This is a genomic window from Cellulosimicrobium sp. CpK407 (genome assembly GCF_051844275.1).
Taxonomy (GTDB): Bacteria; Actinomycetota; Actinomycetes; order Actinomycetales; family Cellulomonadaceae; genus Cellulosimicrobium; species Cellulosimicrobium cellulans_G.
In genome coordinates this window covers 1-52771 of the sequence record NZ_JBGNYC010000034.1, presented here as the reverse complement: position 1 = coordinate 52771, position 52771 = coordinate 1, and the positions used below count along the sequence as shown (strand labels likewise).

The following is a 52771-nucleotide window of genomic DNA, read 5'->3' as shown; positions in this document are numbered from 1 at the left end:
CCAGGCCCGCCACGACGCGGCACCACCACCCACCCCGCCCTGCTCCGTCTTGCCCTGGTCGTCGCACACCCGGGCGACCGCCCGCGGTGTCGGTCTCGCCCCGGGACCACGCTCGCCGCGGACCCGGTCTGCGGGCTGCGAGCGAGCGCACGCCGCGGCCCGATCACGCCGGCACCGGACCTGGCAACGCGCCGGGTACGCTCGCGGGAACTGCCCGGAACCTCCTCGTGTCGTCCCAGGTCGCGATGCGCCGACGGCGGTAGGTTGCCGACGAGAGTGGGTCGGGCGCGGGGGGAAGAGATGGGTCGTCGGTACGTGCGCGCGTGGACCGTTGCAGTCGCGGTCGTCGTGGGGGCGGTGCTGTCGGCGTGCGACGGCGGTGGGGACCTGGAGGTCGCCAACGACAGCCGGGGTGACGTGGTCGTCCGTACGGGGGACGAGGAGGCCGAGGTGACCGCCGACGGCGGCGTCGTGCTCCTCGACTACGGCTGCACGCCGGGTGACGTGACCGTCGTGCGGGCGTCGGGCGCCGAGGAGGTCGTCGACGGGCCGGTGTGCCCGGACGAGAAGATCGTGGTCCGCGACGACGAGGTGGTGCTGGTCCCCGTCGCCGCGGACGACTCCTGACGAGGCGTCAGCCGAGGCGCTCGGCGAGGAAGCGGTAGTGGACCGCGGCCATGTGCGCCGCCTGGGCGTTGTTCGCGGCGCCGCCGTGGCCGCCCTCGATGTTCTCGTAGTACGTGACGTCCTTGCCCTCGCCGAGCATCTTCGCGGCGAGCTTGCGCGCGTGGCCGGGGTGGACGCGGTCGTCCTTGGTCGACGTCGTGAACAGCACGGGCGGGTACTCGCGCTCGGCGTCGAACAGGTGGTACGGCGAGAACGTGCGGATGAACTCCCACTGCTCGGGGTCGTCCGGGTCGCCGTACTCCGCCGCCCACGACGCCCCGGCGAGCAGCTTCGTGTACCGGCGCATGTCGAGCAGCGGGACGCCGACGATCACGGCGCCGAAGAGCTCGGGGTACTGCGTGAGCATGTTGCCCGCGAGCAGGCCGCCGTTGGAGCGGCCCTCCATGCCGAGGTGCTCGTGCGTCGTGATCCCGCGGGCCACGAGGTCGCGCGCGACGGCGGCGAAGTCCTCGTAGGCGCGGTGGCGGTTCGCCTTGAGCGCGGCCTGGTGCCAGGCGGGCCCGTACTCGCCGCCGCCGCGGATGTTCGCGACGACGTAGACGCCGCCCCGCGCGAGCCAGGCGCGGCCGAGCGCGCCGGAGTACGCGGGCGTGAGCGAGATCTCGAAGCCGCCGTACCCGTACAGCAGCGTCGGCGCGGCTCCCGTGCCGCCGTCGCCCGCGCCCGCGACGAGGTCCGCGCGGCCGACGACGAAGTACGGCACGCGCGTGCCGTCGTCGGACGTGGCGAAGTGCTGGGCGACGGTCATGCCGTCGGCGTCGAAGAACGCGGGGTTGGACTTGACGACCTCCGGTGCACCCGCGTCGCCCGGCCGCTCGCCGAGCGACAGGAGCGAGAGCGTCGTGGGCGTGAGGTAGTCGGTCGTGACGAGCCACAGGTCGTCGGAGTCGACGGGGTCGACGGCTCCGACGGCGACCGTGCCGAGCTCCGGCAGGCCGGGGATCTCCGACCGCACCCACGGCGCGTCCGCGGCCTCCTGCCCGACGGCGCCCCCGGGGCCGGCGGCGTCCGGCGGCGTCAGCACGTGCAGGCGGTTCTTCACGTCGTCGAGCACGTTGACGACGAGGTGGTGGCGTGTCCACGTGGCGCCGGCGAGCGACGTCGTCGCCGTGGGCTCGAAGAGCACGGTGAAGCCGCGGTCGCCCGCGAGGAAGTCGTCGAATCGCGCGACGAGGAGCGAGCCCGCGCGGTACGTCGCGCCTCCGACGGCCCAGTCGTCGCGGAGCTCCACGAGCATCCACTCGCGCCGGACGCCGACCTCGGCGGAGTCGGGCACGTCGATCTTCGTCAGGCGCTGTTCGGGCGTGCCGGTGCGCTCGGCGAGGTAGAGCTCGTCGGCGTAGAACGCCTTGGAGCGGTGCACGAAGTCGCGCTCGAACCCGGGCGTGTGCGACCGCCAGGCGGAGATGTACATGTCCTCGTCGGTGCCCTCGTAGACCGTCACGGCCTCGTCGAGCGGGGTCCCGCGCGTCCAGCGCTTGACCACGCGCGGGTACCCGGACGGCGTGAGCGTGCCCTCGCCGAAGTCGGTGAAGACGTACACGGTGTCGGCGTCGATCCAGCCGAGCGAGCCCTTGGCCTCGGCGCGGTGGAAGCCGCCGTCCTCGGGCGCGACGAACCGCTTCTCGACGAGGTCGAACTCGCGCGTGACGTCGGCGTCGGAGCCGCCGGGGGAGAGCTCGACGAGCGCGTGCCGCCACGGCTCGCCTGCGGCAAGCTGCTCCGGCGTCGGGCGCAGGACGCTCGCGCCGTGCCAGACCCACGACTCGCCCTCGGCCGCGGCGAGCGCGTCGAGGTCGAGCACGGTCTCCCACTCCGGGTCGTCGGTGCGGTAGGACTCGAGCGTCGTGCGGCGCCAGAGCCCGCGCTCGTGCTGCGCGTCGCGCCAGAAGTTGTAGTACCGGTCGCCGATCTTCGAGACCTCGGGGATCTTCGCGTCCGAGTCGAGCACCTCGCGGATCGCGCGCTCGGTCGTGGCGAACTCGTCGGCGGTCTCGAGCGTGTCGGCGACCTCGGCGTTGCGTGCACGGACCCAGGTCAGGGCCTCGTCCCCCTCGACGTCCTCGAGCCACAGGTACGGGTCGTGGGGCGCGCCGTCGTCGGGGAGCGGGGTCTCGGTGGGGCTCTCGGGCGAGAGCGAGGGGCTCGTCGTCTGCTCGGCGGTCATGGTCCCCCACCCTACGGCGGCGGGGGCGATGGTGCGGAGGTCACGAGGGGGCCGGGACCTTGGGCCCCGAACGGCCGCGGGGCCTTGCCGCGCCCAGGGGCTTGTGAAAACATTCACAAGTAGAGAGACCGCTGAAGGAGCCGGGGCAATCCGGCCCCGGCAGCACCCGCGGCCCGACGCCCGGCCCGGCCGGGCACCGGAGGGGACGCATGAGCGCGAAGAGCGCCGGCACGAAGGTCGAGACCCGCACCGAGGACACGCGCACCGCGCACGAGATCGACGTCCTCGTCGAGCGAGCCCGCAAGGCGCTCGACCAGTACATGAGCCTCACGCAGGAGGACGTCGACCGGATCGTCCTCAAGGCCTCGGTCGCGGGCCTGCACCAGCACGGTCACCTCGCGCAGCTGGCCGTCGCCGAGACCGGGCGCGGCGTGTTCGAGGACAAGGCGACGAAGAACATCTTCGCGTGCGAGCACGTGCCCAACTCGATGGCGAACCTCAAGACGGTCGGCATCATCGGCCGCGACGAGCTGACGGGCGTCGTCGAGATCGCCGAGCCGGTCGGCGTGGTGTGCGCCGTGACGCCGGTGACCAACCCGACGTCGACCACCATCTTCAAGTCGCTCATCGCGCTCAAGACGCGCAACCCCGTCGTGTTCGCCTTCCACCCGAGCGCGCAGCGCTCGTCGGTCGAGGCGGCCCGCATCGTGCGGGACGCCGCCGTGGCCGCCGGCGCGCCCGACGACTGCATCCAGTGGGTCGAGAACCCCTCGATCGAGGCGACCAACACGCTCATGCACCACCCGGGCGTCGCGCTCATCCTCGCCACGGGCGGCAACGGCATGGTCCGCGCGGCCTACTCGGCCGGCAAGCCGGCGCTCGGCGTCGGCGCGGGCAACGTCCCCGCCTACGTCGAGAAGAGCGCCGACCTCGGCCGCGCGATCAACGACGTGGTCATGTCGAAGGCGTTCGACAACGGCATGGTCTGCGCGTCGGAGCAGGCGCTCATCCTCGACGACGTCGTCTACGACGACGCGATGCGCGAGCTGGCCCGGCTGCACGCCTACCGCACGACGCCCGCCGAGAAGGCGATGCTCGAGCGCCTCATCTTCGGCGTCGAGGCGAGCGGCACCAACTGCGCCGGCGCGAAGCTCAACCCGAAGGTCGTGGGCAAGTCGCCGGTGTGGATCGCGCGCGAGGCCGGCTTCGAGGTCCCCGACGACACGTCGATCATCCTCGCGGAGATCGACGACGTGGGCCCGCAGGAGCCGTTGAGCCGCGAGAAGCTCACCCCGGTCCTCGCGGTGCTGCGCGCGCGCGACACCGAGCACGGCGTCCGCCTCGCGGAGCGCATGGTCGAGCTCGACGGCCTGGGCCACTCGGCGGCGATCCACACGGCGGACCAGGAGCTCGTCGAGCGCTACGGCGCGCGGGTCAAGGCCGTGCGCGTGCTGTGGAACAGCCCGACGTCGCTCGGCGGCATCGGCGACATCTACAACGCGCTGCTCCCGTCGCTCACGCTCGGCTGCGGCAGCTACGGCGCGAACTCGGTGTCGAACAACGTGTCGGCGGTCAACCTCATCAACGTCAAGCGGATCGGGCGGCGTAACAACAACATGCAGTGGTTCAAGGTGCCCGCCAAGACGTACTTCGAGCCGAACTCGATCCAGTACCTCGCGCAGATGCGCGACGTGCACCGCGTCACGATCGTCACCGACAAGGTCATGAGCCGCATCGGCGTCGTCGACCGCGTGCTCGACGTCCTCGCGCGCCGCGAGGAGAAGGTCGCGATCCAGATCATCGACGCGGTCGAGCCGGAGCCGAGCGTCGGCACCGTGAACCGCGGCGCCGAGTCCATGCGCGACTTCGAGCCGGACACGATCATCGCGATCGGCGGCGGCTCGCCCATGGACGCGGCCAAGGTCATGTGGCTGCGGTACGAGCACCCGGAGATCGAGTTCTCCGACATGCGGGAGAAGTTCTTCGACGTGCGCAAGCGCGCGTACAAGTTCCCCGAGCTCGGGGGCAAGGCGAAGCTCGTGTGCATCCCGACGTCGTCGGGCACCGGCGCGGAGGTGACGCCGTTCGCGGTCATCACCGACCCCGAGACGGGCTTCAAGTACCCGCTCGCGGACTACGCGCTCACCCCGACCGTCGCGATCGTCGACCCCGTGCTCACGGACACCATGCCCGCCAAGCTCGCGGCCGACTCGGGCTTCGACGCCCTCACGCACGCGACCGAGGCGTTCGTCTCCGTCTACGCGAACGACTTCACCGACGGGCTGTGCCTCCAGGCGATCAAGATGGTCTTCGAGCACATCGAGGACTCGGTCACGCAGGGTGCGGCGGCCCCGAAGGCGCGCGAGAAGATGCACAACGCGGCGACCATCGCGGGCATGGCGTTCGGCTCGGCGATGCTCGGCATCGTGCACGCCATGGCGCACACCGTGGGCTCGACCTTCCACCTCGTGCACGGGCGCACCAACGCGGTGCTCCTGCCGCACGTGATCCGCTACAACGGCCAGGTGCCCACCAAGCTCACGAGCTGGCCCAAGTACGAGCGCTACGTGGCCCCGGAGCGGTTCCAGGAGATCGCGAAGCACCTCGGGCTGCCGGCCTCCAGCCCGGAGGAGGGCGTCGAGTCGTACGCGAAGGCGGTCGAGGAGCTGCGCGCCAAGGTCGGCATCGAGCCGACGTTCGCGGCGCAGGGCGTCGACGAGGCGGCGTTCCTCAGCCGCCTCGACGACCTCGCCCTCCGGTCGTTCGAGGACCAGTGCGCCCCGGCGAACCCGCGGATGCCGGTCCTGGAGGACATGCGCGACATCCTCGTCGCGGCCTACCGCGGCAGCAGCCGCGAGGTCGTGCGGGCAGAGCGTCTCGCGGCCCACGAGGGCGCGAGCACCGAGGACGGGCAGGCGGCGACCCCGCCTGCCGAGACCGTGGCGGCCGGCTGACGCGACCCGCGACAGGGACCGACCCCACGAGAACCCGGAGCCCGACGGCGCGAGTCCCCTTCCGCCGTCGGGCTCCGTCGTGCGTGGCCTGTGGAAGACCCTCGAGGGGCGTCGGAACCTCGGTAGGTTCTCCGCTCGCGGGACGTCGGTCCCGCGGCGCGCGACGGCGCGGGTCATGGCGACGGCAGGGGGCCGCATGGTGCACGGACGAGGACGACGCGTGGCGAGGGTCTTCGCCGCGGTGCTGGCGGGAGCCCTCGGGGTGACGCTCGCGGCGTGCACGCCGGACGCGGAGCCGGAGCGGCGCGACCCCGCGGTGTTCGCCGAGATCGACGTGCCACCCGAGCTCGCCCCGCAGGAGGCCGTCGTCGACCAGGTCGGGATCGTGCCCGCCGCGTCCGGGCTGCCGTGGATCGTGAGCGGTGTGCGGACGACGCCGGGCGGTGTGCCGGAGGGCGTGGTCTGGACCCTCGGTGAGAGCGGCGCGGTCGCGGGGGAGCCGGCGGTCCTGGACCTTCCGGGCGTGGTGCGCGACCTCGCGGCCGCGGGCGGGGCGGCGCGCACCGTCCTCGCGGGGAGCACGGGGGAGGACGGGCGGACGGCCGGCTTCCTGCTGACCTCGGCGGACCGCGTGGCGTGGGAACCGGTCCGGCTTCCTCCGGAGATCGTGGACGTCCCGTTGACGCACGTCGCCGAGACGGGCGGGACGGTCGTCGCCCTCGGCGTCGACGCGGACGCGCGGGCCGTCCGAGGAGTGCTCGTCCCGACGTCCGGCGACCCCGTTCCGCTGGTCCTGCCGGACGGTGCGGGAGAGCCGACGGTCGAGGGAGTGGCAGGACGCGGAGAGACGTGGGTCGCCGTGGTCTCCTGGGACGACGAGGTGGGGGACGACGTGGTCGTCACCTATCGCTCCGCGGACTCGGGGACCACCTGGACGACGTCCGACCTGCCCGGTGACGCGCCGCGCGTCGCGGGTGCGGCGACGACCGCGACCGGGTTCGTCCTGACGGGCTCGGTCCGGGAGGCAGGGCTCGGCGGTCCCGTGACGGACGCGGCGGCGTGGTTCTGGGAACCGGGCGACGGTGACGCCTGGGAGTACCTGGACTTCCGCCGCGACGACGCCGGCACCGACGACCAGTCGACCGGACTGTCGGCGCCTGCCGTGGGCGGCGACGATCTCGCGGCCGTCTACTGGGGCGACGAGCTCAGCGCGAGCAGTCTGGTGGTCGAGGTGGAGCCGGGACACATCGCGTCCCAGGGCATGTCCGACGACAACGGAGGGATCGGCTTCGGCGGTCCGTCCGCCTGGGACCCGGACGAGCGTGCGGTGCGGGCCGTCCTCGCCGGGGACGGCGGCGCGTACGTGACCGAGCTCCGCGACGGGCGGTGGCGTCGGCTCGCGACCCTCGCGATGCCTCGGCGCTGGTTCCGGCCGACGGAGGTCGACGCGGGCGACGGGGCGCTCGTGGCGCGTCGCGCGGAGGTCTCGACCGCGGGCGACGGCTGGCGGAGGTGGGTCTCGTCGGCGGTGTACACCGTCGATGGTCGTGCCCTGGTCGAGACGTCGGCGGACGTCCCCTGGACCGGGGAGGACCTCGCCCTGGTCCGCTCCGTGGCCGGGGACGGGAGCGAGGTGACGGTCACGTTCGGCTGGGAGGAGGGCGAGAACGCCGTCACGGTGCGGTCGTGGTTCCGTCCCGCGGGCGGTGGGTGGACGGAGGGTTCCGGCTGGCCGTCCTCCGGGCACGCGGAGATCCACGACGTCCGCGCGGTCGACGGGGGGTGGGTCGCCGTCGGGGTGCGAGCCGACAGCCCTGAGGGCGCGAGCGTGCGGCACGCCGCGGCCTGGCGGTCCGAGGACGGCCTCGTCTGGACCCTCGACGATGGGTTCGAGGGCGGTGACGGTCGGTCCTCCGCGCGGCACGTGTGCCTCCTCGCCGACGGTCGTCCGTGGGTGCTGGGCACGGTCGTCGACGGCGACCGAGAGGTCGACGCGTCCTGGGTCGGCGAGAGCACCGGCTGGGAGCGCGCGGTGATCGACGCGGAGGAGGCGTTCGAGGTCGACGGGTGCGTCCAGGGTGACGGCGACGCTCGGCCCCTGCTCCAGGTGCAGGTCGACGGGCGCTCCGAGCTGCGCGGGACCACGGACGGCACGAGCTTCGAGCTCGTCGGCGCGACGGGTCGAGGCGAGACGTTCGGTCGCGTCGTCCGGGTCGCCGAGGGGTACGCCGCGGTTGGCACGGTCGTCGCGTCGGGCGTGGAACGGTCGGTCCTGTGGTTGTCCGCCGACGCGGAGGAGTGGCAGCAGCTCGTGCTGCCGACGCCCGAGCCGGGAGGTGAGGGGACGGTCCACCCGGACGGGTCGGACGCCGTCGTGACGCTCGCCGGAGAGGGCGGCGTCCGGGCCTGGCGCGTGGGCGACGTCGCTCAGCTCGTCGACGCGGGATGACCGTCGCGTCCCGGACGGACGATGCCTGCCTCGTAGGCGAGGATGACGAGCTGCACGCGGTTGGTCAGGCCGACCTTCGTGAGCAGCGAGCGCACGTGGCTCTTCACCGTCGCCTCGGTGAGGTGCAGCTCGGCGCCGATCTCGCGGTTCGACAGCCCGCGCGCGACGGCGAGCAGCACCTCGCGCTCGCGCGGGGTGGCCGCGCCCAGCCCGGTCCCGGGCTCGCCGTTCCCGTCGGCGGCGTTCCCGTCGGCGTCGTGCCCGAGCGGCGCGAGCCGCGCGAGCTCGACGTACGTCGAGATGATGCGTCCGGTGACGGCCGGGTCGAGCAGCGAGTCGCCCGCGCGGACGCGGTGCACGGCGTCGACGAGCGTCTGCGGGTCCGCGTCCTTCAGGAGGAACCCGGACGCGCCGGCACGCAGCGCGCCGTACACGTACTCGTCGTCGTCGAAGGTCGTCAGGACGAGCGTGCGCACGTCGGCGAGGTCGGGGTCGGCGACGATCCGCGCGGTCGCCTCGATGCCGTCGAGCCGCGGCATGCGCACGTCCATGAGCACGACGTCGGGTCGCAGCGCGCGTGCCATCGTCACCGCGGTCTCGCCGTCCCCGGCCTCGCCGACGACGGTCACGTCGGGCTCGTTGTCGAGGATCATGCGCAGGCCCAGGCGGATCGTGGACTGGTCGTCGACGACGACGACGCGGACCGGGGGGAGCGTGGCGGCCCCGCTCCCGTCGGCGCCCGGCACCGGGGCGGTCACGCCGGCTCCCGGGGGATGCGTGCCTCGACGGTCCAGCCGCCGCGCCCGTCCGGGCCGGCGACCAGTGCGCCCCCGGCCGCGAGCGCGCGCTCGCGCATGGAGGTCAGGCCGTGCCCCTGGCGTCCCGCGGTGCTCGGGAGGGGCGGACCCGGGTCGTGGACGCGCAGGCGCAGGTCGGCGCCGTCGTCGGTCACGGCCACGGTGACCTCGGGGGCGAGCGAGTGGAGCAGCACGTTGGTCAGGGCCTCCTGGACGATGCGGACGACGGCGAGCCCGGACTCGGCGCTCGTCGTCGGCCACGGGCGGGGGAGCGTGAGGTCGACGTCGCGGCCCGCGTCGCGCAGCCGTCGAGCGGCCGCGCGCAGTTCGTCGGGCGCGCGGGCGCCGTCCGGCGTCGGTGCGAGGGCCGCCGTCCCGCCGTCGGTCTCGGTGCCGCGGCGCAGCACCTGCACGACCGAGCGCATCGCGGTCAGCGCCTGCTTGCCCTCGTCGCTGATCCAGCGCACCGCCTCGGCCGGGGCCTCGGGTTGGTTGGCCGCGACGCGGTCGGCGGCCTGCGCCCGGACCACGATCGCGGACATGTGGTGCGCGACGACGTCGTGCAGCTCGCGCGCGATGCGCGTCCGCTCGGCGAGCACGGCGCGCTCGGCGAGCTCCGCCTGGAGGGCCTGGAGCTCGGCGTTGCGCTCGCGCAGCCGCTCGGACGTCAGCGCGAGGCGACGGAAGAAGTAGCCGGCCGCGACCGCGCCCAGGACGAGCGCGAGGGCGAGCAGCACGTCCGACGGCGACTGGGCGAGCCCGATCCATCGTGGGGAGAAGGGCACCGGGGGGAAGGTCAGGTGGGGGCGATCCCAGAGCTGCGTCGCGTAGGCGGAGAGCCCGCCCGCGAGGCCGGCGAGCGCCCACGGGACGGCGCCCGAGCGGGTCGCGGCGAACCCCGCGACGAGGAGCGGGAGGAGCTCGAACGGCGTCTGCATCGGCCACGGCAGGGCGAGCGGATAGAGCATCGCCGTCGCCCAGAAGAGCGGCCCCGGCACGACCCGGCGCAGGGCGAGGGTCAGGACGATCCACAGCCCCGCCACGCGGTACGAGTCGGGGTGGCGGGGGTACCAGTAGTCCCCGTTCTCCATCACGGTGATGACACCGAACCACACGAGGCCCGCGACGAGCGCGGTCCCGAGGTCCTGCGCCCACACGGGCAGACGGGTGAGCCGGTGCACCCGTCCACGGTAGCCGGGTGCCCGTACGGACGGCACCGCCCGGGGGCCGAGGTCGGGCGACCTGGGCTCAGCCCCAGGGCGGAGCCGCGTCGGGCCGGGGGCGGACCCGGGACGCGCGGGTGCGCCGGACGGCGGGGGTCGAGGTGCCGCCGACGGGTCGATGTGGCGAGGGACCGCCGCGGGCGAGCCTCGAGGCATGACCACGACACCGCTTCGCCCCGCCCGTCCCGCCCGCCACGTCCCCGGCCGTCCCGGTCCCCGTCGCGTCGCCCGCACCGTGGCCGGCGTCCTCGCCGTCGGGGCGCTCGGTGCGGCGGGGGCGCTCACGTACCTCACCGTGACGCGCGACGGCGGTGGCGCCGCCGTGGCCGACCCCTCGCCGTCGCTGCGCCCGCAGGCCGCGACCGGGCTCGACCCGGAGCTGGAGCGCCGCTTCGACGCGGCACGCGCCGCCGCGGACGCCGACGGCGTCGAGCTCACCCTGACGTCCGGGTGGCGCACGGCGGCCGAGCAGCAGGAGCTCGTGGACGCGGCGCTGGAGCGCTACGGCTCGGCCGAGGAGGCGCACCGCTGGGTGCTGCCGCCCGAGTCGTCCGAGCACGTCGCGGGGCTCGCGATCGACGTCGGGCCGACGGACGGCGCGCTGTGGCTCGAGCAGCACGGGGCCGAGTTCGGGCTGTGCCGCACGTACGCGAACGAGCTGTGGCACTTCGAGGCTGCGACCGAGCCCGGCGGCACGTGCCCGCCGATGCACGACGACGCGTCCCACGGTTGGGAGTGACCGCCCGCCGCCCGGGGTCACGACCCGAGTGCGGCCTCCTGTCGCTGGAGCCCCGCCAGGATCAGGCGGGTGGTCTCCTCCGGGAGCTCCTGCTGGATCCAGTGGCCGCAGTCCAGCTCCACGACCTCGACGTGCGGGACGAACGCCTCGAGGTTCGGCGCCCTCATGACCGTGTCCCGTGCGCCCGCGCCGTCGACCGCCTCGCCGCCCACCTCGTCCCCTCGTACCGACCCTGAGCGCGCGACGACCTCGCGGGAGCGGACCCGCACCGCCGACGAGGGCGGCGGATGTCGGCGGTCCGCGCGATGATGTGCGGGTGAGCGAGAGCACCCCCGCGACGTCCGCCCCGACCACCCCGACCGTGACGGACGAGGAGGTCCCCACGGCCACGTCCGCCGCCGAGCTCGACGAGGCCGCCGCGCAGCGACGCTGGGCCGAGCTCGTCGCGCAGGTCGAGGCCGACCAGCGCGCGTACTACGAGGAGGACCAGCCCGTCTCCTCGGACGCCGAGTACGACGCGCGGATGCACGAGCTCCAGGCGCTCGAGGCCGCGCACCCCGCCCTCCAGTCGCCCGAGTCGCCCACCCAGCGCGTCGGGGGCCGCGCCGCGGCGGGCTTCGCGACGGTCCAGCACCTCGAGCCGATGCTGTCGCTCGACAACGCGTTCAGCGAGGAGGACCTCGCCGCGTGGGCGGCGCGCGTGCACCGCGACCTCGGCGTCGCGGAGGACGCGGCGGTCGACTACCTGTGCGAGGTGAAGATCGACGGCCTCGCCATCGCGCTGCTCTACGAGAAGGGCCGGCTCGTCCGGGCGGCCACGCGCGGGGACGGGCGCACGGGCGAGGACGTGTCCGCCAACGTGCGGACGATCGAGAGCATCCCGCAGCGCCTCGGCGGCGACCCGGCGACCCACCCCGACGTCATCGAGATCCGCGGCGAGGTCTTCATGGGCGTCGCGGACTTCGCCGCGCTCAACGAGAAGCTCGTCGCCGCCGGGCAGGACCCGTACGCCAACCCGCGCAACACCGCGGCCGGGTCGCTGCGGCAGAAGGACCCTGCCGTCACGGCGAGCCGCAACCTGCGGATGTACGCGCACGGGGTGGGCGCCCTGCAGTGGGAGGCGGGCGAGCACGCCGAGCTCGCGCGCCAGTCCGACGCGTACGCGCTGTTCGCGCAGTGGGGCGTGCCCGTCTCGCCGCACAACCGGGTGGTGCACGGGCTCGACGAGGTGATGGAGCGCATCGCGTACTTCGGGGAGCACCGCCACGACATCGAGCACGAGCTCGACGGGATCGTCGTCAAGGTCGACGAGCTCGCCCTCCAGCGCCGGCTCGGCGCCACGAGCCGCGCGCCCCGGTGGGCCATCGCCTACAAGTACCCGCCCGAGGAGGTCAACACGCGCCTGCTCGCGATCCAGGTCGGCGTGGGCCGCACGGGCCGCGCGACCCCCTACGCGGTCATGGAGCCGGTGAAGGTCGCCGGCAGCACCGTGCGCCAGGCGACCCTCCACAACCAGGACGTCGTGCGGGCCAAGGGCGTGCGCATCGGCGACATGGTCGTGCTGCGCAAGGCCGGCGACGTCATCCCGGAGATCCTCGGGCCCGTCGCGGCGCTCGCGGACGACGGCTACCCGCGCGAGGACTTCGTCATGCCCGCCGACTGCCCGGAGTGCGGCACGCCGCTGCGCCCCATGAAGGAGGGCGACGTCGACCTGCGCTGCCCCAACGCCGAGTCGTGCCCGGCCCAGGTGCGAGGCCGCGTCGAGCACATCGGCTCGCGCGGCGGCCTCGACGTCGAGGCGCTCGGCGAGGTCACCGCCGCCGCGCTCACCCAGCCCTACGAGCCGGCCGAGCCCCCGCTGCGCACCGAGAAGAACCTCTTCGGCCTCACGGTCGAGCAGCTCGCGCCGATCAAGGTCGTCGTGCGCGACCCGGAGACCGGCCTGCCCCGGCCGTACGAGGGCGTGGGGGAGTCGGGAGAGGTCCCGATGTCCGACGGCTCGGTGCTGCTCGCCAAGGTCGTCCGACCCTTCCAGAAGGTCGCCGCGCGCACCTACCCGCCGGGGTTCGAGGACGCGACGCCGGCCGAGCGCCGGGCTGCGGGCGTCCGCAAGGACTACCCGGTGTACGGGCCGTCGAGCACGGCGCAGACCCTCGTCGACGAGCTGCGGCTCGCGAGGACCAAGGACCTGTGGCGCATCCTCGTGAGCCTCAACATCCGGCACGTCGGCCCCGTCGCGGCGCGCGCGCTCGCGGACTGGTTCGGGTCCCTGGACGCCATCGAGGAGGCGATCCGTGACGGGGGCCGCGAGGCGCTCGCGGCGGTCGAGGGCGTCGGGCCCGTCATCGCCGACGAGGTGATCGCCTGGCTCGAGGTCGGTTGGCACCAGGAGATCGTCGACCAGTGGAAGCGGGACGGGGTGCGGTTCTCCATCCCGGGGCATCCCGGTCCGGGCGCCCGGCAGGCACCCACCGGACCGCTCGCGGGACTCACCGTCGTCGTCACGGGGTCGCTCGAGGGCTTCAGCCGCGAAGGCGTCAAGGAGGCGGTGATCGCGGCGGGCGGCAAGTCGTCGGGGTCGGTCTCGAAGAAGACCGACTACGTCGTCGTCGGAGCGAACGCGGGCTCGAAGGAGGCCAAGGCCCGCGACCTCGGCCTGCCGATCCTCGACGAGGAGGGCTTCGTCGCGCTGCTCGCCGGCGGGCCGGACGCCGTCGCCGACCGCGTCGGAGGCGACGCGTCCGGCGCGGCCGACGAGGCAGGTTCCGGCGCGGACGGCTGAGGAGGCCGACGCGCCACGACGTCGCGAGGGTGGATCAGGGCGTCGACGGGCGTCGGGCCACGACCTCCTGCAGCCGCGCGACGCCGTCGGGCGGGACGGGCAGCGACGGGCCGCGCGGGGGTGCGGTCGGCACGCCGAGCAGGTTCGCGAGCGCGTGGAACCCGCTCACCGGGCGCAGCGAGGCCAGGACGTCCGTGAGGTCGCGCAGCCAGTCCACGACCTGGGCGTCGGGCGCGGTGCCCCCGGCCCGGGCGCGCCGCAGCGCGACGTACTCGGCGGGCACGAGCGCGGCGAGACCGGTGTGCCAGGCGTCGGCCGCCTCGGCGCCGCCGACGATCGCGGGGTCGCCGCTGAGCCCGACGCTCAGGCCGAGCCCCGCCGTCGCCGCGCGCAGCGCCGCGACCCGGCCGGTCGGCCGCGCCGGCGTGGACGCCGGGTCCTTGACGGCCGCGACGGTCGTGGTGCGCGCGAGGTGGCCGAGCGCCTCGGGCGTGAGGTCGTACGTCGTCTGGACGCTCCGGTTGTAGTAGCAGACCGGCAGGTCGACGGTCCCGGCCACGGCCTCGAACACCGCCACGACCTCGTGCTCGTCGAGCGGCAGGTAGGAGAACGGCGCGAGCACGAGCCCGTCCGCCCCGCAGTCACGCGCCGCGCGGGCACGCGCCAGGACCTCGCGCGTGGACGCGCCGCTCACGGCGACGTGCACGGGGACGCGCGGCGCGCCGGGCGCCGAGCCCGCCGCGACGGCGGCGCGCACGACGGCGTCGCGCTCGTCGGGCGTGAACGTCACGCCCGCGCCCGACGACGCGAGGACGACGACGCCGTCGACCCCTGCCCGCGCCGCACCGTCCACGAGGGCGGCGAGCGCGTAGGGGTCGGGTGCGTCCGATGGGGTGAGCGGGGTGATCGGGTAGGCGAGGAGCCCGCAGAACGAGGTCACGTGCCGGGTGGAGGGACCGGGGCGCGCGTCGAGCGTCAGCGGCTCGCCCAGAGGATGCCGCGCTCCACGATGGTGCGGACGGGCGGGACCTCGAGGTCGGCGAGCTGGTGGCCGGCTGCGCACACGAAGATGCGGCCGGCACCCCAGCGGCGCGTCCACACGGCGGGGGAGACGACCGGCTCGTGCCACGGGTCGCCGTCGCGCGGGACGATGGTCGTCGTCGCGAGGACCTCGTTGTACGAGTCGGCGAGCACCCAGTACTGCTCGGAGTGCAGCGAGATCGAGTCGATGCCCGCGACGATCGGGTGGTCCGCGTGCTCCGGCGCGATGTCGATCGTGTGGTCGATGAGGTCGTGCGCGTGCGCGGCGAACTGCCCGCCCACCATCTGCAGGTAGTCGGTCGCGAGGCGGAACGAGTCCACGATTCCGCCGTGCCAGCCGGCGAACCCGGTACCGTTCGCGATCGCGGTGCGCAGCCCGCGCATCTCGTCGGGCAGGATCTCGCCCATCGTCCAGCACTGCACGACGAGGTCCAGGCTCGCCATGAACTCCTCGTCGGCGTACGACTCCAACGATCCCTCGAGCGTCACGTCGTACCCGGACGCCTCCAGGAACGGGACGAACAGCTCCGCCGCCTCCTCGGGTGCGTGCCCGGGCCAACCGCCCCGGACCACGAGCGCTCGACGGTCCCGCTCGGTCATGACTCCTCCTCGTGCCTCGTCACACTCGTCGCGCCCGCATGTCGCGGGCAGCGGCCCCCGGCGACCGCGCTCAGGCGATGAGCGCGTCGATCGCTGCGGGCGAGAGTACGTGATCCACGGCCATGGCGCTCGCACCGAGCACGCCGGCCTGGCCACGCGCCTGCGACGTGACGATACGCAGGTGCTGCGTCGCGAGGGGGAGCGACCGCTGGTACACGATCTCGCGGATGCCCGCGATCAGGTGCTCGCCGGCCTCGGCGACGATGCCGCCGATGACGATGAGCGACGGGTTGAGGAGGCTCACGCACGCCGCGAGCACCGAGCCGATGTCGCGTCCCGCCTGGCGGACGGCCTGGCTCGCGGTGAGGTCCCCGCCACGGACGAGGGTGACGACGTCGGCGCTGTTCGTCGCGTCGAGGCCCGCGGCGGCGAGCGCGGCGGCGACCGCCTGTCCGCTCGCGACGGCCTCGAGGCACCCGACGTTCCCGCAGCGGCACGGGACGTCGGCCGCGCTCGGGACGGCGACGTGGCCGATGTCCCCGGCGGCGCCCTGCGCGCCGCGCCGCAGCTCGCCGTCGGCGATGATGCCGGACCCGATGCCGGTGGCGACCTTGACGAACAGCATGTCGGTCACGGCGGGCCAGGCGGTGCGGTGCTCGCCGAGCGCCATGATGTTCACGTCGTTGTCCACGAGGACCGACGCGTTGAACCGCTTCTGCAGGATGCCGGCGACGTCGACGTCGTCCCACGCGGGCATGATCGGCGGGTTGATGGGCCGACCGGACGAGTGCTCGACGGGCCCGGGCAGACCGACGCCGACGCTCACGAGGTCGTCGAGGCTCCGCCCGGTCGTCGCGACGAGCTTCTCGCCCGTGTCCGCGACCCACGACAGCACCACGTCGGGGCCGTCCGCGATCGCGAGCGCGGCGTCGGTCTCGGCGAGCACGTTGGACGCGAGGTCGGTCACGGCGAGGCGGGCGTGCGTCGCACCGAGGTCGACGGCGAGCACGATGCGCGCCTCAGGGCTGAAGGCGAAGGTCACGGGCGGTCGCCCGCCGGTCGAGCTCGCCTCTCCCGCGGGGGCGATGAGGCCCGCCGACATGAGGAGGTCGATCCGGGCGGCGATGGTGGATCGCGCCTGCCCCGTGATCGCTGCGAGGTCCGCGCGCGTGCGCGGCTGACCGTCCCGGAGCAGCTGGAACATGTCGCCGGCGCCGGTCGGGCGCGGCGCGAACTTCAGCAGTTCCTCCATGGGCACAGTGAATCACGGAGCCTCTCGTCGGTCGTCCGTACGTGCCGGACGAGTCATCGGCTTTTGCTTGACGATCGCCAAAAGGTACCCTACTGTCCCCTCCCAAGGCGACACGGACGTCGTCGGAAGTTGTGGAGACCCGAGGAAGGGTCTCCCGTCCGGGCGAACACCCGCCCCACCTGCTCGTGCAGACCCCGACCCCCAGCCGACTTCTCGGTGGTTCGGCTCGTCAGCCGCCCGTCGTGCCACCCGTCGACCTGACGCGTCGAGCACCGTCCGCCCGCAGCATGGGAGCGTTCCCTCGCCCCGACAGCGCTTGTCCACTTTTGCTGGTAACGAAGTTGTAACGGCAGCAAAAGGCTGCGATCTTATGATTGACCGTCGTCAAAAGGTCGGCTAGGTTCACCGCATGGTCACCGCAGACCCTCCCCAGCCGCTCCTGCAGATGCAGGGCATCGTCAAGGTCTTCCCCGGGGCTCGAGCGCTCGACGGCGTCGATCTCGAGATCCTCCCCGGAGAGGTCCACTGCCTCCTCGGGCAGAACGGCGCCGGCAAGTCCACCCTCATCAAGGTGCTCGCCGGTGCCCACCAGCCCACCGAGGGTCAGATCCTCCTCGACGGCGAGCCCATCACCATCTCCGACCCCGTCGCCGCGCTGAAGCACGGCGTCGCGACCATGTACCAGGAGCTCGACGTCGTCGACGGCCTGACCGTCGCGGAGAACGTGTACCTCGGGCACGAGCTCGCGACGCTCGGGTTCTCCCAGCGCCGCGAGGCCGTGCGCCAGACGCGGGCCATCCTCAAGCGGCTCGGCCACAGCGAGATCTCCCCGAACCAGGAGGTCGAGCGGCTGTCGGCCGCGGGCAAGCAGATCGTCTCCATGGCGCGGGCGCTGTCGCACGACGCGCGCGTCATCATCATGGACGAGCCGTCCGCGGTGCTCGACTCCGAGGAGGTCGGCAACCTCTTCCGCGTGGTCAAGGAGCTGACCAAGGCCGGGGTCGCCGTCGTCTACATCTCGCACCGTCTCGAGGAGATCCGCGAGATCGGCGACCGCATCACGGTGCTCAAGGACGGCCGGACCGTCGCGCAGAACCTCCCGGTCTCCGAGACCCCGACGGCGAAGCTCATCACCCTCATGACCGGGCGCTCGGTCGAGTACGTCTTCCCCGACTCCCAGGAGCTCGCCGCCGACGCACCCGTCGTGCTCGACGTCGAGGGCCTGTCCCTGCGGGGCACGTTCGAGGACGTGTCGCTCCAGGTGCGCGCCGGGGAGATCGTCGGCCTGGCGGGCCTGGTGGGCGCCGGGCGCTCGGAGATCATCGAGACGATCTACGGGGCTCGGCGCGCGACGGCGGGCACGGTCCGGGTGGACTCGAAGCGGCTTCGCGCCGGCTCCGTGGCCTCCGCCGTGGACGCCGGGATCGGGCTCGCGCCGGAGGAGCGCAAGAGCCAGGGTCTGCTCCTCGACGAGCCCGTCTACCGCAACGTCACCCTCTCGACGTTCGCCCGCTTCGCGCGCGGCGGCTTCCTCGACGAGGGCGCGGAGCGCAAGGCGGCCAAGGAGCAGGCCGACTCGCTCGAGCTGCGGCCCGCCGGCGTCGACCGCGCGATCCGCACGCTCTCGGGTGGCAACCAGCAGAAGGCGATGCTCGCCCGCTGGCTGGTCCACGGCTGCCGCGTGCTGCTCCTCGACGAGCCGACGCGCGGCGTCGACGTCGGGGCGCGCGCCGAGATCTACGCCCTCATCCGCAGGCTCGCCGACGAGGGTGCCGCCGTCGTCGTCGTGTCCAGCGAGATCCCCGAAGTCCTCGGCCTCGCCGACCGCGTACTCGTCGTCTCCGAGGGTCGCGTCGTGCACGAGGGGCCCTCGAGCTCCATCGACGAGCACCAGGTGCTCGACATGGTCATGGAAGGAAGTGTCGCGTGAGCGAGCAGCAGGTGTCGGCCTCGATGCCGACGGACAAGCCGGACGCCGACGAGTCGGCCCGGGTCGAGAAGGCCGCGAGCGAGCGCCGCCGGGCAGGATTCATGTCCGGGGCGGCAGGTCGGAACATCGGCCTGGTCCTCGCGCTGATCCTCCTGTGCGTCCTGGGCTTCGCGACGGCGGGTGAGCGGTTCGCGAGCGTCAGCAACCTGATGACCATCCTCAGCCTCGGCTCGGTCACCGGCGTCCTGGCCATCGGCATGACGTTCGTCATCACGACGGGCGGCATCGACCTGTCGGTCGGCTCCGTGCTCGGGCTCTCCTCCGTGTGGGCGACGACGCTCGCCACCCAGTCGTACGGCTGGGTCGTCATGGTCATCTGTGCGCTCGCGGTCGGCCTCGGCGCCGGGTTCCTCAACGGCCTGATCATCGCCTACGGGCGCGTCGTGGCGTTCATCGCGACGCTCGCGATGCTCGTCGCGGCGCGCGGCCTCGCCGAGCTCATCGCCCAGAAGCGCACGCAGATCGTCAACGTCGCGGAGTTCAACGACATCTTCCGGGGCAACCTCCTCGGGGTCCCGAAGATCGTCTGGATCTTCGCGATCGTCGCCGTGCTCGGCTGGTTCCTGTTCAACCGCACGACGTTCGGACGCCGGACGGTCGCGGTCGGCGGCAACCCCGAGGCCGCGCGCCTCGCGGGCATCAAGGTCAAGCGGCACCTCATGTACGTGTACGCGCTCTCGGGCCTCACCGCCGGCATCGCCGGGGTCATGATCCTCGCTCGCACGAGCGCCGGCTCCTCGACCAACGGTCTGCTCCTCGAGCTCGACGTGATCGCCGCGGTCGTCGTCGGCGGCACGCTCCTGGCAGGCGGACGCGGATCGATCGTCGGCACCGTCCTGGGCGTGCTCATCTTCACGACGCTCACCAACGTCTTCATCATCAACAACGTCGACAGCTCGGTCCAGCAGATCGCCAAGGGCGCGATCATCGTCGGTGCGGTCCTGCTCCAGCAGCGCATCGCACGGCGGACCACCTAGCCCGTCGCACTCCCCAGCCATTCCTCGTACGACCCACGACACCACTCACCCCCACAAGTTCCGCAGAGTTCCTCCCGCAGGACAGCATCGAAGGAGATCCCATGTCCGCACGCACCACCCTGCGCCGCCGCTTCATGATCGCGACGGTCTCGGCCGCCTCGATCGCGCTGATCGCCACGGCCTGCACGTCCAACACCCCGACCACCGAGGACACCGCGGACGGCGACGGAGGCGGCAGCAGCAACGAGGCCGTCTCCGACAACGACGCCCCGGGCGACCCGATCGTCATCGGCTTCTCGGCCCCCGCTGCCGACCACGGCTGGATGGGCGCCATCACGACCGCGGCCGAGGCCGAGGCCGCGGAGTACGAGGACGTCGAGCTCCGCGTCGCGGACGGGACGAACGACGTCAACGTCCAGATCAGCCAGATCGAGGGCTTCATCAACGACGGCGTGGACGCGATCGTGCTCCTGCCGTTCGACGGCGCCGCGCTCACCGAGGTCGCGACCAAGGCGATGAACGCCGGGATCCCGGTCATCAACGTCGACCGCGAGTTCTCGAGCCCGTTCGCGGCCCGGGCCACCGTCCTCGGCGACAACTACGGCATGGGCGTGAGCGCCGGCCAGTACATCTGCGAGCAGCTCGGGGACAACCCCGACGCGGTCGTCGCGGAGATCGCGGGCATCGACTCGCTCCCGCTCACGCAGGACCGCAGCCAGGGCTTCGAGGACGCGCTGTCCGACTGCGGCCTCGACGTCGACAACCGCGTCGCGGCCGACTTCACCGTCCAGGGCGGCGAGGCCGCGACGGCGAACCTGCTCCAGGCCGCGCCGAAGATCGACGCCATCTGGAACCACGACGACGACCAGGGCGTCGGCGTGCTCTCCGCGATCGAGAACGCGGGCCGCGACGAGTTCTTCATGGTCGGCGGCGCCGGCTCGAAGCAGGTCATGGAGCACATCAAGGCCGGCGACTCCGTCCTCCAGGCGACCGTCGTCTACCCGTCGACCCAGGCCGCGGACGGCATCAAGCTCGCCCGCCTCGTCGCGCACGAGCGCAGCATGAGCGACCTCGCGTCGTCCGGCGTCCCCCGCACGATCCAGCTCTTCGCGCCGGTCGTGACGAAGGACAACGTCGACCAGTACCTGCCCACGGCGTTCCAGTCCTGACGGGCCGCTGACGCCCGTCGTCAGCACGCAGCACGAAAGCACGCGGACCACGCCCACGGTCCGCCCGGGACGACCCCGGCCGGACCGTGGGCGTGCTCACGTCACGCGCAGGAACATGCGCACGGAAGGAACGTCATGGCAGGAAACGACGGCGCGCAGCTCGGCGTCGGCATGGTCGGGTACTCGTTCATGGGGGCAGCGCACTCGCAGGCCTGGCGGACTGCCCCCCGGTTCTTCGACCTCCCTCTCGACCCGCGCATGCGGGTGCTCGGCGGCCGCAACCCGGAGGCGCTGGCCGCCGCCGCCCAGCGGCTCGGCTGGGAGTCCACCGAGACGAGCTGGCAGGCGCTCGTCGCGCGGGACGACGTCGACCTCGTCGACGTGTGCACGCCCGGCGACACGCACGCCGAGATCGCGATCGCGGCGCTCGAGGCCGGCAAGCACGTGCTGTGCGAGAAGCCGCTCGCCAACACGGTCGCCGAGGCGGAGAAGATGGTCGAGGTGGCCGAGGCCGCGGCCGCGCGCGGCCAGGTCGCGATGGTGGGCTTCACCTACCGCCGCGTGCCGGCCATCCAGCTCGCGCGCCAGCTCGTCGTCGACGGCCGGATCGGGACCGTGCGCCACGTCCGCGCGCAGTACCTCCAGGACTGGATCGCGGACGAGAACGCGCCGCTGTCGTGGCGGCTCGACAAGTCGAAGGCCGGAAGCGGGGCGCTCGGCGACATCGGCGCCCACGTCATCGACCTCGCGCAGTTCATCACCGGCGAGAAGATCACGAGCGTCTCGGGACTGCTCGAGACCTTCGTGACGGAGCGTCCGGTCGCGACGGAGTTCGCGGGGCTGTCCGGCCAGGGCGGCACCGAGCGCGGGCCCGTCACCGTGGACGACGCGGCGGTGTTCCTCGCCCGGCTGTCCGGCGGGGGCATCGGGACCTTCGAGGCCACGCGCTTCGCGTACGGCCGCAAGAACGCGATCCGCCTCGAGATCAACGGCTCGAAGGGGTCGGTCGCGTTCGACTTCGAGGACATGAACGTCCTGCACTTCTTCGACGCCGCGGACGACGCGGTCGTCGCCGGCTTCCGGCGCATCGTCGTCACGGAGCCGGAGCACGCGTACGTCGCGCACTGGTGGCCCGCGGGTCACGGGCTCGGGTACGAGCACGCCTTCACGCACCAGGCGGTCGACCTCGTCGAGGGGATCGCCTCCGGGACGCACCCGGCGCCGACCTTCGCGGACGGCCTCGTGGTGCAGCGCGTGCTCGACGCCGTCGAGCGGAGCGCGGCGTCGGGCGGCTGGGTCCAACCGTAGTATCGAGTCCGGGTCGGCCCGCGGGGCGGAGGGTCGACCCGGACACCGGCCCGACGGTGCCGGCCGTTGCAGCGCAGCACGGCCGGCCGGAACCGGCTTGGAGAAAGGAGGCTGGACGCGCCGCGACGGCGCGCATTTAGTACGACGGGCAATCAAAATTGTCGGTCGACAATCCCGGGACGGCGGCCGGCCGATGGCGGCACCCGGCGGAGCGCAGCACTGATTCCCCATCTCGACGAGGAGACCTTGTGAGAAACGTGCTAGGAGGATCGCTCGCCATGAGGCGGACGGTCGCGGCAGCCGCCGCGGCAGCGGTCGCTCTCCCTCTGACCATGGCGGCGGCGACGTCGGCGACGGCCGCACCGGTGCCCACGAGCGTCGCGGCGGCGCCCGTCGTCACGGCCGCGGACACCGAACCCTTCGACGTGCTCGTCTTCAGCAAGACCGGTGGCTTCCGCCACGGGTCGATCCCCGCGGGCATCGCGGCGATCCAGAAGCTCGGTACCGAGAACAACTTCGAGGTCACCGCGACCGAGGACGCGGGCGCGTTCACGGACGCGAACCTCGCGCAGTACGACGCCGTCGTGTGGCTGTCCACGACCGGTGACGTGCTCAACGACGACCAGCAGGCCGCGTTCGAGCGGTACATCCAGAACGGGGGCGGGTACGCGGGCATCCACGCGGCGTCCGACACCGAGTACGACTGGCCCTGGTACGGCGGGCTGGTCGGCGCGTACTTCAGCGCTCACCCCCAGAACCAGACCGCGACCGTCAAGGTCGAGGACCACGTCCACGAGTCGACGGCGCACCTGCCCTCGCGGTGGGAGCGGTTCGACGAGTGGTACAACTTCCGCACGAACCCGCGTGACACGGTGCACGTGCTCGCGAGCCTCGACGAGACCACGTACAACGCGGGCAGCGGCGCGATGGGCGCCGAGCACCCGACGGCGTGGTGCCAGGTCTACGACGGCGGCCGCTCCTGGTACACCGGCGGTGGCCACACCGACGAGTCGTACGCCGACCCGGCCTTCCTCCAGCACCTGCTGGGCGGCATCCAGACGGCCGCAGGCGCCGTGGCGTCGGACTGCGCGGCGACGCAGTCCGCGAGCTACGAGCAGATCGCGCTCGACGAGGAGACGCGCAACCCGATGGTCCTGGACGTCGCGGACGACGGCACGGTGTTCTACGCCGAGCGTGACGGCCGTGTGCAGGTCATCGACCCGTCGACCAACACGACGCACACCGCGACCACCCTCCCGGTGACCACCGCCAACGAGGACGGTCTGCTCGGGCTCGTGCTCGACCCGGCCTTCTCGGAGAACGGGTGGGTCTACACCTACTGGGCTCCGTCGAACGTCGGCTCCGACGGCCCGCACAACCGGATCTCGCGGTTCGACTTCGACCCGGCCACGGGCACGATCGACCAGGCCACCGAGAAGAAGGTCCTCACCGTCACGACGCAGCGCAACACGTGCTGCCACGCCGGCGGTGACATGGTCTTCGACGAGGACGGCAACCTGATCCTCGCGACGGGCGACAACACCAACCCGTTCGAGTCGGGCGGCTACTCGCCCCACGACGAGCGCGCCGGTCGTCAGGACTACGACGCCCAGCGGTCGTCGGCCAACACCAACGACCTGCGCGGCAAGGTCCTGCGCATCCACCCGGAGGCCGACGGGACGTACACGATCCCCGAGGGCAACCTCTTCGCCCCCGGCACCGAGAAGACGCGTCCCGAGATCTTCGCCATGGGCTTCCGCAACCCGTTCCGCATCGGGGTGGACCCCTACTCGGGCAACATCCTCGTGGGTGACTACGGCCCCGACGCCGGTAGCGCGAGCCCGACGCGTGGCCCGGGCAACACGGTGGAGTGGAACGTCGTCAGCGAGCCCGGCTTCTACGGCTGGCCGTACTGCACGGGCGCGAACGCGGACTACCTCAAGTACAACTTCGCGACCGGCCAGTCCGGCGCGGCGTTCAACTGCGACGCCGGCCCGGTCAACCAGTCCCCGAACAACACGGGTCTGACCCAGCTGCCCCCGGCCATCGAGGCCGAGATCTGGTACAACTACGCCGGCAACCCGGACTTCCCGGAGATCGGCGGCGGCGGTGCGCCCATGGGCGGCCCCGTCTACCAGTTCGACCCCGAGCTCGACTCCGACGTCCAGTGGCCCGAGTACTGGGACGGCAAGGCGTTCCTGGGCGAGTGGAACCAGGGCAAGCTGTACTCGGTCCAGCTCGACGGGGAGAACCGCGACGACATCGTCGACGTCAACCGCGTCCTGCCCAAGATCTTCGACCCGAGCGCCGGGTTCGACCGTGCGATGGACTTCGACTTCGGTCCCGACGGCGCGCTCTACGTCGTCGACTGGGGCTCGGGCTTCGGCGGCGACAACGACTCGAGCGGGATCTACAAGGTCAACTACGTCAAGGGCAACCCGTCGCCGATCGCGCGGGCGAGCGCCGACGTGACGAGCGGTCACGCGCCGCTGACGGTGCAGTTCTCCTCGGAGGGCACGCGCCACCCGTCCGGAGACGCGCTGGCCCTCCAGTGGACGTTCGGCGACGGCTCGGAGCCGTCGACCGAGGCCAACCCGGTCCACACCTACACGGAGAACGGCTCGTACACGGCTCAGCTCGTGGCGACGGACTCCCAGGGCCAGACGGGGGTCGCGAACGTGTCGGTCGTCGTCGGCAACGACGCGCCGACGATCTCCATCACGTTCCCCGACAACGGCGGGTTCTTCCAGTGGGGCGACCAGGTCCGGTACGAGATCGCGGTCGACGACCCCGACGGTGAGGTCGACTGCAGCCAGGTCGAGCTCTCGACGTCGCTCGGTCACGACTCGCACGCCCACCCGATGGACGTGCTCGGCGGCTGCGAGGGCGTCTTCCAGACGGCGCGCGACGAGGGCCACGGCATCGAGTCGAACATCTTCTGGGTGATCGAGGCGTCGTACACGGACGACGGTGGCGCCGCCGGTGCCCCGCTCACCGCGAACGACCTCCAGGTGCTCCAGCCCAAGCTGCTCCAGGCGGAGTTCTTCACCTCCACCGGTCGCCTCGCGAGCTCCACGAGCACGGGTGACCCGGGCGTGCAGCGCGAGACGACGGGCGACACGGCCGGCGGTGGCCAGAACATCGGCTACATCGAGCCGGGCGACTGGTGGGCCTACGACCCGATCTCGCTCTACGGCGTGGACTCGATCGCGCTGCGCGCGGCGTCGCCGAGCAACGCCACGATCTCCATCCGCTGGAACGCTGCCGACGGGCCCGAGATCGGGACCGTGCAGGTGCCCGGCACCGGGGACTGGCAGGTCTACCAGAACGTCTCCGGGACCCTGACCGACGTGCCCGCGGGCACGGGGACGCTCTACTTCGTCCTGACGTCCGGCCAGGCCAACGTCAACTGGCTCGAGTTCGACGGCCGCGGCGTCACGGACAACGAGCGCCCGACCATCGACTCGTTCGAGGTCACCCCGACGACGGGCACCGCCCCGCTGACGGTGACCGCGACGGCGACCGCCTCCGACCCCGAGGACGACGCGATCACCTTCGCGTGGGACGCGGGTCTCGGTGACGGCTTCGCCGACGGGACCGACTCGTTCGAGGTCACGTACGACCAGCCGGGCACGTACCGGCTCCAGGTGCGTGCCTCCGACGAGCGCGGCGCATACTCGGTGGAGTACACGACCGTGACGGTGAAGGCGCCGCAGACCGGGCCGGGGATGTGCTTCTCGGGCCGCTCGGACGACTTCCTCGGGACGGACCTCGACGAGAACCGCTGGTCGGTGCTCAACCGTGACCAGAACCTGGTCGTCCGGGACGGCAAGCTCGTCATCCCGACGACGGCGACCGACTTCTACAGCACGGGCAACACCACGGTGCCGAACGTCGTGCTCCAGGACCTGCCGGACGGGCCGTTCACGGCCACGGCCAAGCTCACGCTGCCGGCTCGCCAGCAGTACCAGCAGGCCGGTCTGGTGATCTGGGAGGACCAGGACAACTACGCCAAGATGGTGCTCCAGGGTCGTTCGCAGTCCGCGGACCCGGCGACCCGGATCTTCCAGTTCATCCGTGAGGAGAACGCCCAGCCGAACGAGGTCAGCGCGTCCAACACGGCGAACCTCGGCGCGGACTACCCGGACACGGTCTACGTCCGGTTCGTCAGCAACGGCGAGAACCTCCAGGCGGCGTACTCGGCCGACGGCGTCGACTTCACGACGATGTCGGAGACCAAGTCGATCGCCGACCTGGAGAACGCGAAGATCGGCCTCGTGTCGCTCAAGGGGAACAACACCACGTCCCCGGTGATCGACGCCGAGTTCGACTGGTTCTCGATCACGCCCGACGACACGGCGTCCGCCCCCGGGCCGGACGACGAGTTCGACGGCACCGCCCTCGACGCGTGCCGCTGGTCGATCGTCCGCGAGGACCCGACCGGCTACCGCGTGGCGGACGGCTCGCTCCAGATCGACACGACCCCGACCGACATCTACGGGACGGGCAACACGGACGTGCCGAACATCATGCTCCAGGAGCAGCCGGGTGACGAGTGGACGATCGAGACCGTCGTCGACGGCTCGGCGTTCGACCGCCAGTACCAGCAGGGTGGTCTGATCGCCTACGCCGACGACGACAACTACGTCAAGCTCGACTACGTGGTCGACAACCAGGCGGGCCAGGCCAAGAACGCCCGGATCGAGCTGCGCAGCGAGGTCGGCGGCGTGGTCCAGAACCCGCAGCCGCAGACGGCGAGCCTCGCCGAGTCGGTCTGGCACCTGCGCCTGACCCGCTCCGGTGACACGTTCACCGGTGCGTACAGCGCGGACGGCGAGACCTGGACCACGTTCGACCAGACCGTGGCGAACACGGCCGCGGCGGACGCCCAGGTCGGTCTCTTCGCGCTCGGTGCGTCGGCCGACACCGGTGCGGCGGCGTCGTTCGACTACTTCCGGGTGGTCGGCGACGAGGTCGAGCCGATCGCGGTGACCATCACCGCGGAGACGCGCTGCATGGCCGGCAAGGTGTTCGTTGCGGTCCGCGCGACGAACGACGACGCGGTCCCGGTCGCGATCACTCTCGAGACCCCGTACGGGTCGAAGGAGTTCGCGGACGTGGCGCCGGGTGCGAACGCCTACCAGTCGTTCGCGTCGCGTGCCACGGGGATCGACGCCGGCACCGTGACGGTGACCGCGACCGACGCCGAGGGGAGGACGTTCTCCGGGACGGCGGACTACGCCGCCCGGGCCTGCTCCTGACAGGTTCCGGCGGGCCGGTGCTCTGAGCACCGGCCCGCCGGGCACCGCGCTCGGCGTGCGGGCGCTCGGCGGACGGGCGGCCCATCGGCCGGGCCGACCGTACGCTGCCCGCACGACGAGCACGACGGGGACCTCCGGGTCTCCGGCCCCGGCGCCCGGGAACGGGCGCTCCGGCCCGGCGCCGGGGCACCCCCGGGGTCCGACGACCGCCGTCGGCCCCGGAGCCACCCACAGACCACGACGAGGTGATGACCCGATGTCCCGAACGTCTGCGCAGCCCAGCGGCACCCGCAGCGGCACCAGCACCCGCACCCGACCCCGCGTCGGGGTGCGCGCTCTTCTCACCGCGGCGCTCGGCGTGCTGCTCGGCGCCGTCGTCGCGCTGCTGGGCGTCGCGGCCCCCGCGGCCGCGCACGGCGGCGACGTCGTGATCTCCCTCGGCACCGACGGGGAGGGCGGCATCTCCGCCAACCTCACCTACAAGATCGACGGGCACCCGGTCGAGGAGTCTGCCGACGTCTCCGTGACCGCGGAGTCCGCCGACGGCGAGACCGTCGGACCGCTCACGCTCTCCTCGGCGTCGGAGGGCGTCGGCTGGTACACGTCCGAGCCCGGCGTCCTGGCCGAGGGCAACTGGACCCTCACCGCCACGATCACCCACCCGGCCGAGGCGACCGCCACCGCGCAGGTCGACGTCGTGCCGCTGCCCGAGCTCGCTCCGGATGCGGCCGACGAGGCCGCGGCCGACGCCGAGGGCGGCGCCGCGGACGGGGCCGACGAGGACGCCGACGCCGCGGCGGACGCGTCCGGTACCGCGGACGACGAGTCGAGCGGGAGCGGCGCGGGCGTGTGGATCGCCGTCGCCGTGGTCGCCGCGCTCCTCCTCGTCGGCGGGTACGTCGTCGTCCGCCGCCGTGCGCGCGCTGCCGCCGCCGAGGCGTCGGACGGCAAGCCCCGATCCCTGTCCAGCACGTCCGCCCGGTGACCCCGGGCGCGATACCGAGAACGACCGAAGGAGACACGACCATGGCACGACCGATCACCCTCTTCACCGGGCAGTGGGCCGACCTGCCGTTCGAGGAGGTGGCGCGGCTCGCGTCCGGCTGGGGCTACGACGGCCTGGAGATCGCCTGCTGGGGAGACCACCTCGACCCGTGGCGCTGGGACGACGACGAGTACGTCCAGGGCAAGCTCGACCTGCTGGCCAAGTACGACCTCAAGGTCTACGCGATCTCGAACCACCTCAAGGGCCAGGCCGTCTGCGACGACCCGATCGACCAGCGCCACCGCGACATCCTCCCCGACGTCGTGTGGGGCGACGGCGACCCCGAGGGCGTGCGCCAGCGCGCCGCCGAGGAGATGAAGCACACCGCGCGCCTCGCGGCGAAGCTGGGCGTGAAGACCGTCGTGGGCTTCACGGGCTCGGCGATCTGGAAGTACGTCGCGATGTTCCCGCCCGTCTCGCAGGAGGCGATCGACGCCGGCTACCAGGACTTCGCCGACCGCTGGAACCCGATCCTCGACGTCTTCGACGAGGTCGGCGTGAAGTTCGCCCACGAGGTGCACCCGAGCGAGATCGCGTACGACTACTGGACGACGGTCCGCACGCTCGAGGCGATCGGGCACCGCGAGGCGTTCGGCCTCAACTGGGACCCGAGCCACATGGTGTGGCAGGACCTCGACCCGGTGAGCTTCCTGTGGGACTTCAAGGACCGCATCTACCACGTGGACTGCAAGGACACGAAGAAGCGGATGCACAACGGCCGCAACGGCCGGATGGGCTCGCACCTCGCCTGGGCGGACCCGCGCCGCGGCTGGGACTTCATCTCGACGGGCCACGGCGACGTGCCGTGGGAGGACGCGTTCCGGATGCTCAACACGATCGGCTACGAGGGCCCCATCTCCGTGGAGTGGGAGGACGCCGGGATGGACCGCCTGGTCGGCGCGCCCGAGGCGCTCGCGTTCGTCAAGAAGTACGCCTTCGACGCTCCGGACGCGGCCTTCGACGCCGCGTTCTCGACCAAGTAGCACGCACAGTCTCCCGCCGGCCGGCTCTGCCGGCCGGCGGGTGGGGGAGAACAGTCCGACACGCCACCGCCCCCGGCCCCTCGACGGCCGGGGGCGGTGGCGTGCCCGCGTCCGGGTCGCGTCCGTCGTCCCGTCGCGCGTCGTCGTCCGCGTCGTCGCTGGCTGCGGCCGTGTGATCCTTCACATTTGTTTCGTGGCTTGGGTTATCTAACCGTGACGATCAATGTTCGGCTTTTGCTTGACGCTCGACAGAAGTGGCCCTACGTTGTCATCCATGCGAGCCGACGACGTCGCGCAGGACGTGCGCACCCCGGTGCTGGACCCGGGTGCCCACCTCCCCGGAGCGACCACGACAGGGGCCCCTGCCGCCCGGACGACCTTCCCCGCCAGCGCGCCCGACGCGGGCGGTCTGCCGGCCTCCGGCTATCGCGCGGGGATCCTCGGCGCCGGGTTCATGGGCGGCGTCCACGCGCGGGCCGTGCGCACCGGCGGCGGCCGGGTCGTCAGCGTCGCGGCCGCCGACCTCGACATCGCCCGCGCGGCCGCGCCGGGGCTCGGGGCCGAGCGCGCCGTCGCCACCGCCGAGGAGCTGCTCGCCGACCCCGAGGTCGACGTCGTGCACGTGTGCACGCCCAACCACCTGCACGTGCCCCTCGCGCGCGCCGCGCTCGCGGCGGGGAAGCACGTGGTGTGCGAGAAGCCGCTCGCGACCGACGTCGAGGGCGCGGTCGAGCTCGCGGGGCTGGCCGCCGAGGCCCGCGCGGCGGACGGCCGGGTCGCCGTCGTGCCGTTCACCTACCGGTTCCACGCGATGGTGCGCGAGGCGCGCGAGCGTGTGCGCCGCGGCGAGGTCGGCACCATCTCGCTCGTGCACGGCTCGTACCTGCAGGACTGGCTCCTGCGGGAGTCCGACGACAACTGGCGCGTCGACCCCGCGCTCGGCGGCGCGAGCCGGGCCTTCGGGGACATCGGCTCCCACTTCTGCGACCTGCTCGAGTTCACCACCGGGCAGCGCATCGTCCGGCTCGTCGCGCAGTCGGCCACGGTCAACCCGCACCGCCGGGGCGCGGACGGCGTCGTGCACGCGGTGGCGACCGAGGACGCCGTCACGCTCCAGTACGCGACGGACGGCGGGGCGCTCGGGACCGCGGTCATCTCCCAGGTGTCGGCGGGCCGCAAGAACCGTCTCTACCTCGAGATCTCCGGCTCGGAGTCGACGCTGTCGTTCGACCAGGAGCAGCCCGAGACGCTGTGGGAGGGCCGCCGCGACGTCTCGCGCCTCCTCGTCCGCGACCCCGAGGCGCTCTCCCCGGCCGCCGCGCGCTACTCGCGCCTGCCCGCCGGGCACCCCCAGGGCTACCAGGACTGCTTCGACGCGCTCGTCGGCGACACGGCGGCGGCGATCCGCGGCGAGGTCCCGGACGGGCTGCCCACGTTCGACGACGGCCTGCGCGCCGCCCGCCTCGCCGCCGCCGTGGGCGAGTCGGTGCGCTCGGGCGGCTGGGTGGAGGTGCCGGCATGACCGCGACGACCACGCGCGAGCCTCGGCCGCCGACGGCGGGGGAGGGCGGCGACGGGCCGATCCTGCGGCTGCGCGGCATCGGCAAGGAGTTCTTCGGCAACTCCGTGCTGCGCGGCATCGACCTCGACGTGCGGCCGGGCGAGGTGCACGCGCTCGTCGGCGAGAACGGCGCCGGCAAGTCGACGCTCATGAAGATCATCGCGGGCGTGCACCGCCCCGACGCGGGCACGATCGAGCTCGACGGCGCGGACACCACCTTCGCGTCGCCGCTCGCCGCGCAGCACGCGGGCGTGTCGACGGTGTTCCAGGAGTTCAACCTCCTGCCCGAGCGGTCCGTCGCCGAGAACGTCTACCTCGGTCGCGAGCCGCGCCGCGCGGGACTCGTCGACCGCCGCCGCATGCACGCCGACACCACGGCGCTCCTCGCCGACCTCGGCCTCACCGGCCTCGCCTCGTGGACGCGCGTCGGCTCGCTCTCGGTCGCGCAGCAGCAGATCGTCGAGATCGTCAAGGCCGTGTCCTACGACGCGCGCATCATCTCGATGGACGAGCCGACGGCAGCGCTGGCCGACCAGGAGGTCGAGCTGCTCTACGAGCTCGTCCACCGGCTCAAGGAGCGCGGCGTCGCGATCCTCTACGTGTCGCACCGCCTCAAGGAGATCTTCGACCTCTGCGACACCATCACGGTGCTCAAGGACGGCAACCACGTCCTGACGACGCCGACCGCCGACATCGACCCCGACCGGCTCGTGCGCACCATGGTCGGCCGCGACTTCGCCGGGTACTTCCCGGACAAGGACCCCTCGACGGTCCCGGGCGAGGTGCGCCTCGCGCTCGAGGGCGTGGGCAACACGCAGGTCGACGACGTCTCGCTCGAGGTGCGCGCGGGAGAGATCGTCGCGCTCGCCGGCCTCCAGGGCTCGGGACGCACGGAGATCGCGCACGGCATCTTCGGGATCGCGGGCTTCACCCGCGGGCGCGTGCTCGTCGGCGGCACGCCGGTCGACGTGCGCTCGCCGCGCCAGGCGGTGCGGGCCGGGCTCGCGCTCGTGACCGAGGACCGCAAGGCGGAGGGCCTCGCGCTCGGCCAGTCGATCCTCGCGAACGCGCGGCTCGTGCTCGACGCCGTCGTGCCCGGCCAGGCGGACCGGCGCGCGAAGCGCATCCCCGGCATCCTCTCCTCCCTGGAGCTCGTCGCGAGCTCGCAGGAGGCCGAGGTCCAGTACCTGTCGGGCGGCAACCAGCAGAAGGTCGTCCTCGCGAAGTGGCTGGTCACCGACCCGCAGGTCATCGTGCTCGACGAGCCGACCCGCGGCATCGACGTCGGCGCCAAGCGCGCGGTCTACGACCTCATGCGCGAGCTCACCGCGAGCGGGGTCGCCGTCCTGTTCATCTCCTCCGAGCTCCCCGAGGTCGTCGCGATGGCGGACCGCGTGCTCGTCATGCGCGACGGCCGCCTCGCGGGCGAGCTCCCCGCCGGCAGCGACGAGGAGACCGTGATGGCCCTCGCCACGGGCGCGGGAGAGGACACCTCCGGCGAGCACGTCCAGGTCGACCTCGACGCTCTCGCCGGCGCCGACGACCTCCCGGGCGCCGAGCCCGCCACCGCGCCGGACGGACCGCCCGCGTCCGCCCAGCACCCCACCGACGGCCCGCAGGAGGACCGATGAGCACCGCGGTCGCGACCGCCGCCCCCACCGCGCGCCGCGCCCCCGCGCGTCGGCGCCGCCTGGGGTCGACGGAGATCGTCTACCTCGCCCTCGTCGGGATCCTCGTGATCGCCGGCGTCCTCGTCGCCGTCGGCGGCGGCAACCTGTTCAGCACCGCGAACACGGCGTACATGCTCACGCAGACGAGCCTCCTCGGTTTCGTCGCGATCGGGCAGACGTTCGCGATCCTCTGCAAGTCGCTCGACCTGTCGGTCGGCTACGTCGTGGCGCTCAGCTCGATCGTCGGCGCGACGACCATGGCGGGCGACCCCTCGCGCGTCTGGCTCGGCGTCCTCGCGGCGGTGGGCGTCGCGGCGGTCGTCGGCCTGGTCAACGGGCTCGTCATCGCGAAGCTGCGCGTCAACGCCTTCATCGCGACGCTCGGCGTGGGCCTCATCATCAAGGGCTACCTCGACACGCAGTTCAAGGGCCCGGCGGGCGAGGTGCCCGCCTCGTTCCAGATGTTCGGGTACACGCGCGTCGGCCCGGTGCCGATCTCGACGATCGTCATGCTGCTCGTCGCGGCCGTCGGCGTCGTGCTCCTCACGCGCACCCGGCCGGGTTACCACATGTTCGCGGTCGGCGGGAACACCGACGTCGCGCGGCTCTCGGGCATCCGGACCGACCGGACCCTGATCCTCGCGCACGTGCTGTGCTCGGTCTGCGCGGGCGTCGCGGGGCTCCTCATCGCCGCGCGCTTCGGTACCGGCAACGCGCTCGTGTACTCCTACGGGCTCGACCTCGACTCGATCGCGGCCGTCGTGCTGGGCGGCACGCTCCTCATGGGCGGGCGCGGCTCGATCGTCGGGACCGTGGGCGGCGTCCTCATCCTCGCGGTGCTCGACACGGTGTTCAACGTCCTCGACGTCGACCCGTTCTTCAAGGACGTCCTGCGCGGCGTCATCATCATCGCCGCCGTCGCGCTGTACGCCCGGCGCCAGATCGACCCGGCGAGCAGCCGGGCCCGCTTCCGCCCGACCCGCACCGGAGGTGCGTCCGCATGACCACCGACACCACGCGCCGGACGATCCCCGCGCGCGCGCCGCGGGCCGGCTGGCTCGAGCGCCTCACCGCGGGCGGGAGCTGGACCGTGTTCGCGCTGCTCGTGCTCGTCTTCGCGGTCATCCTCGTGATGAACCCGTCGTTCGGCGAGCCCATGTCGCTCATGGCCTTCGTCAAGAAGGCGGCGCCGCTGGTCATCCTCGCGATCGGACAGTACTTCGTCATCGTCTCCGGCGAGTTCGACCTCTCGGTCGGGTCGCTCGTCGGCGCCCAGGTCGTCATCGCGGCGAAGCTCATGGACGGCGAGGACTCGATGACGTGGCCCGTCATGGCCCTCATGATCGTCTTCGGTCTCGCGGTCGGCCTCGTCAACGGCCTCGTGACGACGCTGCTCAAGGTGCCGTCGTTCATCACGACGCTCGGCATGATGCTCGTGCTCTACGGGGCGATCCGGCTCTGGACGGGCGGCGCCCCCACGGGCGCGCTGACCGACGGCTTCCGGCAGTGGGGACGCGGGGGCATCCCCGACACGCCCGGCCAGTTCCAGGTGCCGTACGCGCTCATGGTCGTCGTGGTGCTCGGCGTCCTCGCCGCCCTGCTCATGCGCCGCCCGTTCGGCCGCACGCTCGTCGCCACCGGCGACAACGACGTCGCGGCCGGCTACGCCGGGGGCTCCGTGTGGTGGGTGCGCACGCGCGCCTTCCTCCTCTCAGGCTTCATGGCCACGGTCGCCGCCATCCTCATCGGTGGCTACGCGGGCGTCACCGCGCAGGTCGGGCAGGGCCTGGAGTTCATGGCCATCACGGCCGTCGTGCTCGGGGGCGTCGTGCTCGGCGGCGGGCGGGGCACCGTGATCGCCGCCATGGCCGGCGCGCTCACCCTCGAGGCGCTGTTCACGCTGTTCAACCAGCTCAGCCTCCCGTCGACGATCCGGCCCGCCGTGCAGGGCGTGATCATCATCGCGGCCGTCGCCTACGCCGCGCTGCCGCGCCGGTCGCGGCGCCGCTCGTCCACCCCCGACGCCCCGCCTGCCGCGGGCCCGACCCCCGCACCGAAGGAGCCCGCCCCCGCGAACGCCTGAGCACCGGCGCCCCGGCGGACTCCCGCCCGCGCGACCCCGACCACGCCCGAAAGACCCCCTCCCGAGCTGTACCCCTTCCCCCGCACGCTGCGGGACGACGACGTCTCACCCCCAAGGAGAGAAGGACATGCGACGTACACGAGCACTCCTGGCCGGCGCGGCGGTGGCCACGCTGTTCCTCACGGCCGCCTGCACGACCGACACCCCCACCGACACCGGCGAGGGTGGCGAGACCTCGGCGGAGGAGAGCCCCGCGAGCGAGGAGTCCGGCGGCGCCGACTCCGAGTGGTTCGTCCAGGCGGACTACGACCGTCAGCTCGCCCAGCGCGAGGCCGTGCCCGAGGGCCCGGCCGACCAGCCGTGGCTGCAGGCGATCGAGCCCGAGTACGTGGACACGGCCGAGTACGCGAGCGAGGGCGGCGGCAAGACGCTGTGCTTCTCGAACGCCTCGGTGTCCAACCCGTGGCGCGTGACCGGCTGGATCACGATGCAGCAGCAGGTCGACGTGCTGAAGTCCGAGGGCGTCATCGGCGAGTTCCGCGTCTCGGACGCGGCGGACGACGACAACAAGCAGATCTCCGACATCCAGGCGTTCGTCGAGGCGGGCGACTGCGACGCGATCGTCATCTCCCCGTCGACGACGGCGACCCTGACGCCCGCGGTCGAGGCCGCGTGCGAGTCGGGCAAGCCCGTCATCGTGTTCGACCGTGGCGTGAACACCGACTGCATGGTCACGTTCATCCACCCGATCGGCGGCTACGCCTACGGTGCCGACGGCGCCGAGTTCCTCGTCGAGAACCTGGAGCCGGGCTCGAAGGTGCTCGCGCTGCGCATCCTGCCCGGCGTGGACGTGCTGGAGAACCGCTGGGCCGCGGCCGACAAGATCTTCTCCGAGTCCGAGCTCGAGGTCGTGGGCGCGGAGTTCACCGGCGGTGACGGCGCGAAGATCAAGGACATCGTCACCCAGTACCTGCAGCGCGGGGACGTGGACGGCATCTGGATGGACGCGGGCGACGGCGCCGTCGCGGCGGTCGAGGCGTTCGAGGACGCCGGCAAGCCCTACCCGGTCTTCATGGGCGAGGACGAGATGAGCTTCCTGCGCAAGTGGAAGGACACGGACATGACCGCCCTCGGCGCCGTGTACTCGAACTTCCAGTGGCGCACCCCGATCCTCGCGGCGCAGATGATCTGGGCCGGCGAGCAGGTCCCGTCGGAGTGGGTCCTGCCGCAGTCGCCGATCGAGGCCGAGGAGCTGGACGCGTACCTCGAGGCGAACAAGGACATGCCGTCGCTGCACTACGCGAAGTTCGGCGGCGAGGACCTGCCGGGCTTCCCGGAGGCGTGGACCGACCGCTGACCAGACCGCTGACCGGTCGTCCGCACGGGACCTGACAGGTCCCGCAGAACCACCCGGTCCGACCCTCGCGGTCGGACCACCCAGGGGCCGCCCGGTCGCCGTCCGACCGGCCGGGCGCCCCGCCCGCCCGACGACGCGGCGCACCTCCCGTGCGGAGGTGCCCCGCGGCGTCGGGCACGCGGGCGGGACGGCCGAGAGCTCGGACCCGACGAGAGAGAGCGACGTGGCTCTTCCTACCCCGGCCCTGCCGCTGCGCCGCCGTGCGCTCGGCGTCAACACGTGGGTCTGGACCTCCCCGCTCACCGACGACGCGCTGCGCGACATCGCGCCCCGCGTCGCGGGGTGGGGGTTCGACGTGCTCGAGCTGCCCGTGGAGAACCCCGGCGACTGGGACCCGGCGACCGCCGCGACGGTCCTCGCCGACCACGGCCTCGGCGCGAGCGTCTCGCTCGTCATGGGCGAGGGCCGCGAGCTCGTCGCCGCGGACGCCGCGACGGTGCGCGCCACGCAGGACTACCTGCGGCACGTCGTCGACGTCGCACGCACCGTCGGCGCCCCGGTGATCGGCGGACCCGCGTACGCGTCGGTCGGGCGCACGTGGCGCCTGACCCCCGCGGAGCGCGAGGCGGCGTACTCCGAGCTCGCCGAGAACCTGGCACCCGTCGTCGAGCACGCGATCGCCGCCGGCGTCGTCGTCGGGCTCGAGCCGCTCAACCGCTACGAGACGAGCCTCGTCAACACCGTCGACCAGGGGCTGGAGGTCGTGCGGCGGCTGCCCGCGGCCGGCATCGGCCTCATGCTCGACGTCTACCACATGAACATCGAGGAGACGGACCTGCCCGCCGCGGTCGCGCGCGCGGGCGAGCGCATCGCGCACGTCCAGGTGTGCGGCAACGACCGGGGCGCACCCGGCAACGACCACCTGGACTGGCGCGCCCTCCTCGCCGCGCTCGACGCGACCGGCTACGACGGACCCCTCGTCATCGAGTCCTTCACGGCCGACAACGCGACGATCGCCACGGCCGCCTCCATCTGGCGGCCGCTGGCGCCGACCCAGGACGCCATCGCCGTCGATGGCCTGGCCCACCTGAAGGGACTGATGCCCACGCCGGAGCACCCGTAGCCGTAGTCGATCCACGACCGCAGCGCCGGCACGCCGCGGGATGACGACCACCCTTCCCGGACGACGACGTCCGGGTCCGCACGTCATGCCCCTGGAGGCAGCACGATGACCGCACGACGCCCACGCAGGGCGAGGTCCGTCGCGGCACTGACCATCGGAGCGCTCGCGTTCACGCTCGCGCCCGTCACGATGGCCAGCGCCGCCGACGACCCCGTCCCCGCGGACGAAGAGCACAAGGTGCTCATCTTCACCAAGACGACCCAGTTCCGGCACAGCGAGGCGATCACGCAGGGCACCCCGGTGCTCGAGGCGGCGTTCGCCGAGGTCGGCATCGCGTCCGACCACACGGAGGACTCGACCGTCTTCAACGACGAGACCCTCGCGCAGTACGACGCCCTGGTCATGTTCCAGACGTCGGGCGACCCGTGGAACGCCGACGAGAAGGCGGCGCTCGAGCGCTACCAGCAGGCGGGCGGCGGCATCGTCGCGATCCACAACGCCACGGACATGCGCGGCAGCTACGGCTGGTGGGACGACATGATCGGGGCGCTCATGCCCGGTCACGCCGCCACCGGTACCAGCCCCGGCCTGCCGGGCACGGTCCGCGTGGAGGACCGCACGCACCCGTCGACCGAGCACCTGTCCCAGCGCTGGACGCGCGCGGACGAGTGGTACAACTACTCGGCCAACGTCCGCGGCAGCGCGCACGTGCTCGCCACGATGGACGAGTCCACGTACGACGCGGGCAGCAACAAGATGGGCTACGACCACCCGATCTCGTGGTGCAAGCCCTACGACGGCGGTCGCGCCTGGATGACCGGCATGGGTCACTTCGGGGCGCACTACACCGACGAGCCCGACCTCGTGCAGCACATCGTCGGCGGCGTCCAGTGGGCCGCGGGCCTCGTCGAGGGCGACTGCGGCGGCACCGACTGGGGCTCGTTCGAGAAGATCGCGCTCGACACCAACACGAGCGCGCCCTTCGGCATGGACGTCGCGCCCGACGGCCGCGTGTTCTACACCGAGCTCGTGCGCGGGCAGATCCGCGTGTACGACCCCCGGACGCAGAACACCACGACCGCCATCACCATCCCGGTGTACTCCGGCGGCGAGGACGGCCTGCTCGGCATCGCGCTCGACAAGGACTTCGCGGAGAACGGGTACCTGTACCAGTACTACGCGCCGGCGAGCTCGAACGACTCCGACCCGGCGAACTTCTTCAGCCGCGTCTCGCGGTTCACGGTCTCCTCCGACGGGCCCGGCTCCACGGTGATCGACCCGGCGTCCGAGAAGGTGCTCATCGAGATCCCGGCCGGGCGCCTGCCCGACGAGCCGGGACACACGGGCGGCGGCCTCCTCGTCGACCACGAGACCGGTGACCTCTACATCGGCGTCGGCGACGACGTGAACCCGCACTCCGAGCCGTCGGGCGGCTACGCGCCGATCTCGGAGCGTGACGGCACGTTCCACGACGCGCGCGCGACGTCCGCGAACACGAACGACCTGCGCGGCAAGGTCCTGCGCATCCACCCGGAGGCCGACGGCACGTACTCGATCCCCGAGGGCAACCTGTTCGCCCCGGGCACCGAGAAGACGCTGCCCGAGATCTACGCGATGGGCTTCCGCAACCCGTTCCGGTTCACGATCGACGCGAAGACGGGCAACCTCGGCGTCGCCGACTACTCGCCCGACAACGGGTCGGACAACCTCGCCAACCGCGGCCCGGCCGGCATCGCCGAGTGGAACCTCATCAAGGAGCCCGGCTTCTACGGCTGGCCCCTGTGCATGGGCAACAACGAGCCGTTCCGTGACGTCGACTACCGGACGAACCCCGTCACCGTGGGCGACTTCTTCGACTGCGACAACCCCGTCAACGACTCCGTGAAGAACACGGGCCTCACCGAGCTGCCCCCCGCGCAGCCGGCGGACCTCTGGTACGGCTACCAGCGCTCGTCCGTCCCCGGCGTGATCAACGCCGGCGGCGGCCTCGCGCCCATGGGCGGCCCGTTCTACCAGTTCGACCCGGAGCTCGACTCCGACACGAAGTTCCCGGCGTCGTACGACGGCAAGGCCTTCTTCTACGAGTGGGCCCGCAACAAGATGTACACGATCGACCTCAAGGACCCCGAGGCCGCGCCCGGCGCGACCGACGTCGAGAAGGTCAACCCGTTCCTCCCGCAGGAGCAGTTCCTCGCCCCGATCGACTCCAAGTTCGGCCCCGACGGCGCGATGTACGTGCTCGACTGGGGCGGCGGCTTCGGCCGTGACAACCCGAACTCGGGTCTGCACCGCATCGACTACCTGTCGGGCTCGCGCTCGCCGGTGTCGAAGCCGGTCGCGACGCCGGACTCCGGCATCGCGCCGCTCGAGGTGACGTTCGACGGCACGGGGAGCACCGACCCCGAGGGCGAGGAGCTCACCTACGCGTGGGACTTCGACGGTGACGGCACGACGGACTCGACGTCCGCCGCGCCCAGCCACACCTACACCGAGAACGGCGTCTACGACGCCCGCCTCACGGTGACCGACCCCGCCGGCAAGGTGGGCACGGCGACCGTGCCGATCACGGTGGGCAACACGCGGCCCGAGGTCGACTTCGGCCTCCCGCCCACCGGCTCCTTCTTCACGTTCGGCGACGACATCACGTGGGACGTGTCGGTGACCGACGCGGAGGACTCGCCCGAGGGCGACGAGATCGACGACGAGCAGGTCATCATCCAGCCCGCGCTCGGGCACGACGCGCACGCGCACCCCGCCGAGCCGCTGCACGGCCGCACGGGCACCGTGGCGACGAGCCTCGGTGGCGGCCACGGCGAGGACATGAACGTCTTCTACGTGATCGACGCGCGCTACACCGACCGCGGCGGCGAGGGCGACGTGCCCGCGCTCACCGGGTCGGACACGACGCTGATCTTCCCGAAGAAGCGCGAGGCGGAGTTCCACACGGCCTCCGACGGCACCACGACGATCCCGAGCCGGGACGTCGAGGGCGGCGGCTCCGTCATCACCGGGTCGAACGGTTCCTGGGCGTCGTACGACCCCGTGAGCCTCTACGGCGTGCAGGCGCTGAACCTGCGCGTCGCGGCGGCGGCCGAGGGCACGATCGAGCTGCGTCGTGACGCGGCCGACGGCGAGCTCCTCGGCACGGCCGAGATCCCGCAGACCGGGCTCGGCACGTTCACGGACGTGACCGTCGAGGTCACCGACCCCATGGAGCCGTTCACGCTCTACGTGGTCTTCCCCGGTGAGGGCGAGCGTCGTCTCAACTTCATCGAGGCCGACGGCAAGGGCGTCTCGGACACCACCCGTCCCAAGGTCCGCATCACGTCCCCCGAGGCGGGCGTCCGCCTCGAGCAGGGCGAGATGGCGGTCACCGCGGAGGCGGACGACACCGAGAACACGGTGACCCAGGTCGAGTTCTTCGTCGACGGCGAGTCGATCGGCGTCGACGACGCGGCTCCGTACGAGGCCACGTGGAACCCGACGGCGGACAACTACTACGAGCTGACCGCCGTCGCCACGAACGACAAGGGCCTGTACACGCGCTCGCGCGTGGTGCTCGCCCAGGTCGGCGACCTCTTCGCGGGGATGAAGACCTTCACCAACGCGAACGGGACGTTCGAGCAGCTCGCCGAGGGCAAGTACCTCATCACGTCGGGCGGCGCGAACATGTGGCAGGGCACCAACGAGTACTCGACCATCTACCGCGAGCAGGGCGCCGACGAGAACTGGTCGGCGACGGTGAAGATCAACAGCCAGGGCAACTCGAACGGGTCCGCCAAGGCCGGGATCATCGTCCGCAACGACGTCACGCAGACGGCGAACTCGCAGGGCTACGCGGCCCTGGGCATGCGCCCGAGCGGGGGCTTCGAGTGGCTGCGCGGCAACTCCAGCGGGCAGCTCACGGCGTCGACCGGCGCGAGCACGACGAGCTACCCCGCGTGGGTGCGGATCGTGCGTGACGGCGACCTGTACACGGCCTCCTGGAGCAAGGACGGCGAGAACTTCACGCAGATCGGCGAGCCGCAGGCCCTGCCGGGTGCGGCGTCCGTCCAGGACGTGGGTCTCTTCGTCACGGCGCACAGCACGACGGCGACGAGCGCGGTCGAGTTCCAGGACTTCGTGTTCGACGACGACCCGCAGACCGAGGAGCCCGGCGGCGGGAACCCGCCGCAGTGCCTTGCGGACTCGTCCGACGAGTTCGACGGCGACGCGCTCGACCCGCGGTGGACGGTCGTCCGCCAGGCCGACGGCAAGCCGATCACCGTCGCCGACGGCCACGCCGTCCTGCCGGTCGTGCAGGGCGACATCAACGAGGCGCAGACCGGGCCGATCAGCTACCTCGGTCAGCCCGCGCCCGCCGGGGCGTGGACGCTCGAGACCAAGTTCGACGTCCCGCTCGCCCGGCACTGGCAGCACGCCGGCCTCCTGGTTCACGTGAACGACGACGAGTACACCAAGCTCGCGTTCACCAAGAACCAGAGCGGCGCCCGCTTCCTCGAGTTCCAGACCGAGACCGGTGGTGCCCGGACGTGGCACGGCCAGACGGACGTGGCGACGGACTTCCCGTCGTCGATCCACCTGCGCCTCGTCTCGGACGGGTCCGCGATCACGGCGGCGTACTCGGCGGACGGCCAGGCGTGGACGGCGCTCGCGGGCTCCGCGCCCGTCAAGCCCGGCGCCACGTTCGGCGTCATGGCGGGCGGCGACACGGCGACCGCCGACACGGTCGCGAAGGTCGACTACGTCCACGTCACCGGCGCCGAGCCGGACGACGGCGTGCGCGAGCCGAGCGACGAGTTCGAGGGCGACGCCCTCGACGGCTGCCGCTGGGACGCCATCGTGCGCTACGACGGGTCGAAGGTCGCCGTCGCCGACGGCGAGCTGCGCATCACGACCCAGCCGGGCGACATCAACGCCGGGAACAACGGCGACCCGCGCAACTTCGTCCTCCAGACCGCTCCGGAGGGTGACTGGGTCGTCGAGACGCGGTTCAAGGCGCCGCTCGTGCACCGGTGGCAGCTCGCGGGCCTCATCGCGTACGGCGACGACGACAACTACGTCAAGGCCGACGTGCTCGCGAAGAACGCACCGGGTGCGGCGCTCAACCTCGGCGCCGAGCTCGTCTCGGAGAAGGGAGGCCAGTTCGGCAACGGCGGCAACCGCCAGCTCGAGCTCGCCGACTCGACCGAGTCGGGGTACTGGTACCTGCGGCTCGAGAAGGTGGGCAGCACCTACCAGGGCTGGGTCAGCGACGGCGGGGTGACCTGGACGCCGCTGGGCGCCCCGGTCACCAACGACGCGGCGCTGACGAAGGTCGGCCTCATGGCGATCGGCCCGGAGCAGGAGACCCCGGTCACGGTGGCGTTCGACTGGTTCCGTCTCACGACGGAGTCCGAGCCGGAGCCGACGGTCGACGTCGAGGTCACCGCGTCCGCCCGCTGCCTCGCGGGCAAGGCGTACCTCGCGATCCGGGCGACGAACGTCGACGAGGCGCCCGTCGCGATCACCCTGACCACGCCGTTCGGCTCCAAGGAGTTCGGCGCGGTCGAGGTGGGCGGCAACGCCTACCAGTCGTTCGCGTCGCGTGCGACGTCGTTCGACGCGGGCACGGCCACGGTCACGGCGACGCTCGGCGACGTCACGACCGAGATCGAGGTGCCGTACGACGCCGTGAGCTGCGGCTGACGGCGGGCCGGTGACGGGCGACCCGCTCCCGTCACCGGCCACCGCGCCGGCCCGGCCCCGCGGCCGGGCCGGCGCACACCGAGCGGGACGACCCAGGGACAGGAGCGACAGGTGGCACAGCGCACCGCAGGACGGACGTCCGCGACCCGGACGCCGGCGGCGAGGGACGCCCGCACGGGCTCCGGCCGCACGGGTGGCCCGACGACGACGCCCGCCCGCTCCCGCCCCGCCGACCGGGGCGGTGCCGGCCGCCCCGAGCCCCGGCCGCCGGCGCGCGTCCGCGCGCGCCGGTGGTTCGCGGGTCTCGACCCCTGGCGCCGGGTGCTCCTGGTGCTCGCCGCGCTCGCCGTCGTCGCGGTGGTGGTCGCACTCGTCGTGGTGCTGACCCGTCAGGCGCCGGCCGCGACCGACGAGGGCTTCGCCGTCGACCCCGCGCGCGTCGCCGAGCTCGAGGCCGCCGAGGAGGAGCGCGACGCCGACAACCTCGTCGCGTCGATCGAGCACGCCGAGCACGTGCAGGCCGAGCTCGTCCCCGTCCTGCACGGGCTGCACGCGGTGCTCCCCGTCGACGGCTCGACCGCCGTCCCCGCGGACCCCGCCGAGATCGCGGACTGGCGCGCGACCGTCGACGGCCTCGTGGCCGAGACCGAGTCGCTCCAGAGCGGCTCCTCCGAGCACAACATCGTCCGCAACGGGATGCTCACCTCGCTCCGGCTCGTCGGCGACACGCTCGACGCGGTCGGCCTCGCGGCCGCCGCGGACGCGAGCGACCCGACCACCGCCGCGGACCTCTACACCCTCGCCGGCGAGCTGCGCACCCGCGCCGTCGACGCGTGGGGCCTCGCCGCGATCCAGCTCGACCTCCGCTCGACCGCCGGGGGACAGGGGCACGTCCACGTGTTCCTGCCCGTGCACCCGGACGACTCGCTCGACGGCGGCATGGACCTCGGGCACGAGGGCGGTTCCGCGGACGAGGACGCGCACGAGGACCACGACCACTGACCCACGGCGGCCCCACGGACGGGCCGCCCCACCGACCTCCCGGTCGGGCGCCCTCCGGGGTGCAGGCCGAGCCCGACCGGGACCTGACCCCAGCGCTCCGCACGACGACGCGCGGAGCACGACGCACCACGAGGAAGGGGAGCACGACCAGCGGCACGGCGACGTCGCCGAGCCGCACCGATCAGTTCTCAAGGAGGAGAAGTGACAGCACGACCTTCGAGGGGTCGGCGCCAGGGGGTCGCGGCGGTCACCGCCGCGGCCCTCGTCGCGCCGGCGCTCACCCTCGCGACGGCGGCCCCCGCCGCCGCGCACGACGAGTTCTCCGTCATGGTCTTCAGCAAGACCGCAGCGTTCCGGCACGGCTCGATCCCCGCGGGCATCGCGGCGATCCAGCAGCTCGGCACCGAGCACCACTTCGCCGTGACCCCGACCGAGGACGCGGGAGCCTTCACGGACGCGAACCTCGCCCAGTACGACGCCGTCGTCTGGCTGTCCACCACGGGCGACGTCCTGAACGACGAGCAGCAGGGCGCGTTCGAGCGGTACATCGCCGCCGGCGGCGGGTACGCCGGCGTCCACGCGGCGTCCGACACCGAGTACGACTGGCCCTGGTACGGCGAGCTCGTCGGGGCGTACTTCAACAGCCACCCCCAGAACCAGGACGCGACGGTCGTCGTCGCCGACGACGAGCACCCCTCGACCGCCCACCTCCCGGCGGCCTGGGACCGGTACGACGAGTGGTACAACTACCGCGAGAACCCGCGCGGCCAGGTCCACGTGCTCGCGAGCCTCGACGAGTCCTCGTACTCGCCGGGGTCGGGCGCCATGGGCGCCGACCACCCGATCGCGTGGTGCCAGGAGTACGGCGGCGGCCGGTCCTGGTACACGGGCGGCGGCCACACCGACGAGTCGTACACCGACCCGGCGTTCGTCCAGCACCTGCTCGGCGGCATCCAGACCGCCGCGGGGGCCGTCGACGCCGACTGCGGCGCGACGGTCGACGCCTCGTTCGAGCAGGTGACGCTCGCCAAGGGCGCGGCCAAGACGGGCGAGCCCATCGCGATGGCCGTCCTGCCGGACGGCGACGTCCTGCACACCTCGCGCGACGGGCGCGTCTGGTACACGACGGCGGACGCGACGACGGCGCTCGCGGGCACCGTCCCCGTGTACACGCACGACGAGGACGGCCTCCAGGGCGTCGCGATCGACCCGGGCTTCGCCGAGAACCGCTGGGTCTACCTCTACTACGCGCCCAAGCTCGACACGCCGCCGGGCGACGCGCCCGAGACGTCGGCCGACCCGGCCGCGTTCGAGGCGTTCGAGGGGTACAACCAGCTCTCGCGGTTCCGGCTCACGGAGCAGAACCTGCTGGACCTCGCGAGCGAGCAGAAGATCCTCGAGGTCCCGGCCGACCGCGGGCTGTGCTGCCACGCGGGCGGCGAGATCGACTTCGACGCCGAGGGCAACCTCTACCTGTCGACCGGTGACGACACGAACCCGTTCGCGTCGGACGGCTACGCGCCGATCGACGAGCGGGCGACCCGCAACCCGGCGTTCGACGCCCGCCGCAGCTCGGGCAACACGAACGACCTGCGGGGCAAGCTCCTGCGCATCACCGTCGCCGAGGACGGGTCGTACACGGTCCCCGAGGGCAACCTCTTCCCCGAGGGCGAGTACGAGGCCGGCAAGACCCGGCCGGAGATCTACGCGATGGGCTTCCGCAACCCGTTCCGCTTCGCGGTCGACAAGGCGACCGGCGAGGTCCACCTCGGCGACTACGGCCCCGACGCGGGCGGCGCGAACGCGAACCGCGGCCCTGGCGGGACGGTCGAGTTCAACGTCATCTCCGAGGCGGGCAACTACGGCTGGCCGTACTGCATCGGCGACAACCTCGCGTACAACGACTACGACTTCGAGACGAAGGTCTCCGGGCCGAAGTTCGACTGCGCGGCACCCAAGAACACGAGCCCGCACAACACGGGCCTCGTCGACCTCCCGCCCGCCGTGCCGGCGTGGCAGCCGTACGACGGCGGGTCCGTGCCCGCGTTCGGGACGGGCGGCGAGTCCCCGATGGGCGCCGTCGTCTACGACTACGACCCCGAGCTCGAGTCCGAGACCAAGTTCCCCGCGTACTACGACGGCAAGCCGCTGCTCTACGAGTGGGACCGCGCGTGGATCAAGGAGGCGATCCGGAACGAGGACGGCAGCCCCGCGGGCTTCGTGCCGGCGCTGGAGTTCATGGACCTGCGCCGGCCGATGAACCTCGAGTTCGGCCCGGACGGCTCGCTCTACGTGCTCGACTACGGCGGCGGCTACTTCGGGGGCGACGCCCTCTCGGCCGTCTACCGGATCGACTACGTGCGCGGCGGCCGCTCGCCGGTCGCGCAGATCGACGCGACGCCGACGAACGGCCAGGCGCCGCTCGTCGTGTCGTTCGACGGCACCGGCTCCTCGCACCCGGACGGCAAGGAGTTCACGTACGCCTGGGACCTCGACGGTGACGGCGAGACCGACGCCACCGACGCCCAGGTCTCGCGGACGTTCACGGAGAACGGCCAGCACGAGGTGCGGCTCACCGTCACCGACGCCGACGGCAAGCAGGGCGTGGCGACCACGACCGTCACCGTGGGCAACACCGCGCCCGAGGTGACGCTCGAGCTCCCGGCCGACGGCCAGTTCTTCGACTTCGGCGACCAGGTCCCCTTCCGGGTCACGGTCACCGACGCCGAGGACGGCGCGCAGGTCGACTGCAGCCGGGTCGTCGTCGAGTACATCCTCGGCCACGACAACCACGGCCACCCGCTGTCCAGCGCCACGGGCTGCGAGGGCGTCCTCACGACCGCCAAGGACGAGGGGCACGGCCTCGACGCGAACATCTTCGGCGTCGTCAACGCGACGTACACCGACGGCGGGGGCGCCGACGGCGTGCCCGCGCTCGCGTCCGACGACGAGGCCGTCCTGCACACGCGCACCAAGCAGGCCGAGTACTTCACCGACAGCCAGGGCGTCCAGGTCGTCGCGAAGGACGTCTCCGAGGGCGGCAAGCAGCTCGGCTACATCGCGGCCGGCGACTGGTTCGCGTTCGACCGGATGAACCTCGCGGGCATCGACGCGATCTCCGCGCGGTACAGCTCGGGCGGCTCCGGCGGCGTGCTCGACGTGCGGGACGGTGCCGTGGACGGCCCGCTCCTCGCGACGCTCACGCTGTCGCCGACCGGGAGCTGGGAGACGCCGGCGCGCACGCAGGCGGTCCCGGTCACCGACCCGGGCGGCACGCGCACGCTCTACTTCGTCGCGCGCTCGACGACGGGGGCGACGGGCGACATGTTCGACGTCGACTCCGTCACCTTCACGGGCCGGGGCGCGGCGAACAACGTGGCCCCGGTGGTCGGCTCCGTGACGGCGACGCCCGCCACGGGCGACGCGCCGCTCGACGTCGCGTTCGCCGCGCAGGCCACCGACGCCGACGGCGACGCGCTCACGTACGCGTGGGAGTTCGGCGACGGCGGCACGGCGACGGGCGCGACGGCGCAGCACACCTACGCCGAGGCCGGGAGCTACACGGCCACGGTCACCGTGAGCGACCCGTCGGGCGCACGCGCGACCGGGACCGTCGCGGTCTCCGTGTACGGCACGCTCGAGTGCACCGAGCCGGACCCGCAGCGCGGGCCCGCGGACGAGTTCGAGGGCGAGGCGCTCGACGGCTGCCGCTGGGACGTCGTGGACCTCCGCCCGGACCTCGCCCAGGTGCGCGACGGGAAGTGGGTCGTGCGCACGACCGACGCCGACTTCGCCGGCACCGGGAACCAGCGCGTGCCGAACATCATCACGACCGACCAGCCGGGCGACTCCTGGACGGTCGAGACGAAGATGACGGCCGCGTTCGCGAACCAGTACCAGCAGGGCGGCCTCATCGTCCGCGCGTCGGAGTCCGACTACGTCAAGCTCGCCGTGGTCCAGCACCCCGGTGGCCTGCGCGTCGAGCTCCGCAGCGAGATCGGCGACGTCGTGCAGTCCACGAACGGCGACGTCCTCGACGTCGCGAAGCCCGTCTACGGCGAGTACCTGCTGCGCCTGTCGCGCGACGGCGACTCGTTCACCGGGTCGTTCTCGCTCGACAACGGGCAGACCTGGGTCCCGACCACGCGCGCGGTCACGCACGCGGGGCTCGGCGACGCGGGCGTCGGCGTGTTCGCGCTCGGCAAGAGCGCGGGCGCGAACCAGATCGACGTCGCGTTCGACCACGTGCGCGAGGTCGACGGCAGCGGCGTCCCCGTGTGCGAGGACGTCACCGCGAGCGACACGTTCGACGGCAGCGGGTCCGGCCTCGGCCTCGACCCGTGCCGCTGGTACGTCGTCAACGCCGACCCGTCGCGGCTCGCCGTCGCGGACGGCGCGCTGCAGCTCACCACGACCGACGACGACGTGTACGGCGCGACGAACTCCACCGTGCCCAACATCGTCCGCTCGAAGGTCGTGACGGGCGACGAGTGGACCGTCGAGACGACGGTGCGCGCCGACCTCACGCAGAACTACCACCAGGGCGGCCTCATGGTCTACAAGGACCAGGCCAACTACGTGAAGGTCGGCGTGATCCACAACGGCGGCACCGCCGGGACGGTCGGCTTCGAGGTCCGCAGCGAGACGGGCGACGTCGTGCTGCAGCCGCAGCCCGGCGTCGGCTCGCTGCCGCGCGAGGCGGACGGGACGTACCACGTGCGTCTCGCCCGGTCCGGCGACACGTTCGTCGGCTCGTGGTCGCTTGACGGCGAGCAGTGGACCGAGCTCGCGGCCGTGACGAACGACCAGCTCGACGGGATCGGGGTCGGGCCGTTCGCGCTCGGCAAGAACCAGACCCAGCCCACGGTCGTCGCGTTCGAGGACTTCGTCCTCGTGGGCGAGGTGGTCGAGCAGCCGCTCGACGTCACGACCGAGGTCCAGGTCCGGTGCCTCGCCGGCAAGGCGTACGTCGCGGTGCGCGCGACGAACGCCGACGGCGTCCCGATCGACGTCACGCTGACGACGCCGTTCGGCACCAAGGCGTTCACCGCCGTCCGGCCGGGCGCCTCGGCGTACCAGTCGTTCGCCGCCCGGGCGACGTCCGTCGAGGCGGGCGTCGTGGGCGTCGCGGCGACGGGCGACGGCCGCACGTTCGCGGCCGATCTCGCGTACGACGCCACGAGCTGCGGCTGACGCGGCAGCTCGCGCAGCAGGCCGAGGGCCGGTCGGGGACGTCCCCGACCGGCCCTCGGTCGCGCGGGACGTCGCGCCGCGTCAGGCGCGGGGGAGCGCCATGACCACGTCGGTGTGCGTCTCGCCGCCGACCACATAGGTGCGCCCGCCGACGACGTCGAAGCGGTGCTTGTGGTAGAACGCCTGCGCCCGGGCGTTGAGACCGTTCGTGCCGAGCCAGACGCGCAGGCCGGGACCGAGCCGAGCGGCCGCGTCGGTCGCCGCGGTCATGAGCACGCCCGCCACACCCGTGCCCTGGGCGTCGGGGTGCACGTAGATCTTCGACAGCTCGACCGCCTCGCCGGGCCCGACGGCCGCCGCGACGTCCGGGTCGTCCGGCTCGCCGCGGACGAGGAGCGCGTACCCGAGGAGGCCCGGGTCGTCGTGCGCGTCGGGGACGTCGTCCGTGACGTCGTCGGGCACCGGCTCGACGAGGAGGAGCGCGTGCGCGGCGCTCGCGGCCCACCCGCGGAACCGCTCGGGCGAGAGCTGGGTCGCGACGTGCTCGGCGATCGCCTCGGGCGACGTACCGGGCGGGCACGCGAGCGGGAAGGTCAGGGCGGCGAGCCCGGCGAGCGCGGGTGCGTCGGCGGTCGTCGCGCGGCGCACGCGGACGGCGGCCGGGGCGGTGGTCAGGTCGTCGGGCATGCCTGCGAATCTACGCCCGCGAGCCGGGCGGGCGGGTCCCGCACCCGCCCGCGCGGCGGCGCCTCCGGGCATGATGGACGCGTGACGCGCATCGACCTCAACGCCGACCTCGGCGAGGGCTTCGGCCGCTGGACCCTCGCCGACGACCAGGCCCTGCTCGGCCTCGTGACCAGCGCGAACGTCGCCTGCGGGTTCCACGCGGGCGACCCGGCGACGATGCGGAGCGTGACGCGGGACGCCGTCGCGCGCGGCGTGCGCGTCGGCGCGCACGTGAGCTACCGCGACCTCGCGGGCTTCGGGCGGCGCTTCATGGAGGTCGGCCCGGCCGAGCTCGCCGACGACGTCCTCTACCAGCTCGCCGCGCTCGACGGCTTCGCGCGGCTCGCGGGGGACCGGGTGCGCTACGTCAAGCCGCACGGGGCGCTCTACAACGCGATCGTCCACCACGAGGCGCAGGCGCGCGCGGTCGTCGACGCCGTCCGCGCCTACGACCCCGCCCTCCCCGTGGTCGGCCTCCCCGGCTCCGCGGTGCTGCGCCTCGCCGACGCGGCCGGGCTCCCCACGGTGCGCGAGGCGTTCGCCGACCGGGCCTACCTCCCCACGGGCGAGCTGGTCCCGCGCGGCCTGCCGGGCGCCGTCGTGCACGACGCCGAGCAGGTCGCCCGGCGCGTCGTCGAGCTCGCCACGTCGGGCACGGTGCTCGCCGCGGACGGCTCGCCCCTGCGCGTGGAGGCCGACTCGGTGTGCGTCCACTCCGACACGCCGGGCGCCGTCGGGCTCCTGGGCGCCGTCCGCGCCGCCCTCCAGGGTGCGGGCGTCGAGCTGCGGCCCTTCGCCGACGCCCGGCCGGGTGCGGGCGAGGGCACCGCGCCGTGACGGGTGCCGTCCACGGGTTCGGTGAGACCGCGCTGCTCGTCGACCTGCCCGACCTGGCGGCCGTGCGGTCGCTGCACCGGGCGCTCGCGGCCGACGTGCCGCCCGGGGTCGTGGACGTGGTCCCGGCCGCGCGGACCGTCCTGGTCCGGTGCGCGGCGCGCGGTGACGTCGCCCGTGCCCGCGCCTGGGTCTTGGAGGCGCTGCTCCGCGCGTCGTCGGACGACGAGCCTCCGGCCGCCGGTCCCGTGGTGGAGATCCCGGTGCGCTACGACGGCCCCGACCTGGACGACGTCGCCCGCTGGGCGGGGGTGAGCGCCGAGGAGGTCGTCGCCCGGCACTCCGGGCGCGAGTACGAGGCCGCGTTCGGCGGCTTCGCGCCGGGCTTCACGTACCTCGTGGGCGTCGATCCCGTCATCGCGGCGCCGCGCCTCGCGACGCCGCGCACGCGCGTCCCCGCGGGGTCCGTCGCGCTCGCCGGCGACCTCACGGCCGTCTATCCCGGCGAGTCCCCGGGCGGGTGGCGCCTGCTCGGCCGCACCGCCGCACGGATGTTCGACGTCGACCGCGACCCACCCGCGCTCGTCGCACCCGGAGCGCGCGTCCGGTTCGTGCCCGTGCAGGGAGGCGCCACGCCCCGACGCCCAGGGCCGAGCGGCGAGCCGCCGACCGCCGTCTCCGCGTCGCCACCGGAGGACGTGCCGGTCGGGACGCGGAATGGGCCGCCGCCCGCCGTCCCCACGGCGCCACCGGTCGAGACGCGGGGTGAGCCGGCGACCGCGGCCGCGGGGGAGGACCGGGTGGTCGCGCCGCACGGAGAGAGCCGAGCGGGTGCGGGCGTCGAGGTGCTCGCGACGGGTCCCCTCGTCCTGGTCGAGGACGACGGCCGGCCCGGCCTCGCCGCGGTCGGCGTCGGCCCGTCGGGGGCGGCGGACCGGACCTCCCACGGGCTCGCCAACCGCCTCGTCGGCAACCGTGAGGGCGCCGCGGCCCTCGAGGTCACGCTCGGCGGGCTCGCGCTCCGGTTCCGGGGACGCGCGGTCGTCGCGCTCTCCGGAGCGGCGGTCCCGGCGACGGTCGCCGGGGTTCCCGTGGGCATGAACGCGCCCGTGCGGGTGCCCGACGGGGCGGTGCTGCGGCTCGGCCAGGCCGCGCGAGGGCTACGGACCTACGTCGCGGTCCGGGGCGGGATCGTCGCGGACGCGGTGCTCGGCTCGCGGTCCCGCGACGTCCTGTCCGGGATCGGCCCGGACCCGCTCGCCCCGGGGGACGTGCTGCGGGTCGGAGCACCGCCCCCGGGCTCGTGGCTGCCGGTCGACGTAGCGCCGGTGCGGCACGTCCCGGGCGTCCTGCGCCCGGGGGAGCGGGTGGGCGCCGTGCTCGAGGTGATCCCGGGCCCGCGAGGCGACTGGTTCCTCCCCGGGGCGTGGCAGGCGCTGCGGGCGCTGCGGACCGTGAGCGCGGACAGCGACCGCGTCGCGATCCGCCTCGGCGGGCAGGCGGTCCCGCGGCGGGCGGGCGAGCTCCCGTCCGAAGGCCTCGTCCGCGGGGCGGTGCAGATCCCGCCCGACGGCCGGCCGGTCGTGTTCCTGGCGGACCGTCCCGTCACCGGCGGGTACCCCGTCATCGGGGTGCTGCGCGAGGAGGACGTCGACCGCGCGGCGCAGCTCCGTCCGGGCGACCGGGTCGTGCTCCGGGGGACACGGGGGTACTGACGAGGACGCACGCCCACGCGCGCACGACGGGTGCGCACGGCCTGGTGCGCAGCGCCGGGTGGGAGACGCGCGGACGGAGGTGCCGGCGGCGCGTGGCCGAGGGCCGAGGCGCTGACCTGGACCAGGACCGACGAACGGGTGCGCGGCGTGTGTGCCGGGTCACCCGGACCCGGCTTGACCCTGGCGCGACGGGCCGCGTAATGTTCTGGATGTCGGCCCGACAGGGAGGAACAGACACCGCCTCGAACGATCGAGGGTGGCTGGTCCCGGGGTCGAAACCCTTCCACCGCATGGCGTAGGATGTTCTCCTGCCCGCAGCGAGGAAGTCCCAGGACGACTGGACCACGGCGAACAGCCGGGTTGAGGATTCGGGGAAGGCCTGGTAAGGTTGAAGG

Annotated in this window: 31 protein-coding genes; 23 read left to right on the top strand and 8 right to left on the bottom strand. The window is 73.0% G+C overall.

The genetic code is table 11. From position 1 onward, the window contains the following. Nucleotides 1-300: 300 nt before the first annotated feature. Nucleotides 301-627, top strand: coding sequence for a hypothetical protein (locus tag ABWU78_RS14675; protein ID WP_253053525.1), 327 nt, complete (start codon nucleotides 301-303; stop codon nucleotides 625-627). A gap of 7 nt (nucleotides 628-634) precedes the next feature. Here ABWU78_RS14675 and ABWU78_RS14670 read toward each other — a convergent pair whose 3' ends face one another. Beyond that, a complete protein-coding gene (locus ABWU78_RS14670) occupies nucleotides 635-2854 on the bottom strand; it encodes a prolyl oligopeptidase family serine peptidase (RefSeq protein WP_439158801.1) in 2220 nt (739 codons plus the stop codon). Nucleotides 2855-3063: 209 nt separating this feature from the next. Here ABWU78_RS14670 and adhE point away from each other — a divergent pair, with 209 nt between their 5' ends. Both adhE and ABWU78_RS14660 read left to right on the top strand, forming a co-directional pair. After that, nucleotides 3064-5808 carry a bifunctional acetaldehyde-CoA/alcohol dehydrogenase gene (gene adhE, locus ABWU78_RS14665; RefSeq protein ID WP_439158800.1) on the top strand — a complete coding sequence of 915 codons (2745 nt, stop codon included), beginning with the start codon at nucleotides 3064-3066 and terminating at the stop codon, nucleotides 5806-5808. A gap of 220 nt (nucleotides 5809-6028) precedes the next feature. Next, nucleotides 6029-8257 carry a hypothetical protein gene (locus tag ABWU78_RS14660; protein ID WP_439158799.1) on the top strand — a complete coding sequence of 743 codons (2229 nt, stop codon included), beginning with the start codon at nucleotides 6029-6031 and terminating at the stop codon, nucleotides 8255-8257. On the opposite strand, the gene ABWU78_RS14655 is transcribed toward ABWU78_RS14660, so the two are convergent. After that, the gene (locus tag ABWU78_RS14655; protein ID WP_439158802.1) at nucleotides 8236-8910 is read right to left on the bottom strand and encodes a response regulator; all 675 of its coding nucleotides are present in this window, start codon (nucleotides 8908-8910) and stop codon (nucleotides 8236-8238) included. The two genes, ABWU78_RS14660 and ABWU78_RS14655, sit on opposite strands and share 22 nt — an antisense overlap. A gap of 101 nt (nucleotides 8911-9011) precedes the next feature. Beyond that, nucleotides 9012-10235, bottom strand: coding sequence for a sensor histidine kinase (locus ABWU78_RS14650; protein ID WP_439158798.1), 1224 nt, complete (start codon nucleotides 10233-10235; stop codon nucleotides 9012-9014). Nucleotides 10236-10431: 196 nt separating this feature from the next. Between ABWU78_RS14650 and ABWU78_RS14645 the strand changes: the two genes are divergently transcribed. Beyond that, the gene (locus tag ABWU78_RS14645; protein ID WP_439158797.1) at nucleotides 10432-11016 is read left to right on the top strand and encodes a M15 family metallopeptidase; all 585 of its coding nucleotides are present in this window, start codon (nucleotides 10432-10434) and stop codon (nucleotides 11014-11016) included. Between the two features lie 17 nt (nucleotides 11017-11033). Here ABWU78_RS14645 and ABWU78_RS14640 read toward each other — a convergent pair whose 3' ends face one another. After that, nucleotides 11034-11183, bottom strand: coding sequence for a hypothetical protein (locus ABWU78_RS14640; protein ID WP_439158796.1), 150 nt, complete (start codon nucleotides 11181-11183; stop codon nucleotides 11034-11036). Between the two features lie 149 nt (nucleotides 11184-11332). Between ABWU78_RS14640 and ligA the strand changes: the two genes are divergently transcribed. Next, on the top strand, nucleotides 11333-13798 hold the full coding sequence (ligA, locus tag ABWU78_RS14635) for an NAD-dependent DNA ligase LigA (protein ID WP_439158795.1): 2466 nt from the start codon (nucleotides 11333-11335) through the stop codon (nucleotides 13796-13798). A 34-nt stretch (nucleotides 13799-13832) separates the two neighbouring features. Here the strand turns inward: ligA and ABWU78_RS14630 are convergent, their stop codons facing one another. The 3 genes from ABWU78_RS14630 to ABWU78_RS14620 all read right to left on the bottom strand — a co-directional run bounded on the left by ABWU78_RS14630 (nucleotide 13833) and on the right by ABWU78_RS14620 (nucleotide 16691). Continuing rightward, a complete protein-coding gene (locus ABWU78_RS14630) occupies nucleotides 13833-14738 on the bottom strand; it encodes a dihydrodipicolinate synthase family protein (protein ID WP_439158794.1) in 906 nt (301 codons plus the stop codon). 35 nt (nucleotides 14739-14773) lie between these two features. Continuing rightward, nucleotides 14774-15439 carry a ThuA domain-containing protein gene (locus tag ABWU78_RS14625; protein ID WP_253053539.1) on the bottom strand — a complete coding sequence of 222 codons (666 nt, stop codon included), beginning with the start codon at nucleotides 15437-15439 and terminating at the stop codon, nucleotides 14774-14776. Nucleotides 15440-15509: 70 nt separating this feature from the next. Beyond that, entirely contained in the window at nucleotides 15510-16691 is a 1182-nt protein-coding gene (locus tag ABWU78_RS14620) for an ROK family transcriptional regulator (protein WP_253053541.1), read from the bottom strand. Nucleotides 16692-17100: 409 nt separating this feature from the next. Between ABWU78_RS14620 and ABWU78_RS14615 the strand changes: the two genes are divergently transcribed. The 16 genes from ABWU78_RS14615 (at nucleotide 17101) to ABWU78_RS14540 (ending at nucleotide 49101) form a co-directional block, all read left to right on the top strand. Then, nucleotides 17101-18621 carry a sugar ABC transporter ATP-binding protein gene (locus ABWU78_RS14615; protein WP_253053543.1) on the top strand — a complete coding sequence of 507 codons (1521 nt, stop codon included), beginning with the start codon at nucleotides 17101-17103 and terminating at the stop codon, nucleotides 18619-18621. After that, complete coding sequence (locus ABWU78_RS14610; protein ID WP_439158793.1) at nucleotides 18618-19658, top strand: ABC transporter permease; 1041 nt, start codon at nucleotides 18618-18620, stop codon at nucleotides 19656-19658. The genes ABWU78_RS14615 and ABWU78_RS14610 overlap by 4 nt, the downstream gene beginning before the upstream one ends. Before the next feature lie 101 nt (nucleotides 19659-19759). Further along, entirely contained in the window at nucleotides 19760-20827 is a 1068-nt protein-coding gene (locus ABWU78_RS14605; protein WP_253053545.1) for a substrate-binding domain-containing protein, read from the top strand. Nucleotides 20828-20962: 135 nt separating this feature from the next. Further along, on the top strand, nucleotides 20963-22135 hold the full coding sequence (locus ABWU78_RS14600) for a Gfo/Idh/MocA family protein (RefSeq protein WP_253053547.1): 1173 nt from the start codon (nucleotides 20963-20965) through the stop codon (nucleotides 22133-22135). A gap of 278 nt (nucleotides 22136-22413) precedes the next feature. Then, nucleotides 22414-27396 carry a ThuA domain-containing protein gene (locus ABWU78_RS14595; RefSeq protein WP_439158792.1) on the top strand — a complete coding sequence of 1661 codons (4983 nt, stop codon included), beginning with the start codon at nucleotides 22414-22416 and terminating at the stop codon, nucleotides 27394-27396. Nucleotides 27397-27652: 256 nt separating this feature from the next. Next, nucleotides 27653-28381 carry a hypothetical protein gene (locus ABWU78_RS14590; protein ID WP_253053551.1) on the top strand — a complete coding sequence of 243 codons (729 nt, stop codon included), beginning with the start codon at nucleotides 27653-27655 and terminating at the stop codon, nucleotides 28379-28381. A 41-nt stretch (nucleotides 28382-28422) separates the two neighbouring features. Next, entirely contained in the window at nucleotides 28423-29424 is a 1002-nt protein-coding gene (locus tag ABWU78_RS14585) for a sugar phosphate isomerase/epimerase family protein (RefSeq protein WP_253053553.1), read from the top strand. Nucleotides 29425-29698: 274 nt separating this feature from the next. Next, complete coding sequence (locus ABWU78_RS14580; RefSeq protein WP_439158791.1) at nucleotides 29699-30946, top strand: Gfo/Idh/MocA family protein; 1248 nt, start codon at nucleotides 29699-29701, stop codon at nucleotides 30944-30946. Beyond that, nucleotides 30943-32616, top strand: coding sequence for a sugar ABC transporter ATP-binding protein (locus ABWU78_RS14575; RefSeq protein ID WP_253053557.1), 1674 nt, complete (start codon nucleotides 30943-30945; stop codon nucleotides 32614-32616). Before ABWU78_RS14580 ends, ABWU78_RS14575 begins: the two co-directional genes overlap by 4 nt. Further along, nucleotides 32613-33659, top strand: a complete 1047-nt coding sequence (locus tag ABWU78_RS14570; protein ID WP_439158790.1) for an ABC transporter permease — start codon at nucleotides 32613-32615, stop codon at nucleotides 33657-33659. Before ABWU78_RS14575 ends, ABWU78_RS14570 begins: the two co-directional genes overlap by 4 nt. Further along, entirely contained in the window at nucleotides 33656-34738 is a 1083-nt protein-coding gene (locus ABWU78_RS14565) for an ABC transporter permease (RefSeq protein ID WP_253053570.1), read from the top strand. The genes ABWU78_RS14570 and ABWU78_RS14565 overlap by 4 nt, the downstream gene beginning before the upstream one ends. Before the next feature lie 127 nt (nucleotides 34739-34865). Beyond that, nucleotides 34866-36095: a substrate-binding domain-containing protein gene (locus ABWU78_RS14560; RefSeq protein WP_439158789.1), complete on the top strand. Its 1230-nt coding sequence runs from the start codon at nucleotides 34866-34868 to the stop codon at nucleotides 36093-36095. Nucleotides 36096-36318: 223 nt separating this feature from the next. Beyond that, complete coding sequence (locus ABWU78_RS14555) at nucleotides 36319-37218, top strand: sugar phosphate isomerase/epimerase family protein (protein ID WP_439158788.1); 900 nt, start codon at nucleotides 36319-36321, stop codon at nucleotides 37216-37218. A 105-nt stretch (nucleotides 37219-37323) separates the two neighbouring features. Beyond that, on the top strand, nucleotides 37324-42906 hold the full coding sequence (locus tag ABWU78_RS14550) for a ThuA domain-containing protein (RefSeq protein WP_439158787.1): 5583 nt from the start codon (nucleotides 37324-37326) through the stop codon (nucleotides 42904-42906). 111 nt (nucleotides 42907-43017) lie between these two features. After that, nucleotides 43018-43908 (top strand): hypothetical protein, encoded by an 891-nt coding sequence (locus tag ABWU78_RS14545; protein WP_253053595.1) that lies wholly within the window; start codon nucleotides 43018-43020, stop codon nucleotides 43906-43908. Between the two features lie 201 nt (nucleotides 43909-44109). Beyond that, complete coding sequence (locus ABWU78_RS14540; protein WP_439158786.1) at nucleotides 44110-49101, top strand: ThuA domain-containing protein; 4992 nt, start codon at nucleotides 44110-44112, stop codon at nucleotides 49099-49101. Nucleotides 49102-49182: 81 nt separating this feature from the next. Here the strand turns inward: ABWU78_RS14540 and ABWU78_RS14535 are convergent, their stop codons facing one another. Next, nucleotides 49183-49788: a GNAT family N-acetyltransferase gene (locus tag ABWU78_RS14535; protein WP_353708814.1), complete on the bottom strand. Its 606-nt coding sequence runs from the start codon at nucleotides 49786-49788 to the stop codon at nucleotides 49183-49185. Nucleotides 49789-49869: 81 nt separating this feature from the next. Between ABWU78_RS14535 and ABWU78_RS14530 the strand changes: the two genes are divergently transcribed. Next, nucleotides 49870-50664 carry a LamB/YcsF family protein gene (locus ABWU78_RS14530; protein WP_353708815.1) on the top strand — a complete coding sequence of 265 codons (795 nt, stop codon included), beginning with the start codon at nucleotides 49870-49872 and terminating at the stop codon, nucleotides 50662-50664. Then, a complete protein-coding gene (locus ABWU78_RS14525; protein ID WP_353708816.1) occupies nucleotides 50661-52376 on the top strand; it encodes an urea amidolyase family protein in 1716 nt (571 codons plus the stop codon). Before ABWU78_RS14530 ends, ABWU78_RS14525 begins: the two co-directional genes overlap by 4 nt. Nucleotides 52377-52771: the final 395 nt, after the last annotated feature.

What these genes read in the sequence shown, in the direction of transcription:
- ABWU78_RS14675 (WP_253053525.1), top strand. Translation starts at nt 301, where the DNA reads ATGGGTCGTCGGTACGTGCGCGCGTGGACCGTTGCAGTCGCGGTCGTC.
- ABWU78_RS14670 (WP_439158801.1), bottom strand. Translation starts at nt 2,854, where the DNA reads ATGACCGCCGAGCAGACGACGAGCCCCTCGCTCTCGCCCGAGAGCCCC.
- adhE (WP_439158800.1), top strand. Translation starts at nt 3,064, where the DNA reads ATGAGCGCGAAGAGCGCCGGCACGAAGGTCGAGACCCGCACCGAGGAC.
- ABWU78_RS14655 (WP_439158802.1), bottom strand. Translation starts at nt 8,910, where the DNA reads ATGATCCTCGACAACGAGCCCGACGTGACCGTCGTCGGCGAGGCCGGG.
- ABWU78_RS14645 (WP_439158797.1), top strand. Translation starts at nt 10,432, where the DNA reads ATGACCACGACACCGCTTCGCCCCGCCCGTCCCGCCCGCCACGTCCCC.
- ABWU78_RS14640 (WP_439158796.1), bottom strand. Translation starts at nt 11,183, where the DNA reads ATGAGGGCGCCGAACCTCGAGGCGTTCGTCCCGCACGTCGAGGTCGTG.
- ABWU78_RS14625 (WP_253053539.1), bottom strand. Translation starts at nt 15,439, where the DNA reads ATGACCGAGCGGGACCGTCGAGCGCTCGTGGTCCGGGGCGGTTGGCCC.
- ABWU78_RS14620 (WP_253053541.1), bottom strand. Translation starts at nt 16,691, where the DNA reads ATGGAGGAACTGCTGAAGTTCGCGCCGCGCCCGACCGGCGCCGGCGAC.
- ABWU78_RS14615 (WP_253053543.1), top strand. Translation starts at nt 17,101, where the DNA reads ATGGTCACCGCAGACCCTCCCCAGCCGCTCCTGCAGATGCAGGGCATC.
- ABWU78_RS14605 (WP_253053545.1), top strand. Translation starts at nt 19,760, where the DNA reads ATGTCCGCACGCACCACCCTGCGCCGCCGCTTCATGATCGCGACGGTC.
- ABWU78_RS14600 (WP_253053547.1), top strand. Translation starts at nt 20,963, where the DNA reads ATGGCAGGAAACGACGGCGCGCAGCTCGGCGTCGGCATGGTCGGGTAC.
- ABWU78_RS14595 (WP_439158792.1), top strand. Translation starts at nt 22,414, where the DNA reads ATGAGGCGGACGGTCGCGGCAGCCGCCGCGGCAGCGGTCGCTCTCCCT.
- ABWU78_RS14590 (WP_253053551.1), top strand. Translation starts at nt 27,653, where the DNA reads ATGTCCCGAACGTCTGCGCAGCCCAGCGGCACCCGCAGCGGCACCAGC.
- ABWU78_RS14585 (WP_253053553.1), top strand. Translation starts at nt 28,423, where the DNA reads ATGGCACGACCGATCACCCTCTTCACCGGGCAGTGGGCCGACCTGCCG.
- ABWU78_RS14580 (WP_439158791.1), top strand. Translation starts at nt 29,699, where the DNA reads ATGCGAGCCGACGACGTCGCGCAGGACGTGCGCACCCCGGTGCTGGAC.
- ABWU78_RS14575 (WP_253053557.1), top strand. Translation starts at nt 30,943, where the DNA reads ATGACCGCGACGACCACGCGCGAGCCTCGGCCGCCGACGGCGGGGGAG.
- ABWU78_RS14570 (WP_439158790.1), top strand. Translation starts at nt 32,613, where the DNA reads ATGAGCACCGCGGTCGCGACCGCCGCCCCCACCGCGCGCCGCGCCCCC.
- ABWU78_RS14565 (WP_253053570.1), top strand. Translation starts at nt 33,656, where the DNA reads ATGACCACCGACACCACGCGCCGGACGATCCCCGCGCGCGCGCCGCGG.
- ABWU78_RS14560 (WP_439158789.1), top strand. Translation starts at nt 34,866, where the DNA reads ATGCGACGTACACGAGCACTCCTGGCCGGCGCGGCGGTGGCCACGCTG.
- ABWU78_RS14550 (WP_439158787.1), top strand. Translation starts at nt 37,324, where the DNA reads ATGACCGCACGACGCCCACGCAGGGCGAGGTCCGTCGCGGCACTGACC.
- ABWU78_RS14535 (WP_353708814.1), bottom strand. Translation starts at nt 49,788, where the DNA reads ATGCCCGACGACCTGACCACCGCCCCGGCCGCCGTCCGCGTGCGCCGC.